Source organism: Marivita sp. (assembly GCF_965656765.1).
GTDB lineage: Bacteria > Pseudomonadota > Alphaproteobacteria > Rhodobacterales > Rhodobacteraceae > Marivita.
The window spans coordinates 1-44022 of sequence record NZ_CBFHLV010000023.1 but is presented as its reverse complement, the minus strand read 5'-3'; the positions used below and the strand labels follow the sequence as shown (position 1 = coordinate 44022).

The following is a 44022-nucleotide window of genomic DNA, read 5'->3' as shown; positions in this document are numbered from 1 at the left end:
TCGGCGAGGCTCCATTATCGACCCCCACAGTCTATCTCAAACCGCTCAGCACGCGAGGTTTTTCAGACGTTCCTTAGTTCGGACGCGTCACCATCCAAATTCCACCCATACTCAAACGGGTCGGAGCTTTGGGCAGATGCCATGCCAAACGGCAAGGCAAGCATCAGGGCAACGGCAAAGAAAACACGGTGGAAAGCTATTCTCATAATGACCTCGCAGATGAATTGCGCAGAAAGTTCTAGGCGTTCATGGTATCAAAACATGAGTTTATCATAAACCTTGCATGCTTGCCTAGGACACGCGATAGATTATGTTCTCTATGAGAATTTACACGATTTTTTTGATTGAACCAACCGGCTACGGCAGGAGGAAGTTTTGACCGACTGGCTACCAAAACTGGGAAAACTCATTTCAAACAGGGCCTTAGCGACATGTTTGGCCCTCACAGCTGCCGCGTCGCCCGCTATGGCGCAAGACCGCATCGCTTTGGTTATCGGCAACTCAAGCTATGAAACTGTGTCTGCGCTCGACAATCCGACCCGCGATGCTGAACTTCTGGCCTCGACGCTTGAGCAGATCGACTTTCAGGTCACCCTTCTGATTGACGCCACACAGATCGAAATGAAGCGCGCCCTCTCCGATTTCGGCCGCAGCCTGCGCAACGGCGGGGCTGATACCACCGGCTTGTTCTACTATGCGGACCACGGCGTTCAAAGCTTTGGAAACAAATATCTATTACCGGTCGACGTATCGCTGAATGATGCCGCTGATCTTGATCTCGAAGGCGTTGAGGCGCAATCGGTTCTCCGCCAAATGGCATCGGCGCGCAACCGCACGAATTTTGTGATTCTCGACGCCTGCCGCAACAACCCGTTTGCCGACATGGCGGAATTCGATTCCCCCGGTCTGGCGGAAATGAAAGCACCCACAGGAACATTCTTGTCCTACGCTACGTCCCCAGGCGCAGTCGCGTTGGACGGAACTGGCCAGAACAGCCCGTTTACAACAGCGCTGGTGCGGGAAATGACCAAGCCGGGTGTCGCGGTCGAGCAGATGTTCAAACAGGTGCGCGTGTCGGTGCTCGAACAAACCAACGGCCTTCAGACACCATGGGACACGTCCTCTCTGACCAACAACTTTACTTTTGTGAACGCACCCATCGAAGACCCGGTTGATCTGGCAGCACGTCAACTGTGGGAATCGGTTCAGGCCACCAAAGACCCGGTGCAGATCATGCTGTTCCTGCGCGGCTACCCCAACAGCTCATACGCCGATGATGCCCGCGCGCTATTGGCCGAAGCGATCGAATCCGAACTGACCAACGAAACCGCCGCCGTAGAGCGCCCGGAACCGGCGGGCCCGTCCCAAGACGAGCAGACGATGTTCGAAGCAGTTCAAGCCAACCCCACCATTGAGGGCTATCAGGAATATCTGAACGCCTTTCCCAATGGGACGTTCTCAGAATTTGCGCGTGGCGAAGTCGAGGCAATGCAAGCGCAAAACAATGTTGACCCAGTGGGCGAAGGAGTCAGCGCGCCGGCAGAGGAAACCGAACTTGCAATGGTTGCCGAACAGGAACGCTCGACTGTGCCAAATGTCGTTAAGTTCGACACGCCCCTCGTCGCGCCAGGCTCTGTGATTGACGGCATCTTGCTATCCGAGATTACGGCACTGTCGCCAATGTTCCCGCCAGTTGAAGGGCTGCCAGACGAGTATTGGAAAGATCAATCCTGTTCCAATTGTCATGAGTGGACTCAAGAACGGCTCTGCGACCAATCGAATGTTTACCTGAACCTTAGCGGTCAAAAGTCGCTTGAGAAACCGCATCCGTTCAACGGTCTTCTTAAACGCAACCTACGGCAATGGGCCGCCGGCGGCTGTCAGTAAGGGCGCGTTTGGATCAGCCTAGTAACGTGTAGCGTTCGATTAACTCGAACCGCCCGTCCGGTCGTTCGCCCACCAGTGCAATCTGATCAAGGGTGAACGGTTTCGGTAATTCTGGCAGATGCGCCCCCACCACATCGGTCCATAGGTCGATCTGTTCTACCCGAAGGCGCCCGGTCAGGGTCAAGTGAAACCGGAACTCTTCCATCACATATGGATAGCCCCAGCGCTCCAACAATGTGTCTTGCCTATGCGACAATCGTGCTTTGCGCCGCCGCATCAGCTCTGCCTCAGTGGGCGGCGCGCGAAATGAATCCAACGCCTTGACACATGTCGATGCTAAGCGGGCAATTCCATTCATGTCCCCAACCGGGGTCAGCGCAAGAAAGCGACCCAGAACGGTCAAGACGAGCCCGTCACTGTGCCCAGGCGCGCATGCTCGTGCCATATCCGCGGTTGCTGCCGTTAGGCCTGTCAGGTCTGTCCCATCGGCCAATCGAAACGGCGGCTTCAGCGTTCCGTGAAACCCGTATTTACGCGGTGCCTTCGTCACGTCCTCAAGACCGGGCACATCAAGCTGGACCGCGTCGCAACCCGCAATACAATCCCAACCCAGCCATACAGCGCCAAAGTCGGCCAACGCGCCTTCAGGCGGTACATAGTAAATCGCAAAGCGCGTATACGACACTGGAACTCCCCTCACCTCGCCCCTTTTGCCAAAAAGACATGACGGCTCCATGACATTCACGCCGCCTGTTGCCAATGCCGAACACGTCCCGTTAGGCCCTATGATCTCGCATCAGCCTGGTAATGCGCGAATGCCAGACCTCTTACTCGGGAAACCATTATGGGCAAAACGCATCGAGTGACTTGCACCCAAACAAAACATGCCGGACAAGCTTTCTACGAACCTTACCCAGAACTGAAGGCCCCCCAATGCCCGCTCAAATAATCGAAATGACTAGTGCATTATGCGAGAACGTCGTGGGCACTTGGATGGCATCTGGTGTCCAACGCGACATAACTTCGCCCCGCTCTGACGGTCCTGCCATCAAATGATCGACCGAGACTACCTTCCATCGATCGGCCTCGGGATCAGCCAGATCATTGGCTACGGTACTTTGATGTATGCCTACGCGATACTGCTGCCGCATATGGCGGATGACCTTGGGCTAAGCCTGTCTGGCATTTTCGGCATCCTGTCTCTGGGGCTGTTCTTTGGCGGCATGATGGCGCCGGTCGCGGGGCGGCTGATCGACCGCTTTGGTGGACGCTGGGTCATGACATTTGGCACAATCATGGCTGCCGTTGCGGTGATGTCCCTTAGCTTGGTCCAAGGCAAAACCGGGCTGTTTGCAGCAATCTTGCTGGCCGAAGGTGCGGGCGTGTTCGTGCTCTACAATGCCGCGTTCGCCTCGGTGGCCCGCCTTGATTTGAGCGTTCCGGCGCAAAAATCGATCTCGATCATCACCTTGTTTGGCGGTGTTGCATCGACCATTTTCTGGCCACTCACGCTGGCCATCTACACGGCACTCGGATGGGAAACGACATGGGTCATCCTTGGCGTCGCACTGCTTCTGACATGCGCCCCGATCCACTTCTTCGCCCTCAGACGCGCGGAAACACCACCTGGAAGCCCGTCCAGAGCGCCACGTCCAAACTGGCCGGAACTGACAGGTGCGATGCGGCGGCGTGGGATGCTATGGATGGTTATCTCTTTTGTGTTTTCTGGCTACCTCATGGGCGCCGTGATGACGCTCTGGGTCACCAATGTGCAGGATCTGGGGCATTCGGCAGCGATGGCAGCAATTGCGGGCGCAGTGATCGGGCCTTTCAAAACAGTCGGGCGGTTCTTTGAGATGCTGGTAAGCCGCAACATGTACCCACTGGTTACATACGCGCTCAGCCTTGGGTTGATGATGGCGGGGTTTGTGGTGCTTTTGGCAGTCGGCTTCACCCTGCCGGGATTGATGATCGCAGCAGCGCTATACGGCATGGGTGACGGTATCAAAACCATCGCACGCGGCACCCTGCCCCTCGCGCTTTTTGGGGCGAATGGATACGGTGCGCGGCTTGGCTGGATTGCCTTTGTGCAGACCGGCATAAACGCTTCGGCCCCCTTTGCCTTTGCATGGGCCACACAGGTCTTTGGCGGCTGGTGGTCCTTTGCCATCATGACGGGTTGCTTGAGCTTTGCCATATCAACGTATTTTCTGATCCCCGATCCAAGAAAAGCAGTTTCGGCCAATGCGCCTACATCCAGCGCTTGACCATAGTGTCAGCGATAGACCTTGGGATTGCGCGCGCCCCAATCCGCAAACAGATCCGGCAAGATGGTGCCGAATTGCGCAACGGCGTCTGACGGACCAAGACACGCAGTTCCGTCAGTTCCGAACAGCGTCGCGTCATCCTCAACCTGTGCTTCAGGTATATCGGTCACATCCGCGACGATCGAATTCATCGACACCTTGCCCAAGACCGGCGCAACCTGCCCCCGGATCAGAACAGAGCCACGACCTTGGGCGACGCGGCTGTATCCCGCAGCATAGCCGATGGATACACAGGCCAGACGGCGATCTTCTGACAAGACGTGATCACAATCATATCCCACCGTTGCGCCTTTGGGATACTCACCGATATGGACGACCCGCGATTTGATTTCCATTGTCGGGCGAAACCCCAGCTCTGGGTTCAAAACCCCGTACAGAATCGCCCCACACCGATACATATCTGTTTCGATCTGTGCCCCCAAAAGTAGTGTCAGGCTGCTGCCCGCATGGACCAAAAGATCGGCTCGCTGCAGGCCAGTGTTCGCGCAAACCCATGCGACCTGCTCAGTGAACAAATCAGCCGAGTGTTCCAGCCGCGCGGGTTCGTTGCTCGGAAAATGTGTGCAGATACCAATGATATGCGCACCAATGTCACGAACGATGTTACGGCAATCGCGTTGTCCGGCTTTTGTCGATATCTCCAAACCGTCGCGCGACATGCCCTGCGCATTCAGCGACAGGTGAACACCGACTGTGGCGCGACCGGCGTCGAACAAATCCCGCATCTGCCGTGCTGCACGCAACGAGCCAACCTGCTCTTCCACACGGTCCGCCAGCGCGCCTTCAACTTCTAGCAAGCTCGCGGCACGCAGCCGGAACAGACGCCCGGTAAACCCGGCGCGTCGCACAGCGCGCGCTTCGGCGTTCGATGTGATCCCAATGCGCGTCACCCCATGTTCGATCAGAAGCGGCACCACACGGTCAATCCCATGCCCATAGGCGTCAGCCTTCATGACGGCGCAAAGACTGGTACCTTTGGGCAGCAAGCGGTGCGTCAATTCAAGATTGCGGGATACCCGATCCAGATGAATCTCGCACCACGAACTGGGAAGAAGATCAGACACGATCAGACCTGCACGCGACCCAAAATGCGATCGACGATGCCAACAAACAAATCCGTCATGATCGGAATCAAGGCGTCCGGGAAATCGTAGTCCGGGTTGTGCAACTGAGGATGGGTCTCGCCAGCGCCGACATATAGCATCGCTGCCTGCGCACCGTCGCCACCGATACGGCCAAAATCCTCAGACCACCGCATCGGTGTCGGCATCTCGTAAACATCTCGGCCCTGACCCACCGCGACCTGATGGGCAAGCTGCGTGGCCTCTAGATCATTTGTCACCGCCAGAAAGATGTCATGCCACATCACTTTGACCGACAGGTCTGAACAGTGCTGCGCGACCAAAGACTGTGCGTCAGTTACCAGTGCATCCATCCTGTCATCCGTCATACAACGCAGCGTCACCCGCAGTTCACCTTGCCCAGGGGCAATGCCAAAGGTCGGCTCGCCCAGCCGCGCATAGGTGAGGGTACTCAAGGCAAAGTCTGCGTCCCCGATCATTCCAGTGCTCAGACTTGGCAGCGCTTGCATCAGCGCTGCCATCGCTGGTCCGGGGGACACTCCGTCTTCGGGTGCTGCCGCGTGTGAGCTTTTGCCTTCAAGCAAGATTTGCATCCCGCGCGACGCACAATTGCCCGGCCCAGGTCGGATGCCAATTTCACCCAACGGGCGGCCCGGCACGTTGTGATAGGCAAAGGCAAAATCCGGTCGGATCTCTGGCCAACGCAGGTCGTCAATAACCGCTTTGGCCCCTGCCCCGGTTTCTTCGGCAGGCTGAAACAAAAGGATGACACGACCTTTCAAGGGGCGTTTGGCAAGGCCAGTTGCAACGCCCAGCATGGTCGCCATGTGCCCATCATGGCCGCACAAATGCCCTTTACCTTTAACCTCTGAGGCATAGGTCAAATCTGAGATTTCGAGGATCGGCAACCCGTCAAGCTCACAGCGTAGCAGCACTGTTAGGCCATCTTCGACACCCATGAATTCTGCTGCCACACCATGGCCGCCCAGACCCTGCCAAACCCGGTCAGCCCCCCGCTTTTGAAGCTCGTGCGCAATGCGCTCGGCGGTCTTGGCCTCTTGGCCCGACACTTCGGGGCGGCGGTGCAACTCGTGGCGCAGCGCGATCAGGTCTTGAATATGTGTCTCGGACAGGACAGTCATTGCGCAGCCTTCAGAAGATCTCGATCAATCCGGCGGCACCCTGCCCGCCACCGACGCACATCGACACGACCCCCCATTTGGCACTGCGGCGGCGTCCTTCTAGCAGAATGTGGCCCGCCATCCGTGCGCCTGACATGCCATAGGGATGACCAATCGCAATCGCTCCGCCGTTGACGTTCAAACGGTCATCTGGAATGCCAAGCCGATCCCGGCAATACAAAAGCTGCGCCGCGAAAGCCTCGTTGATCTCCCAAAGGTCGATGTCGTTCATCCCTAGCCCCGCACGGTCGAGCAACCGTGGAATGGCGATCACCGGACCGATCCCCATCTCGTCCGGTGCGACGCCTGCTACAGCAAAGCCGCGCAATGCGCCCAAAGGCGTCAAGCCGCGTCGCCCGGCCTCTGATGCTTCCATCACGACAAGGGCCGCAGCACCATCAGACAATTGACTGGCATTACCCGCTGTCACGGTTTTGCCATCGCCTATGACGGCGCCCAGCTTGCCCAAAACCTCCGCCGTTGTCTCAGGCCGATTGCACTCGTCATGATCAAGACGCACAGAGTGGTCCGACGTATCTCCCGTCGTCTTATCAGTAACGGTCTTCACCGCATCGACCGGCACGATCTCGTCTTTGAACAGATCAGCCTCTTGCGCGCGGGCGGTTCGCTGCTGGCTTTGTAGCGCATAGGCGTCCTGGGCATCCCGGCTCACGCCGTAACGCTCAGCGACAACCTCAGCAGTCTCTAGCATGTTGAGGTAATAAGAGTTCGGCGTGTTTGGATCGCGGTAGCGATGCCCATTCCAATGGCTGTTCTGAACCAGCGATATGCTTTCCAGCCCTCCGGCCAGTGCCACATCGACTTGCTCGCAGCGCACCATATGCGACGCGATGGCAAGCGCGTTGAGCCCCGAGGCGCACTGCCGGTCAACTGTCGCTCCCGCCACATTGTCAGGCAGGCCCGCCGCTTGCACGATGTGACGCGCAACATTGACACCAGACGACCCTTGGGTCAGCGCCGATCCGAACACTGCCTCTTCGACCTCGACGCCCGTTAGCACAGCCCGCGTCAAAGCGGCCTGAACCGCAGGAGCGGCAAGGCTGGGTGCCTCAAGGTTGTTGAACGCACCGCGATAGGCCTTGCCAATCGGCGTGCGGGCAGTTGATACAATGACGGCGTCTCGCATGGATTAGACCTCTTCTGTGCCGCACCAGTCGGCGATGAACATGGCAGTGGCCTTGGTAATACGGCGCAAGCTTTCCAGATCGACACGTTCGTTAAAGCCATGGATCGCCTCTGCGCGGGGACCGTAGACCAGTGCTGGAGTGTCGGCATAAAGGCCAAAGAAGCGCGCGTCGGTGGTGGCGGTAATCGCCTCGCGCTGCAACGTCGTACCAGTGACCGACCGGTGCGCCTGTTCTAAGGCACTAATTGCCATCGCTGCATTGTCAGAGCTGTCTTGTGACAGCGCATACCCTTCGGCGTGAAAGCCATGATAAACGATTTCCGGCAGCGCGTTGCGCAAGAACGCGTTTTCGCGTGCTGCATCCAAGATGACCTGTTCGATCTCTGCTTTTGCAGCTTCGATCGATTGACCGGGAAAAAGCCCCATACGTACGTCAAAGACACACCATGCAGGCACAGAGCTTGTCCAATCGCCGCCTTCGATTTTGCCAATATTCAGGTTCAACGCATGGTCCATATGGGCATAGTCGTCGGGGCGGTTTTCGGCAGCATTCCAACGATGTTCCATTTCGTGCAGGGCCTGTATCAACGGAATGGCCGCCTCGATGGCGTTTGATCCAGTTCCGGCATAGGCGACATGTGTCGGTCGTCCCTTGAGATGCACCTGAAACCAGACAACCCCCAACTGGGCCGTCACCAGATGTTCAGAAAAGGGTTCAGGGATCAGCGCCGCATCTGCGGTATAGCCGCGCGCAAGACAGGCCAATGCACCATTGCCGGTACATTCCTCTTCGACCACCGATTGATAGAACACGTCACCAGCGGGGGCGAAACCGCATGCTGTCAGGGCATCAAGGGCAAACAGGTTGGATGCCAGTCCCGCCTTCATATCGCCGCCGCCGCGCCCGTACAGCCAGCCATCCGCCACACGCGGTTCAAATGGTGGGCTGTCCCACATATCGAGAGGCCCTTCAGGCACAACATCAATATGACCATTCAGGATCAGAGACTTGCCACGCCCCGAACGCGCTTTGTGCACACCCACCACGTTGACCGCGTCGTCATAGGGGCCAAGCACCGGCGAAAAGCCAGGCAAGTGCTGGATGTCTTCGATGTCGATCTGCCAGCGATCCACTTCATAGCCGCGAGTGGTCAGTTCGGCAGCCATAAAATCTTGCGCTGATTGTTCGTTACCACGGGTCGAGGGATGCGCAGTAAGGTCGGACAGAAATTTTACCTGTTGGTCAAAATTTGCATCCACTGCATCACAGAGGCGGGTTTTCAGGTCGTCGGTCATGCGAAAGCCTCAAAAGGTCGGCACAGGGGCGTCGGGCAGGATCAGTGGCGCGCCTGTTGCTTCGATGACGTCTGCCGTGCTGATGCCCTCTCGGGTTTCAACAAGGGCAAATCCCTGAGCGGTGACATCAATTACCGCCATATCAGTAAAGATACGCTCCACACAGCCACGCGCAGTCAGAGGCAGCGAACAGGTCTGTTTCAGCTTGGGATTCCCGGCGCGATCTGTATGGCTGGTTAGAACCACCACGCGCCGCGCCTTTTGCGCCAGTTCGATACCACCACCGGCACCGGGGCTGAACTTACCGGGGATCTTCCAGTTCGCCAGATCCCCCGCAGCGCTCACTTCGAACGCGCCCAGCATGGTCAGGTCCAGACGCCCAGACCGCACAATAGCAAAGCTGGTCGCACTGTCGAAACAGGACGACCCCGGCACGGTAGACACATAGGCCCCGCCAGCATCAATCAGGTTGCGATCTGCCGCGTCGTATCCTTTGGCCGGGCCGATCCCCGCAAGACCGTTTTCAGTATGCAGACAAACCGGGAAATCGGCTGACAGATGATTGACCACTTTGGTCGGCAATCCGATCCCCAGATTGACCACCATGCCCGGTGCAATTTCACGGGCCGCGCGGGCGACCATGCGTTCCCTAGCGTCGGACAACGGCATATTCCTCGGACAGAGTTTCAAGTTCGACCACGTGATCGACAAACACACCCGGCGTGTGCACATCATTGGCGGCGATCCCGCCCAGCGGCAGAACCGTTTCGGCCTCGACGATGACACGGGTAGCGGCCATGGCCATGAGCGGATTGAAGTTCTGCGCTGTGGCAACATAAGCGGCATTGCCGAACAGGTCGGCACGGTCGGCATGCACCAAGGCCACATCGGCGCGCAGGGCGGGTTCCACCAGATAGGATTTGCCGTTCATCTCGACAATCTGCTTGCCGACAGCCAGTTCCGTGTCGATCCCGATATCGCTCAGTACAGCACCAAGCCCGGCCCCGCCTGCGCGAATACGTTCGGCAAGGATACCTTGTGCATTGAATTCGACCTCAATAGTGCCGTCGTTCATGAGGCCAATGGCATGACTGTTCAGACCAAGATGCGTGGTGATCAGCCGAGCGACCTGACCGTTTTGCAATAGGTGATCAAGACCCATGCCCGGCTCATTTGCATCGTTCTTGATCAGGGTCAGATTGCGCGTGCCATGCGCAACCAGCGCTTGGATCAATGTCATTGGCGTGCCCGGCACCCCAAAGCCGCCGATCATGACATTGTCACCGTCTTTTATGCCCGAGATGGCGTCTTTGATGCTGCAGGTTTTGTCGGGCAGTCTCACGCAGCGTCCTCCACCGGCAAGCCAATTTCAACGGCAAAGGCATCAAGCGCGTCGCGCAGGATCGCCATCATGTCAGCGATCTGTTCCTTGGTAATGATCAATGGCGGCGCGACAAGAAAATGGTCGCCTGCCTTTCCGCCACGGGTGCGGCGCGAATAGATGATCAGCCCACGGTCATAAGCCAATTCCACCAGCCGTTCATGCGCTTGGAGCTTTGGTTCAAGTGGCTCCATCGTGGTGCGGTCTGCAACGAACTCGAACGCGGTAAGCAAGCCCTTTCCACGCACATCCCCGATAAAGGGATACCGATCCATCAAGGCCCGCAATTCAGCCATCAAGACCTCACCCATTCGGGCCGCGTTTTCGATCAGATTCTGGTCCTGCAATTCCTCGAGCACTGCCAAACCTGCGGCACAGGCCAATGGATTGCCAGCGTAGGTAAATCCATGCAGAAAGCCGCCCGCATCCAGCACCGGTTCGACCAATCGCGCCCCGGCGACAATTGCACCAAGCGGCGCATAGCCCGCACCAAAGCCTTTGGACAGCGCGACGATGTCAGGTGTGATGCCCCAATGCTCGGCGGCAAGAAATTTACCGGTGCGCCCCGCACCGGTCATGACCTCGTCATAGATCAGCAGCACACCGAATTCGTCACAGATTTCACGGACACGACCGTAGTAACTGTCAGGTGCAACCAGCGCGCCGGTTGAGGCCCCACCGACCGGTTCCATCAGGAAGGCCAACACCGTCTCAGGCCCCTCAGCGATAATCTTGTCGCGCAGCATCTCGGCATATTTCAGACCGCGTGCTTCTTCGGTCAGGTTGTCGCGATCCAGATAGGTCGCCGGTGCGGCCACTTTGGGCATGCCCGACATCATCGGCGCAAACGGTTTACTCAGCGGATCATAGCCCGTCAGGTCAAGCGCCCCAAAGGTGCAGCCGTGATATGATGGGAACCGCGAGATCACCTTGTGCCGCGCCCCCTCGCCCTGCGTCAGTGCATATTGCCGAGCCAGTTTGACCGCGCTTTCCACCGCCTCGGAACCGCCAGAGACAAAGAACACACGATCCAAACCATCCGGTGTCATCTCAACAGTCTTGGCCGCCAGGTCTTCAGACGGATGGGTGCGGAAATGCAGACGATAGCCAAAGGTTGCCTTATCCATCTGGGCCTTGATCTTGGCCAGAACCCGCGGGTTCGAATGGCCGATATTCGACACCATCGCGCCGGATGACCCGTCAATGTACCGTTTGCCGGACTCGTCGATCAGATAGATGCCCTCTCCGTGATCCAGAAATGGGCGCGGATTGCGGGATTGATAGAACAGATATGAAGGCGCATCGGTCACGCGACACCTGCCAGATGTTTGCGAAGAAATTCACGGGTGCGGTCTTTGGTCGGGTTCTTGAACACGACGCTGGGCGGTCCCTCTTCGACCACGACACCCTGATCGATGAAAAGCACACGATCGCAAACCGACGCCGCGAAATCCATCTCATGGGTGACGATGATCATCGTCATGTGCTCTTCAGCCAGCTTTTTCATCACCATATTGACCTCATCCACCAGCTCGGGATCGAGCGCCGAGGTCGCCTCGTCAAACAGCATCAGCTTGGGCTTCATTGCCAAGGCGCGGGCAATCGCGACACGCTGTTTTTGGCCGCCCGAAAGCCGCGACGGGTAATAGTCAATCCGGTCGAGCATCCCGACCTTGTCCAACTGTTCTTCGGCCAGCGCGTTCGCCTCTTCCTTGGACAGACCCTTGAGCATCTTGGGCGCCATCACAACATTTTCGCGCGCGGTCAGATGCGGGAACAGGTTGAAGTGCTGGAACACCATGCCGATGTCCTGACGCATCGCGTTGATGTGCTTTTCGTACTGGCGGTGCGGCAGTTCCTTGTTGACCTGCACCCCATCCAGCCAGACTTCGCCACCAGTCAGTGAATCAAGATCGTTGATCGCGCGCAGCAAGGTGGATTTACCCGATCCGGATGGGCCAATGATGGCAACGATCTGCCCACGCTCCACGTTTAGGCTGATATCCTTGAGCACCTCAAGCGGCCCATACGATTTCTGAGCGTGACGAATTTCGACAAATTGGCTTTGGTCAGTCATGTTCGGCCTCTTTGATCAGCGAGAAATGGCGATGCGACGCTCGATCCGGCGTTGCACCCATTCCATGCCGAGGTTGATGACGTAGTAAAACGCAGCGGCAACGAGGTAGAACTCAAACGGCCGGTAGGTTGCACCAATGGCACGCTGGGCAGACAGTGTCAGTTCGCTCACCCCAATTACCGACACCAGTGCACTGTCCTTGAGAAGCGCAATCATGTTGTTGCCAATCGGCGGGATCACATCGCGCACTGCTTGCGGGATCACCACTTTGCGAAGCGCTTGACCTCGGCTTAGGCCCACAGTCCGTGCGGCCTCCATCTGACCCTTGTCCACAGACAGGATTGCTGTCTGGATCAGTTCAGAATTGTAGACCGCAAAATGCAGCCCCAAGCCGATGATCCCGGCAACAAAGGCAGGCAGGTCGATACCGATCTGCACGAGCCCAAAATAGATGAGGAAAAGTTGCAATAGCAGCGGCGTCCCCATGAACACCCATTCGATCAGCCGGAATGGCAAACGAATGACCGCAGGCGCATAAAGCGCGATCACCGCAAAGACGATCCCACCGAAAAAGCTCAGGACGGCGGCGGCGACCGCAATCGCAATCGTCCAAAGGCAGCCCAGCAAGATCACATCGAGGTGTGCGGGAACAACGCTAAAGTCCAGACCCATCTGTCTACCCTTTCCCGGTCAGGTGATCTGCACTTTGCGATCCAGCCAGGCCACGGCCCGTCCGGTCACATAGATGATGATCATGTAAAGTATCCCTGCCAGTAGGAACATCTCGAACGGTTTGTAGGTCGACCCGATATAGCGCTGCGCGGTGTAGGTCAGTTCGACCACCGAAATCGCTGCAACCAGTGCGGTTGCCTTGATCAACATGTTCAGGTTCACACCAAAAGGCCGCACCATCAACCGCGCCGCTTGCGGCAGGACAACCTTATACGTCGCTTCCCACTGACTAAGTCCCAAGGTCCGTGCGGCCTCGCGCTGGCCTTTATCGATCGAGATGATGGCACCGCGAATGGTTTCAGTCATGTAAGCACCCGCATTGATGCCAAGCCCGATCACACCCGCCTCGAACGCATCTAGCTGAATCCCGATCTGCGGACCGCCGAAATAGAGGATGAACAACTGGATCAGCGCCGGCGTGCCCCGAAACAGACTGACATACGCCGCGCCTGTAAATCGCAGAACAGCAAAACGTGACAACCGTGCCGCAGCCCCAAGCGTGCCGCAGGTCAGACCCAACAACGCGGTCAGAACAGACAGCTGGATCGTGACCCAAGCGGCCTCTAGGAAAAACGGATAGACCCGTAGGATCAGGTCGATGTCCATGTCACGCCCCTGTGGCTGATTGGAAATGTCCGGCATTACCTGCCGGATTGCGCACGTCGAAAGTCACCCTGCCTTCGGCAGTTATCGCAACAGCGATCCTGCAAAAGCTATTCACCCAAGCGCGGTCTGCGCAACTGCTGAAGTCAGCAAAGCCCCCGCCCAATCAGGCAGGGGCCCAGTCTGATCAGCGGATGTCGTCGCCGACCCATTCTTCGGCGATCTGCATATACGTGCCATCCGCCATCAAAGCATCAAGCGCCGCTTGCATCTCGGCGGCCAGTGCCGGGCTGCCTTCACGAATGGCGATGCCAGCACCGAAAGGTTCGGTCGTTGGGTCTGCGAACATCTGGTATTCCTGACCCTTCTCATTCATCGCCAGAATGGCCGCGATAGAGTCGTTGACAATGGCATCAACGCGACCGTTCTCAAGCTCCAACAAAAGCTCGGGCAGGCCCTTGTAGGTGTTGATGTCATAACCCCGCTCACGCGCCCAATCTTCGTGGGTTTCACCCAATGTCAGGCCAACGCGCTTGCCTTCGAGGTCGTCAAGGCTTTCGATACCCGATCCCGGCTTCGAAAAAATTGCACGCTTGTCGGAATAGTACGGACCAACGAAATCAACAACTTCGTCACGTTCATCGGTAATGGTCATGGAACCAACAATGGCGTCATATTTGTTGGCCAGCAGACCACCAATGATGCCATCCCAAGCAGTCGTGATGATCTCAACCTCAAGCCCCATGCGTTTGGCGATCTCGGCACCAATGGCCGGATCAAAGCCGACCACTTCGTTCTGATCGTTGACAAAGTTGAACGGAGGATATGCGCCAGACATCGCGATGCGAATGACGCCTTCTTCCTTGAGGGTATCGAGTTCTTCTGCGCTGGCAGCAGTCAGCCCGGTTACGGCAAAGCCTGCGGCGACAATGGCAGTCTTCAAGATCGTACGGCGAGAATTCATTTTGGTCTCCATGTTGGATTGGTCTGGATGGCTGTCGGCCAAGAAACTGTCGCGGGTTAACCCCGCTGTGCGAAAAGACTTGCACGACGCTGGACCATCGCGCAAATAAATATAAACAACCTTAAATATAGATGAAAACTATGAGCCTACCAAAGCAACAACGCTTTCCATGGAACCTCGACTGGAACTTGCTGCGCACCTTTATGGTCGTGGTGGAACAACGCGGCATCTCAAAAGCGGCAGATTTCTTGGGCCTCAAACAGCCAACGGTTTCGGCCGCGCTTAAGCGTCTTGAATACTCTGCCGGCACTCAGCTGATCATCCGAAAACCCAATGAATTCACCATCACCCGCCCCGGTCAGGTGCTTTACACCGAGTGTGCAAAGATCTTTGGCACCATCTCGCAACTGCCCTCACTCCTCGACATCGATGAGGCGGAACTGCGCGGGCATCTGTCTATCGCCATAACCAGCTCTGTGATGTCCGAACACTTTGACGAGGTTTTGCACGCGTTTTCCCAAGCGCACCCGCATGTCACTTATGCATTCTCGGTAAATGAAAGTGATGATGTGGCCACGATGATTTCCCAGAACCGCGCCAGCCTTGGGATTTGCCTACTGTCGCAGATGCCGCAAAACCTCGATTCGAGGGTGCTCTACCGTGAGTATTTCGGCCTTTACTGCGGGGCCCGGCATCCGCTGTTTCATGCGCCAGACATCTCGCTCGATGATCTCAGGGGCGAGCCCTTTGTTGCCTTCCAGACCGAAGCCGAGGGCAAACCGCTAGAGGCGATATCCCGTCTGCGGGCCCAGCTTGGCTTGGCCAATAGCTGGCGCGGCGTGTCGTCCAGCCTCAATGAAATCCGGCGTATGATCATGGCCAATATCGGCATCGGCGCTCTGCCACTGCACGTCGCTCAACGCGATGTCGACGCCGGTCGCTTGCGTCAACTACCGCCCTACGACGACCTTCCACAGGTGGACATTTTCCTGATCAGCAACCCGAGCCGCCGCCAGTCCGATGCAGAGTCAATGTTCCTAACCGCATGCCGCAAGGCGCTGTCGGCAATTGATCTGACCGACCGGACCTACAAATCCTGAACGACCTGCCTACCAACTTATCCGAACCGGTGACATCGCCCAAACCATCGTCGCCTCTTGGTCGGTTCGGTTCCGAAACCGATGCGCGATCATCGACGGGTAGGAAAAGCTGTCGCCTTTCCGCAGAACGATTAATTCATCACCCAACCGCAACTCGACCTCTCCGGTAAGGACGATCGCGTGCTGTTCCCCCTCAAAAGTATAGCCTTCAACCGGATCCGGTGGCGCACCGGCGTTCGGCGGAAACCGCGACAGGATGAGGTAGCACTGTCCGGAAAGCGTGCTCGACAACAACTCGTCTTCGAACCCCAGTTCTTCGGTCGTCCGTGTGTACATTCCTGACAGGCTGCGGCGGTTTTCAGCCCGAACAACATGGCTGCGCTCCAGTGGCCCTGCACCTGACTGCGTCGGAAAGAACCAATCGGGATCGACGGACAGCGCGGCGCTGATTTCCGACAAAAGCTCTGATGACACGTTGGCTGACCCAAGCTCGATCCTGCTGAGATACGCCGTCGAACAGGACACCGCTTCGGACAAGTCGTTCAAAGTAAGGCCCCGCGCTTTGCGAACCTCTCGGATCTCGCTGCCAAGTCGCTGGGCGTCTGTTTCCGGCACATCTGTTTTCATACATCCGAGATAGAAGATTTTAGTTGATTTTTCGAGTATTTTTGAACTTAATTGAAATATATTTCGATTTTCAACTTATCGCACATGTTTGGGAGGACGTCATGCGCTTTGATTTGATTGCCAATTTCAGCCCCGGCGAGACGATTCCCTGGACACGCACCCTTGAGATGATCCTTGAACAATGCACGCTTGCCGAACAGGCGGGGTTCACCACAGCGTGGTTTACCGAACATCATTTCGCGCATAACGGCTATATGAACGCGCCGCCCAACCCGATCCAGATGTGCACCCACGTCGCGGCCCATTGCAAAAAACTGCGCGTCGGAACAGCCCCGATCATCTTGCCTGACTGGCACCCGCTGCGTGTCGCCGAAGACGTTGCAATGCTCGACAACATGACGCTGGGCCGGGTCGATTTCGGTGTCGCCAAGGGCATCAACGAACGCTCCACGATCCAGTTCAACAAAGATGCCGACCGGCGCGACAATGCCAAGGTAATGCGGCTTTATCAGGAAAGCCTTGAGATCATCCTCAAGGCCTGGACCAACGAGGCGTTCACACACAAGGGTGAATTCTACCAATTCCCGGTGCCAGGCTGGAAGGAAACCAACCGGTTCTTCGAACCACTGGATCCGCGTTATCACGACGAAGATGGCGAATACAAAGCCATGTACGTCCACCCGCGCCCATATCAGAACGGCCACCCCCCTGTTTGGCTCATGTCGAACGCACCACCCACCTTCAAACTGGCTGGTGAACAAGGCTGGGGGGTGATTTCCATGTCATCTGGCCCCAAAGCCACGCGCGCTTGCTGGGAACCTTACCGCGCCGCTCTGTCCAAGCGCGAAGGACGCGATGTAAAACTGGGTGAAGGTGTGGGTGTGTGCACCGCCTTCTATGTCGGCGAAAGCATGGAGGAGGCGCTCAACACGATCCGGGGTCCGATCAACGCTTATTACGAATTCCTTGGCGGATCACGGCCCGCAGGGGAATGGACGAAGCAAGGCTACCTTGACATCGGAGAAGAGATGACGCCCGAAGATGAGGACAGCGACTGGTTCGATTTCCTCAACAAGCGCGGGATCATCGTAGTGGGCGATGCCACTTACGTGGCCGAACGGTTTGCCGAGAAACAAGAGACTATCGGGCTCGACCACCTCATGCTGATGCAGCAGTACACCGGCGTGCCTTACGAGAAAATCCTCGCCAGTTGGAACCGCTTGTTCGAACATGTCGTGCCAAAGTTCGGCACACAATCCATCGCTGACAAACGGGTGCTCGAAAATGCTTGAGATCTGGGGACGCCCCTATTCATCCAACGTTATCCCGGTCATCTGGACGGCCAATGAACTGGGTTTGGACTATACGCTGCAATTGGCGGGCGGCAGTTTCGACAAGCTCGACACGGACGCCTATGAACGGATCAACCCGAACCGCATGATTCCAGCAATTCGCGATGGCGACTTTGCACTTTGGGAAAGCCTGTCGATAGTGCGGTATCTGAGTGACCGTTACGGCACAGGCACGCTTAGCCCGTCCGATGTTCAGACCCGCGCGATTGCCGATCAGTGGATGGAATGGTCCGCCAGCCGTGCCTTCATGCCGGTGATCTATCTCTTCTTCGCCACGGTCCGCACTCAACCCGACCAACGCGATCCGGCAAAGATCGCCAAACTGCGCGACGAGGCGCACGAGGCCTTGACGATCCTTGATGCCCATCTCGCCGATCAACCCTACGTCTGCGGCGATGCGTTCACGATGGGAGACATTCCACTTGGGTGTATCGCGTATCGGTATTTCAACGTGGAGGTCGATCGCCCACCCCTGGCCAATATCGAGGCGTGGTACAATCGGCTTGCGGAACGCCCTGCCTACCAAGACCACGTCATGCGCCACTTTGGCACCAACCCCGATGAATGGGCAGCATTGGAAAAGGCCTGCGCCAGCGAAGGGGTGCTGTGATGGACACCCAAGATTACCGCCGCGCACTGGGGTCATTCCCAACCGGTGTCACCATCGTGACAGCCTATGACACCGATCACGACCCATGGGGCCTGACAGCCAATTCCTTCACCTCTGTGTCGCTGGAACCACCGATGGTTTCCGTCTGCATCGCCAAGTCGGGCCGCGTGTTCCCAACCTTGTCAATGTCGGGCCATTTTGCCGTGAACATCCTATCCGCCGCACAACAGGACTTGGCGCTGCACTTTGCCAGCAACGTTGAAAACCGGTTTACCGACACGGATTGGGCTGCGGGTGGCACTGCCCCACTCCTGCCCGGCGCGTCCGCGCATTTAGAGTGCATCATCCATGACCGTGTGGATGCGGGCGATCATGAAATCCTTTTGGGCCGGGTGATGAAATATGCCCATACGCCCGTACCACCCCTTGTCTATTGCCGTGGCAATTTCTTTGCCGCGCCGCTACCGGAGGTTATGAGATGAGCGATCATCTGACGTATCACACCCGCTTTACCCCGGCCGAGTTCAACGCCCAGTACAATCTGCGCGCGGGTCGTCCAGATTACGAAGAAACGGTCATTCCCGGCTGGACAACCGACAGCCAAACGGCACGCGACTCGTCAGACTGCACAATTGATGTTCGGTATGGCGAGGGCGACAAGCAAAAGCTGGATGTTTTTCGATGCGGCGATACCTCGGCTCCGACGCTGGCTTATTTCCACGGCGGTTACTGGCAGCGCGGCGACAAATCCATCTACAGCTTTATCGCCCCGCCTTTTACTGCGGCAGAGATCAACGTGGTCGTGGTTGGCTATGATCTGTGCCCCGCGGTTACGATCACCCGTATTACGGAAGAGGCGCGCGAAGCGATGGCCTATATCTGGCGCAACGCCGCCGATTTGGGCATCAACCCGGATCGCATTACAGTGATGGGCCATTCCGCAGGTGGGCACATCACCCAGATGATGATGGCCACCGATTGGCCCAGCTTCGGAGCCGACCTGCCCACTGACATGATCAAAGCGGGCATTCCGGTCTCGCCGCTTAGCTATCTGGAGCCTGTCCGCCTGACTGAAGCCCTGAATGCAGGCATCCGCATGGACCCGACCGAGGCAGAAGCCGAAAGCCCAATGACCAATCACCCGCCTATGACAAACGCCCCACAACTTGTTGTGGTGGGCGGAGCAGAAACCGACGAGTTCCACCGTCAAGCCCGCATGTATGTCGACAAATATGAAACGGCAGACCGCAAGATGGGTCTCTATTTCGTGCCGGGCGTTGACCATTTCGATGAACTGAATGTGCTGGTCGATCCCGCCAGCCCATTCTTCAAACACACCTGTGACATGCTTCAGGGAAAAGGACCAAACTCATGACAGACCTGACCCGCGCTCTAGTCGATTCCGTCGGCGACGCGTTTAACGCCAACGATATCGACGCTGTAATGAAACATTTCGCCCCGGATGCGACGTTCGATCATGCTGTTGGCCCCGAAGAGTACGGCGTCCGCTTTGAAGGTGCCGACACCATTCGCGGTGTATTCGCTGGCCTGTTCGACAAGGTCACCAACGTCCATTGGGAAACCTTGGACTGTGCGATTGCAGGGAATAAGGCCTACTGCGAATACCGCCGCACCGCGACCCACAAAGACGGCAGCAAGGAAGAGTTCCTAAGCGTGGACATCCTTACATACCGCGACGGGCTGATCGTGCACAAAGACACGTATTACAAACAACGCATCAGCTAGGGTGCTTTGGCTGCAAATGGCCGGGCCTTGGCCTATGGGGTTCGTCCCCGGCGCCTCTTTGTCGTCAGCAGGCTTTGGAGAAAAAGAAGCGCGTCCCAGAGGCAAGGCGGTGCCACTTGTTTGTGATCCTGTATGAGACAGATGTGACCCGGTGTGCTGACTCTTGATCACCTCGTCGCATCATTGTTTTCATGCTCAAACCAATCGCGTTTTGTGATCTCGAATGATTTAATCCGCGAGTGGACCGTTGTGGGAGCCAATCCAAGCAGGGCCGCGGCACCAGACGGCCCAGATACCCGACCCTTTGATCGCCGCAGGCAGGCCACGAGATTGTTCCGTTCGATCCGACGAATTTCAGCGTCGGAAAAGACCTTGTTTTCTGGGATCGACGCAACCTCCCCTCCGTCTTCGAAATTGAAACGAAGCTTTCCGCCGCGTGCCAATATGGCGGCGCGTTCAATCACGTTTTGCAATTCGCGGACGTTTCCGGGCCAATCATAACCGCACAGGTCGTCAATGTTTGCCTTTGATAGGCGCGCTTCAGGCAGCCGCAATCGACGGGTGGAGAGTTTGAGAAAATGTTGCGCCAGATAAGGAATGTCCTCGCGACGGCTGCTGAGAGGCTCGCAGCGGATGGGAAAGACGCTCAGAGCAAAGTAGAGGTCCTGACGAAATCGGCCTGCGGCGACTTCGGCCTGCAAATCACGCGAAGTGGTCGAGACAATTGTCAGAGACACCGGTGTATCGACAGAGTCTCCAAGGCGGCGGTATGTGCCGTCTTGCAGAACATTCATCAGCTTGGCCTGAAAATCAGGGCTTAGTTCAGAAACCTCGTCCAGATGCAGCGTACCGTTTTGCGCAAGCGCAATCTGTCCGGCTGTATCCCGCGTCGCGCCCCGAAAAGCACCTCTTCGGTACCCAAAGAAATCGGCATCCAATGTCCGGTGTGACGCGGGTGAACAATGCAGCTTGACCAAAGGGCGTTTACGCCGGTCGCTGGCTTCATGGATGGCAGAGACGGCAAGGCTTTTTCCCGTCCCGCTGGCCCCGGTGATCAGGACATTGGTTGACGTGCCCGCGACCAGATCAATTTGTGCGTTCAAATTGCGGATCGCAGGAGATTGGCCGACGATCCCCATATGGGACCGCTCAGAACGAATTTCGGTAAGAAGATAATCGTTTTCCTGTTCCAGGGCGATGCGCAGGTCCTCGACTTCGGCAAGTGCCTCGCGCAGCTTGCGTTCGTTCTCTTTGCGCTCGGTCACATCGCGGAAAATGACCACAGCGCCAGCAAGCACATTCTGATCGTAGATCGGAGTCGACACATATTCGACCAGGATCGGCTTGCCATCCTTGCGCCAGAAGGCATCGTTTTCGACGCGTTGCGTTTTGTCCTTCCTAAAGGTGTCGTAGATCGGGCATTCGTGCGGGGGAAAGACGTCACCGTTCAAATGATGATGGTGAATGATCGAATGCAATTCGCGCCCGATCAAGTCTTTTGCATCCCACCCCAACATGTCTTGTGCAGCTTGGTTGACGAAGGTGGCTTTGCCCTCGGCGTTTATGCCGTAGATACCCTCTCCTGCGGCATCAAGGATCAGTCGGTTTTGGGCCTCTACTTCTTTAAAAAACCCATACACAGTCTGCCATTCGAACAGCCCCGCTTTATAGTGGGCGTTCTGGTCCGATGCGCGTTGGCGGCGTTCCTGAGCGTCCAGATCAAGAAACGTGAGCATCACGCAGTGCATATCAGTCTCTGGCAGATGGGTGCCGTATGTTTGCAAGCGCAAGTCGATCCCGTCTTGGTTCTGGAACGAAAGAGCTGTGTCCAGATAGCTGCCAAAGTGGAGCGTTGCCTCAAGGAACACAGCCATCTCCATGCGCGGGCTGCGCAGGTAGTCTGACAAAGGTTTTTGTTTCAATCCCTCCCCGAACAGCGCTTGGGCAGCGCTGTTGTGTGCCTCGATACGCCCCGCGCGCGCGTCAACCAATAACGCTGGAAGCGGATTGATCGACAGCGCATCACGCAATGTAGAATCATCAAGCATGTGCCGATCATGACCCGATCAAGCGCAGCAGAACCAAATACGAGTTCTCGTAGATTACGAGAACTCGTTTCCTGTGCATATTAATAAGTCATTAAAATCAGGAGGATCGCTTTTTTGAGCGATTGATGATCCCCCCTTAAGCCGTACCAAGCAACGTGTCACCTTTGACCCAACATCGGAAAGGTGCACCTCATGACCGACGACTTCCTTGGCGACACAGGCACTCAGGACAGCGGTTTGCGATACTGCCACAACGGCATCTGCAGAGCTCCCGCTCAGGACGTCTCCCCCTCAAATGCAACACTGCACGCCGATTTCCCAACCACGAGCAAAGACGAAATAGAGCGTCGGTAATTCGCCGGCCTTTTAGTGACGCAGACCATCACGAGATAACTCTTGGAACTATATAAATGCTGACCAAAGAAGACGTGACCACAATGATCCTTGTCGCCAAGAAACAGGCTGGCCTGTCTTGGGAAGAGATCGCCGCAAAAATTGATATGTCGCCGGTCTGGACGCATTCCGCCGCCGTGGGAATGAATGCGTTTCCCGCCGACAAAGCCGCGCTCATGGTCACCGCGATGGGACTGCCCCAAGAGGCCGCCGCTGTCCTGCAAGAAAGCCCAACGAAAATCTGGGAGCAGGCAGTGCCTACCGATCCCTGCATCTACCGACTTTACGAGATTGTCGGCGTTTATGGCCCAACCTTAAAGGCACTGATCCAAGAAGAGTTTGGCGATGGGATCATGTCGGCCATTGATTTCGATATGTCTGTGACCCGCGTGGAACATCCCAAAGGCGACCGGGTCAAGATCGAGATGTCCGGTAAATTCCTTGGTTACAACAGCTGGTAAGGGATGATGCAGCACGATTTCCCCAACCTTTCCGTGGCCCAAGAAGTGGCAGCTACCCCGCCCGGATCTGGCGTCGACGTTCGTGTGGCAGCCGTCGCGCACAGCTACAACGCGGCGGACGGGCGGGTATTGAATGGTGTTGATCTGACAATTGAGCCTGGCTCGGTCGTTGCTCTGATTGGGCGGTCGGGGTCAGGTAAATCGACATTGCTTCATATTATTGCCGGGCTGATCAAACCCAGTGAAGGGTCGGTACGCATTGGCGGGCAAGCCGTGATGGGCCCCAGCCCTTCTTGGGTGATGATGTTTCAAGCGCCATCACTTTTCCCATGGATGACCGTCGCACAGAATGCGGCACTTGGCCTGAAGTATGCAGGCAAAATGGCCGAGGCAGACACCCGCGTGGCAGAGGTCCTCGACCTCGTCGATCTTGCGGCCTTTTCAAATCGTAACGTTCAAGATCTGTCAGGCGGCCAGCAACAGCGGGTTGCGCTGGCCCGGTCTTTGGTTCCCAGCCCGGATGTTCTGCTGTTGGATGAACCATTCTCTGCGTTGGATATGTTCACGCGTCAATCCATGCAGCAGGACGTACGGGCCATCGCCAAACGGCTTGGCCTGACCTTAATCCTTGTGACTCACGACGTGTCAGAGGCCGTGTTGATGGCCGACCGCGCCGTGTTTCTCAAATCTGGCGAGGGAGTGATTGCCGATGACACGGCTGTTGCGCTTTCCGAGGCGGACCGGCTGTCAGACAGAACAGCCTTCAAAACCGAATTGACCCGGTTAAACGCCATCTACGCCGACCTTCAAACCCCTGATACCTTTTAAGAAAGTAGCTGCGATGTCCGATCACTTTGATAAACCCAGTGACCTTCACACCGCGTGTTGCGGACACGGTGGCGTAGATCATCACAAACGCCAAACGCTGGATATGTTGGCGCAGGGCGGCTTGGCTGCAATGCTTGGCGGGCTGGCCGCGTCACTGCCATCTATTGCGCAGGCGCAGGACGATGATGTGGTGCGGATCGGCTATTTGCCGATCACCGATGCGACGCCTCTGCTGGTCGCCCACGCCAAAGGCTACTTTGCCGACGAAGGGCTTGAGGCCGAAAAGCCAACCCTGATCCGTGGCTGGGCGCCCCTGATCGAAGGCTTTACGTCGAACAAGTTCAACTTGGTACATTTTCTCAAACCGATCCCCGTTTGGATGCGCTACAACAACAACTTTCCTGTGAAGATCATGGCATGGGCTCATACCAACGGCTCTGCCTTGGTCGTTGGCGGGCATACTGAGATCACCGATTTTGCTGGGCTGGGTGGCAAACAAGTTGCGGTGCCGTTTTGGTATTCGATGCACAACATTGTGCTGCAATACGCTTTGCGCGCCGCAGGCATCAAAGCGGTGATCAAATCCCAGGACGAACCGCTTGCACCAGACGAGTGCAATCTGCAGGTTCTCCCACCGCCTGATATGCCGCCCGCCTTGGCCGCCCGTAAAATCGACGCCTATATCGTGGCCGAACCGTTCAACGCTTTGGGTGAATTAAGGGCCAACGCACGGATGTTGCGCTTTACCGGCGACATCTGGAAAAACCACCCCTGCTGTGTCGTCTGCATGAATGAAGAGACCGTCAACGCCAAGCCGGAATGGACCCAAAAGGTCATGAATGCCGTCGTGCGTGGGGCGATTTATGCAAGCCAGAACAAGGCAGAGGTCGCAGAACTGCTCTCTCGTGACGGAGAAGGATATCTACCCGCACCGGCCCCTGTCGTGACGCGCGCGATGACCTTGTATGACGACCACGAGGCCTACACCGAAAGCGGCGCGATTCAGAACCAGGCGGAGTTCCAGAATGGGCGGATCGATTTCCAGCCCTGGCCTTATCCTTCGGCAACCAAGCTGATCGTCGAGGCGATGTCCGACACGGTTGTCAGCGGCGACACCACGTTCCTGACCGATTTGGATGCCGATTTCGTGACGCAGGATTTGGTCAACTATGACTTTGTCAAAACCGCCCTCGAAGCCAACCCCGAGTGGATGAATGATCCGTCTGTCAACCCGGGCGATCCATTTGTGCGCGAGGAAATCCTGAAACTATGAGCATGATTGCCGACACCCAAAGGTTGCGCAGCTTGCCCAGCTTGGGCCGGTATCGCCCATTGATGAACGCCATCATCGGTATGGGTGGACTGCTGGTTCTGTGGTGGCTGGGCGGACGCGCAGTGGCGAACAATCCCGATATGTTCGCCTTTGCCGACTTTGCCCCCGCCCCGACCATGTCCCGGCTGTGGGTCATGGTCACATCGGGCGAGGTGCTCGATATGGCGGGGCCGTCGCTCTACCGCGTGGGCTACGGAATGTTGATCGCTATCGTGATCGGGGTGCCTTTGGGCATCTTGATCGGTCGGATCGCGCAACTGCGCGAAATCACCAATATCCCATTCCAGTTTTTGCGCATGATTTCGCCGCTTTCGTGGATGCCGATTGCCGTGATGGGGTTTGATACATGGGACGCCGCGATCGTATTTTTGATCGCCGTCGCCGCGATCTGGCCCATTGTCTTTGCCACTGCGGCAGGCGTGCGCCGCATTGATCCGGCATGGATCAAGGTCGCGCGCAATCTTGGTGCAAGCCCAAAACATATGCTGACCACCGTGATCCTGCCCGCTGTCGCCACGGATATCTTTACCGGCATCCGGCTGGCCCTTGGTGTGGCCTGGGTGGTGCTGGTGCCGGCAGAATACCTCGGCGTCACGTCGGGGCTTGGTTACGCGATCAACGACGCCCGCGACACCCTCGAATATGACCGACTGTCGGCCACCGTCGTGGTCATCGGCGTGATCGGTTTCACCCTCGATACCTTGTGTCAGAAGGCCATTGGCCGCCTGAACTGGACCCGAACAACCTGAATTTACCAAACTGGAGGATACCACCATGTCTGAACCCGTAACCGCACTGACCGGTTGCCTTGCGCCTATCGACAAGACTGGCCTGGACGGCTTGATCGAGACCAGCAAAGCCAACCCTGAAGTTATCAAGACCCTGAAGTGCAAGACCGTGGCCGAGGGCAAATTCCGTCACGCGAACTTCATCCGCAATCTGGAACCCTACATCGTGGATGAGCCCCCCGGCCTGCTGGGTGATGACACAGCTCCAAACCCGTCCGAGGCGTCTCTTGCAGCGCTTGGTTCCTGTGTTGCCGTCGGCTTGCACGCCAACGCCGTGCATCGCGGCATGACGGTGAACAAGCTGGAACTGGAACTGGAAGGCGATCTGAACATCACCGCCGTCTGGGGCACAGGCGATCTGAACGAAGCGAAACCCATCGGCTTCACCGACGTGCGCATCAAGGTCGACATGGAATGCGAAGGCACGCCGCAGTCGGTGGTGGATGAACTGGTGGCGCACGTCATCAAATATTCGCCTGTTTTCAACACCTTCTCACGCCCAGTCAACATGGTCGCCGAGACCATCTGACAGCCAAACCAAAGGAGACCGCAATGACACTACAGGAAAGAATAGCTGACCCATCGGCCATGCTGACCCGCGTTGATGCGGTCGCCGCGACCCAACTGATGCCATTGGTACGCGAGATTGACAGCGGCCTATATCCCGAAGACATCATGCGCGCCTTTGGCACCGCTGGGGCCTACGGGAGCCACGTGTCACCCGATATAGATATGGGCCAGACCATCCAGGCGATTGCGCGTGGCGGAGAAGAATGCATTTCCACAGCATTCTGCATGTGGTGCCAGAACGCCTTGGCTTGGTACGTGGCGTCTTCGGACAACACTGCGCTCAAAGCCACCCTGCTCCCCAAAATCGCAAAGGGCGAAGCTTTGGGCGGTACAGGTCTGTCCAACCCGATGAAAACCTTCTTTGGCATCGAAAAGATGCGCCTCAAAGGAACAAGGACCGACAAAGGCTATACCGTACGCGGGTCGCTTCCCTGGGTGTCCAACGTTGGCGAAGATGGCTATTTCGGTATTGTTTTCAGTGTCGAAGACGAAAGCGGCATCAAACACGTGATGGCAGTCGCCCGCGGAGATCAGCCCGGTGTAAAGACAGTGCTTGACCACGATTTCATGTCCATGGCCGGCACAGCAACGCGGTCTGTACAGTTTCGCGACGCCCTGATCGAAGACCTTTTCATTCTTGCCGACCCGATTGACAGCTACCTACAAAAGATCCGCCCCGGCTTTGTGCTGATGCAGACAGGTATGGCGCTTGGCATGGTCCGCAGTTCCATCAAACTGATGGAACAGGTTCGCGGCCCGCTGGGCCATGTGAACAAGTACTTGGAAAAGCAGCCTGAAGACTTTCAGGCGCAGCTCGATGAGCTGGAAGCAGAGATCATGGAGCTCGCCAAAACCCCCTACGACACATCAATTGGCTATTTTCGCCGCGTGATTACTGCCCGCTTGCTGGGCGGCGAAGCATCCACCGAGGCTGCCCATTTTGCCATGCTGCATTGCGGTGCACGCGGGTTCGTCAGTCAGGGTGCCGCGCAACGGCGATTGCGTGAAAGCTATTTCATCGCGGTGGTCACACCTGCAACCAAACAACTTCGCAAAATGCTGGCCGAGCTTCCGGCTGCTTGAACCGAAAGGAATTGAACATGTCTTCTGTCCTGATTTCCCCATCTGAATTGGCCGCAATGCCCACCGATGATATCGTGATCATCGACACCCGCGCGCCCGAAGGCTTTGCTGCAGGCCACATCGCAGGGGCTGTAAACCTGCATGACATCTTCACCTATTTGGCGACCTCGACCCCTGAAGGGATGGCCGAATTGACCCAGAAATTCGCCGACGCTTTCGGGTCAGCGGGATTGGATGGCACCAAGACCGCGGTGCTTTACGAGCAGTCGATGAACACAGGCTTTGGCCAGTCCTGCCGCGGCTATTTCCTGCTAAGTTATTTGGGGTATCCGAACGTCAAGGTCCTGCATGGCGGTTTTGAGGCCTGGGTTGCTGCTGATATGCCAGTGACCACAGACGCACTCTCGCCCCTGCCTGCAATCTTCCCGATTGATCCGGCGGCTGCATCGCTCATGCTGGATGTCGATGACATGAAGGCGGCGCTGGACGATGACGCAATTACGCTGCTGGATGTGCGCGATGTAGACGAATGGATCGCCACAAGCTCCTCACCATACGGACCAGATTTCTGCCCACGCAAAGGTCGCATTCCCGGCGCGAAATGGATCGAATGGTATCGTATGATGAAGCCAACGGCCGACGGTGCAATGATCAAATCCAGCGAAGAGGTTTTGGCCGAATGTGCCAGCGTTGGGATATCTGAAGACACGCCTGTCTACATCTATTGTTTCAAAGGCGCACGGGCGTCCAACACGTTTCTGGCGCTCAAAGAGGCGGGCGTGAAAGACGTACGGATTTATTTCGGATCATGGAACGAGTGGTCGCGCGACCCCAGCCTGCCCATCGAAGAGGGCCGGCCTTTTGCCAGCTGACCCGATCATTGACTACTATTTCGCGCCAATGTCCGGCTATGCCTACCTAGGGCATGCCCAGCTGCTCGAGATCGCCTCCCGCGCCGGAGTTGAAATACGCTATCACCCACTGGACATGGCAAAAGTCTTTGCTGCGGCGGGGTCTTTTCCTCCGGCAAAATACCCCGCCGTGCGACAGCATCACCGCAAAGCGGATATGAAACGTTGGGCTGAAGTGCTCGACCTGCCGCTCAATGACACGCCAAAGTTCTGGCCCGCACCGATGTCTCTGGCATGCCAAGTCATCACAGCGGCCCGTGACGCCGGAGTGGACCAAGGCGCCGTAAGCCATGCCATTCTGGCTGCTGTATGGGTGCATGACCTTAACATCGCGGATACGGCGGATATCACACTAGCGCTAGACAAAGCAGGTCTTGACGCCAAGCTATTGCTAGGCACTGCAACGGCACCCGAGACTGTCGCCAAAGCCGAGGCGCATACTACTGGCGCCATTGATTTGGGCATTTTCGGATCACCCACCTATTGCGTAAAGGACGATTGGTTTTTTGGTCAGGATCGGCTTCCGCTCTTGCAAACTCTTCTCGAAAAGTCCTCTGAGAATAAAGTCTAAGCGGTTAGCTGAAAACGAGATTCGAGAGCCTCCCGAAACGGCTAAATCCACAATGCGCATTGATTGAGAATAAGGCTCAGCCAAACCAATGGCCCGCGCCTTAGCCGCCCTAGATTTGTCACGGTTTGATCGCGATCTCACAGATCAACGTGACTCTGTTGTGCGATACAGCCGATGCGAACCTGCCGCATCAAACCCTCGAATTAGCATTCTAGGCAATCACGGAATCGCTTCGGTCAAGCTCACCCTTCCGTTAGAAACCCACGCTGAGTTCGGAATAGTACTTGGGTAAAAAGCCTGTCGTGACGTGGCCGCTAGAAACGGTTCGGATGATAGGGCGAAAGATCGAGATTAGTTTTGGCACCAGTGGCAAGATCAGCCACGATCCGCCCGGTCTTAGGCGCCATCATCAGACCCCAATGGCTGTGCCCAAACGCAGTGATCAAGTCAGGCAAACCGTCGATTTCACCAATACAAGGTAGGCTGTCCGGCAAACTGGGGCGTTGACCGGACCACGTTGAATAGGCTTCGGTGTTCAGCTTTGGTGAGAGCTTTCCAGCCAATGTCACCAAACCGGCGCTGCGCTTTTCCGAGATCGGTGCGTCCAGCCCGCCAAATTCTGCTGTGCCTGCGACCCGGACGCCGTCCTGCATCGAGGAGGCCACAAATTTCATATCCACATCCATGATCGAATGATTGAGCGCGATCCCCGGTGAGGTGAAATTCACATGATACCCGCGTTCGGCTTCCAGCGGGATATGGACGCCTAGGGGCTTCAGGAATTCCGCGGACCAGACGCCCATTGCCAAAACCAGCTTTGGCGTCGTGTGTTCGCCGAGATCGGTCACATAACGCCAACCGCCATCTTCACGCGGTGCAATACTCTGGACCTTGGCGCGTTCTATCTGGCCGCCCATTTGCAGAAACTTTTCCGATAGCACCTGACCAATGCGCCCGGGTGAAAGAGCGCGTGCTTGGCCTTTGATCACGATTGCGGATTTGAAATCTCGCGACAGATCCGGTTCCAGTTCCCTGAGCCGATCCCCATCGGCCCGTTCGAGGTCTGCTCCTGCGGCACTGCGCAATTCGTTGTCTAACGAGTCGAGCCGTGCGCCTTCAGCGTCCCGATAGGCGTGAATGTAGTAGCTGTCGCGAACAAGGTCTTCGTGTCCGGTGCCATGAAGGTGGTGCCGGTAAAGCGAGATACAATCCTGATTGAGCGTATCCATCGCGGCCGATATATCGCGCACACGGGCCTCGGTGCCATTGGCCAGAAACTTCAATCCCCAACTTGCCAGTCGCGGCAAATAACTGGGCCGGACAGAGACCGGACCGAGAGGATCAATCAACCAGCCGGGGATCTTTTTCCAGACGCCCGGCATGGCTTGCGGCACGATGGACCACGGGGAAATCACACCAGCATTGCCAAACGAGGTTTCCTGACCCGGATCGTTTTTGTCGATCAGGCGCACAGAGGCGCCCTGTTCGAGCAATGAAAGACCCGTACAGATGCCGATGATTCCGGCGCCCAGTACAGTGACGTTCGGGGCCATTGGATCAAACCGGTTGGGCATTGCGTTTGCGCAGAATCAATTGGCTGATAATCGCCGGGCTGGCAATGATCAGCGCGGCCAGATCGGCCTGTAGAGACGGTGCAATAAAGACCAGACCGGCCAATGCCATCAGCCAGCGATACACCGCTCCCATAGGCGCCAACCAATAGCCGACCACAGCCGAGGACAGGGCGATCACTCCGGCAATACAGCTGGCTGCCGTATAAGAGAATTGCCAGAGGTCAAAGCCGGTGGACGATACGAATAGTAGCACTGGCGCATAGACAAACGCCATTGGGGCCACCACCTTGCCCAATCCAAGGGTGAAGGCTGATATACCGGTTCGGAACGGGTTTGATCCCGCAATTGCTGCCGCAGCATAGGCCGACGTGCAGACCGGAGGCGTGATCTCGGCAACAACGCCGTAGTACAGTACGAACATATGGCTGGCGATGGGCGGGATATCCAATTGAGCCAAAGCCGGCTGCGCTACCGACACAAGCATGATGTAAAGCGCTGTGGTCGGCACGCCTGCACCCATCAGAATACAGGCCAGTGCAATAAATACGAGGCTAATGAACAACGTCAGGTCGGCGATTGAGAACAGCTCCCAAGTGCCAAAGGTAAAGAGCCAGTGAAGATCGGTCCCTAGGTTCGACGCCGCCTGCGTTACCATAAAACCGATACGAAAGCCGACACCCGTCGTGTTGATCACACCGATGACAATACCCACTGCGGCTGACGCAGCCCCTACGGCCAGCGCATATTTGACGCCGGTTTCGAACGTGTCTGCCATTTCCGTCAGAGTGGTGCGTTTCTGCGGATTGAACGTCGCAATCCCGGCCCCTGCGATCAAGATCGCGGACATCGTCAGATCAAACCCGCCGCCTGTGAATTTCCAGACCACAAAGGCGATGAACGCGGCGGAATAGACCAAGGTGATGGGTTCCTTGATCCGTGACATGCCAGCAATAATCGCGAGCGAGATACCGCAAAACGCAGACATATAGGGTGTGTAGCCAGAAAAAAGCACAACCAGCAGCCCAATCAACGGGACGATATTGGCCCAGCCATGGCTCCAGACTGCCTTGAGTTTCGGCAACTTGTCATCAGAAAGGCCCTGCAGGTTCAAACGGCGCGCCATGAGGTGAACGACTGCGAAAACGCCGACATAGTGCAGGAATGCCGGGAAGATCGCAGCGATCACGATGGTGGTGTAGGGACGCTCCAGAAACTCGGCCATGATAAAGGCCGCAGCGCCCATAATGGGTGGTGTGATCTGCCCGCCAGCCGAGGCTGCGGCTTCGACGCCGCCCGCGAAATGCCCCGGATAGCCAAGGCGTTTCATGTTCGGAATTGTCAATGCCCCAGTAGACACGGTGTTGGCAACGGAGGACCCCGAAATCGTGCCGAAAAATGCTGAAGACACGACGGATACCTTGGCCGGACCGCCAGTATAGCGCCCGGCAAGGATAGTTGCGTTGTCGATGAACAACTGCCCCAACCCTGTGCGTTGGGCGATGACCCCGAACAGGACAAAGTGAAAGACGATGGTCGACACAACCCAAAGCGTGACGCCGAAGATACCCTCTGCCGGGAAATACATCGAACTCACGAAGGTTTTGAAATTCACGCCAGGATGCTGGAGAAGCCCGGGAAAGACCGGACCAAAGAGCGCATAAGAGATAAACACGCAGATGATCAGCGGCAAAATCCACCCAAGAGTGCGGCGCGCGATGTCCAGAACCAACAAAATGAGGATACAGCCGAACACCATGTCATAGGTGTTCGGATTGCCCATTCGGAACGTCTGTTCCTCGATCCCAAGCCATTCAATGCCACGCCAGGCAAGCCCGAGATAAAGCGCGGCCGAGGTGCCGAGGACCATCAGAAGAATGTCGATCAGCGGCACACCCCCAATCCGAAGCGGGCTGTGTTGCAGGTCAAACGCGGATGCGGTTTTGAACATCGGGAAAAGGGCGTAGGTCAGGATGAACAATCCGGACAGGTGCCAGCCCATGTGCCAGAAATCTGTCGGCAGCGCGAAACCCGCCGTCAGGTAGTGGTACATTGCAAAAGTAAGCGCCACATAGCGCAGGAACTTGCCGAAACCGGGTGAGACCTGCCGCGTAGCCGCGCCTTCGTCATACTTTCTCTCGATGCCAGCAAGGTCTTCGGCAGACAAATCGCGCGGCTCTTGCTCGGCTGAGTGTGTCATTGCCGGTCCTTTCGCAACGTGATGAATGTATCAAAATGAGAGGCGGCCGACAGGACGTGTCGGCCGCCGATCTGCATCAGCCAGAAGCCGCGCAATTATTCAAGAAGGCCAGCTTCCTTGTAGAACTTCTCGGCACCGGGGTGCAGCGGCACACCCAGCGACATGACACCGTCAAGCGCGGTATCTGGTGTTATCTGCTTTCCTTTGGCGTGCCCATTGTCCAGCAGCTTGCGTGTGTTGTCGTTCCATAATGCTGACGTGATGCCATACACCAAATCATCGCTCAGGTCAGAGGACACAACCAACAACGCCGAGACCGCAGGTGTGCTGACGTCATAGTCCACGCCTTCATAAACGCCCGCCGGGATAGTTGATGGGATATAAGCCGGAACCGCCTCATTGATGGTGGCAAGGTCTTCGTCTGTGAAGCTGTGCAGTTCCATGCCCTTTGTCGTGGCAAGTTGCACCATCGCCGAAACTGGCCAGCCTGCTGCGTAGAAATAGGCGTCAATCTGACCATCTGCCAGACGTTCGGCGGACTGGCTGTTGTTCAATTCGGCTTCGTCGATGTTGTCACGGTTGATGCCCCACTTCTCAAGCATCTGAAGCACGGCAACCTGCGTGCCAGACCCTGCCTGCGCGATGCCGACGCGCTTGCCTTCGAGATCGGCCAGGCTTGCGATGGATTCGCCTTCTGGCAGAACAAGATGCAGGTCTTCGGGATAGAGATTAGCAACGATCCGCAGTTTTTCATGCGACTTGCCATCGAATTTACCTTCGCCAAGATACATAGACCGGGTCACGTCAGCCGCCGCCATTCCGGCCTCAAGCTCTCCGTTCTGGACGGCTGTGTTGTTAAACACCGACGCGGTTGTGGATTGTGCAATCGCGATCAGGCCGGGTACGCCGCACTGACCACCTTCGTCACACGGGCGCGATCCGGGAGGCGCGGAAATACCGTTGGCGATCGTTCCGCCGATGGGGAAGTAAGTCCCGCCAGCAGAACCGGTGCCAATCCGAAAAAACGTCGGATCCTGCGCCGCTGCGACGCCTGCAGTCAGCGTTGTTGCAATCGCCGCCGCAGTAAGTTGTGTAAAAAGTCCCATTTTTTCTCCCTGAATATAGCATCGCACGACTCTCGGATTGCGCGATGCAGTTATGGACTAACGCGATCTGACGGTATGTTTCAGATAAAATCAAATTTGAAATTTATTTATTAACCAAAATTCCTCTTATATGCTGATCTGCATGAATTTGCAGCAACTCGCAGTCTTTCGGGAAATCATGAACACTGGCTCGGTCAGTGCGGCCGCACGTAACCTGAACCGGACCCAACCTGCGGTCAGCGCGTCTCTCAAAGCGCTAGAGGCATCATTGGGTATGGACTTATTCCAGCGCGAAGGGCGACGCCTGATTGCTGTTCCTGAGGCACGCTACCTGTTGTCCGAGACCTCGGAAATACTGGATCGGCTGACCGCTACGCGTTCGAATTTGGAAGGCATGCGCAACCGCGTTCGCGGGTCTTTGCGTATTGTTGCCATGCCTGGGCCATCAGCCTATCTCATGCCCGATTTCGTGAGCCGGTTCAGTAGAGGCGCGCCAGATGTGCGCATCACACTATCGACCCGCAGTTCACCACAAATTCTAAACCTGGTCGCAGCACAAAGCTTTGACATAGGATTTTGCGATCTGGGTCTGACGGACGTCATTACCGAAAACCTGCCAGACGAGCTGTTCAAGATGTTGCGCATCACCAGTGACTGCCTTTGCGCAGTACCCCGGCATCACCCACTAGCCGCCTATTCCAGCATCACCGCCGCTGATCTGGATGGGCAGCCAATGGGCACACTGCAACTGGGGCATGCAACGGTGACTGACACACAAAATGCTTTTGACGAAGCTGGTGCGCGGTTCAACGTAAGGGTCGATGCTCAGTATTTCTTGCCGCTCTTCAACTTCGTCGAGGCCGAGCAAATCTGCGCGATAGTCGATCCGCTGAGCGCAAAAAGCTACTTGCTCCAAAAGGGGCAAGCGCCGGGTATCAAGTTTGTGAAATTCGAACCGGCCGTTCCGTTTGGATACGCGCTGGTCACGCCCTTGCGACGTCCTCCCTCGCTTTTGGCCAAAACCTTTGCTGAAGAGTGGTTGAGTTATGTCCGGAATATAGTCGATAGTTCTCTTGGAATCTGCGCCCAATAAAAACCATACGTGTATCCCATCGGCACTAAGCAATGTCTGATATCAGCACCTATCGGACAGATTTGATGATGTGAACAACTAAGGATTTCAGGTTCACCGTCGCTTTTCAGGAGCCAAAATGAACAAGCAGCATCGTCAATCAAACAACCAAAGCAGACACCGCATTCAGCGCAAAACGCCAAATTCCGCTTACTATCAGTTTGTTATTAGGTAGCGATGTTGAGGAAAATGGCGGAGACGAAGGGATTCGAACCCTCGAGACCCTTCCGGGCCTACTCCCTTAGCAGGGGAGCGCCTTCGACCACTCGGCCACGTCTCCGTGGACCCGTTTAAGGAAGCGGGCACGCGGGGACAAGGCCAAATCACACATGATCGATGACAAATTCCGTCTAAAAAGCATGCTTGCTTTGACGCATCCGGCAAATGAGCCGCGTCTTTTCTTTGCACGGGGCAGCAATCGGGCTAACGTACACGCTATGTCTGCCGCACAGACGAGGGAGCGACCGTTGTGACGCCAATCACCCAAGCCGCTGCCATTGCCTGCATCACCCTTGGAACAGGGGCCGCTGCCGCGTCGGTCATGAACGAGGATATCCCGGACATGACAGTGCCCGAGCACGCGTGGACACAGGGCAACGAACTGAATGACGCAGCCTTTTTCATTCAGGCCGTGCTCGACAATGGCGCCGAAGGGGAAACCGATACGCTGGTCTTCAAAGACGGGGCGTTCATGTCGATGGATTGTCAGAAATACTGTGACTTCGGATTTTCCGATTACCACACGTGGGTCGCAGGGGACGTGATCCATTTCACCACCGTCGCCACCTGCCCCACGGCGCCCCACAGGGTGGTGTGGTACGGGAACGTCGCCGATGGCGAGATGACGGTTCAAATGAGTTGGACAACCCGTCGCTGGTACTGGACACATCAGATCACCGGCGTTGCCCGTGGGGCGCGTTTGCCTGCCGACGCAAGCTCTGTGCCCGGGTGAGAAATGAGACGCAGGTCGGGCTGCCCCCCAAAACGATCATTCTGCGCGTCGCCGGTTTACTGATCATTGTTATTCTGGCTACGTGGGGCGCGCATCTTTTGAAAGATGCGTTGAACCTCACGATCATGCCCAGCAACGAAAAACAGGTGCATCGTTTGCTGATGCTCGGCTCTGTCGCATATATCGGCTTGCTGGCATTGCCATTTGTGCCGGGCGCGGAAATCGGGATCGCGATGCTGACCGTCTTTGGCGCCGCAATCGCGCCACTGGTTTATGCTGCAACGGTGCTTGCAATGATGGTGTCTTACCTTCTTGGGCGGCTCTTGCCGGGAACAACACTGATGTGGATTCTGTCTCTTCTTCGGATGCGCAAAGCAGCAGATTTGATCGGACGCGCCGCGGCTCTGCCTCCGAAAGACCGGTTGGGTCTTTTGATGGACGGATCACCGCCCAGGACTGTTACGTTCGCCTTGCGGCACCGCTACATCGCTTTGGCTTTGCTGGTCAACACGCCCGGCAATGCCGTGCTCGGCGGCGGTGGCGGCATCATGATGATGGCCGGAATGAGCGGCATCTTCGCTCCGGTCCAGACGTTTATCGCGATAGCTGTCGCCGTGTCGCCCGTGCCGATTGCGGTTCTTTTGTTCGGGTTTTAACCCCGGGCGATACCTCGGTACAGCTTATGTGTTGAACAAGAAGTGCAAGACGTCGCCATCCTTGACCACGTACGCCTTGCCCTCGGCACGCATCTTGCCAGCCTCTTTAGCAGGGTTTTCACCACCCAGAGTCACGTAGTCGTCGAAAGCGATGGTTTCGGCGCGGATGAAGCCTTTTTCAAAATCACCGTGGATCACGCCCGCGGCTTGCGGGGCTGCGGTGCCTTTGGTGATGGTCCAGGCGCGGGCTTCTTTTGGGCCGACAGTGAAATAGGTTTCTAACTGCAAGAGTTCGTATCCAGCGCGGATCACACGGTCGAGGCCCGGTTCGTCGAGGCCCATTTCCGACAGGAATTCCTGCGCTTCTTCATCGTCCAGCTGGCTGATCTCTTCTTCGATCTGGGCCGAGATAACCACATGGCTGTTGCCCTGCCCTGCGGCCATCTCGCCGACTGCGTTGGACATGGTGTTGCCGTCGGCTGCGTCTGATTCAGAGACGTTGCAGACGTAAAGCACCGGCTTGGTGGTCAACAGTTGCAGCATGTCCCATGCCTTGGCGTCTTCGGCATCGACGTCAACCGTGCGGGCAGGTTTGCCCTCTTCCAATGCGGCCAATGCGGCGCGCATCAGGCGTTCCTGCTGCACCGCGTCCTTGTCACCGCCGCGCACCTTGCGGACAATGTTCTGCAGGCGTTTCTCAAGGCTCTCGATATCCGCCAGCATCAATTCGGTTTCAATCGTTTCGGCGTCAGCCACCGGATCGACGCGGCCATCCACATGCACCACATCACCGTCTTCAAAGCAGCGCAGCACGTGGGCGATGGCGTCCACTTCGCGGATGTTCGCAAGAAACTGGTTGCCCAAGCCCTCGCCTTTTGAGGCACCTTTGACCAGGCCGGCAATATCGACAAAGGTGATCCGCGTCGGGATGATCTGTTTGGACTTCGCGATGTCGGCCAATTTGTCGAGCCGGTCATCCGGAACCGCGACATCGCCGACATTGGGCTCAATCGTGCAGAACGGAAAGTTCGCCGCCTGCGCCGCAGCCGTCTTGGTGAGCGCGTTGAAGAGGGTTGATTTGCCCACGTTCGGCAAACCCACGATTCCCACCTTGAAGCCCATGTCGATCTCTCCTGATCTTACAAATTTGCGCCGCTTCTAAGCGTTGGCAGCTGGGGCCGCAAGGCGGCTGAGAGTGGGCATCATGCGCAGCCAGAACCGGTGGTTCAAAAGCACTGCGGCTCCGGCCAGGCCCAACACCAGCCCAAGCCATATACCAACCGCACCCCAACCCGTCACAAAGCCCAGCACATAGGCGGCGGGCAGGCCGATACCGAAATAGGAAATGGCGGCTAGAACCATTGGCATGCCAGCGTCCTGCACCCCACGCAACAGGCCCAGCGCGATCACTTGCGCGCCATCGACCAACTGGAAAATGGCGGCAAGGATCAATAGAGTGATGCCCAATGTGATGATCTCGGACCGGGCCGGATCGTCAGGATCGAGGAAGGCTGCAATCAACGGCTCTGGCAGGCCGACGAACAATAGAATGGTCATTAGCGCGACAAAGGCCGACAGCGCGAGAGCGACCAGACCACCCCGTGCCATGTGCGGCCAATCTTTGCGGCCGAACGCGTTGCCCGCGCGCACCGTCGCGGCGTTGGACAGGCCCAGATGCAACATGAATGTCATCGATGCCAATTGCAGCGCGATCCCATGTGCCGCAAGCGGGACCGTGCCCAGCCAGCCCATCATGATGGCCGACGCGGCAAAGAGCACGGTTTCCGAAAGCGACGTCAAACCAATAGGAACCCCCAGCCGAAAAACCCGCACGAACATTTCATTGTCAGGCTTCCAAAGCCTTTGGAACAGGCTGTGTTCGCGCACTAAGGCCAAAATGTAGGCGACGATCACCATGACTGAAAACACATGTGTGCTCAGCGACGCAATGGCCGCACCTTGCAGGCCCAGTTCAGGAAATCCGAAATTGCCAAAGATCAGTGCGAAATTTGCCAGCGCATTATACGGCACGGCAACCACCGTAACCCAGAAAACCACCTGTGTTTTCTCAAGAGCGGCCAGATAGCTTTTGAGCGTCATCGTCACCAGCGCGGGCAATAGCCCGAAGGCCAGCACCCGCAGGTAGACCTGCGCCTCAGCAGCGATTGCCGGAGTTTGGCCCAAGATCAGCAACACCGCCTCGGACCACCACAACAGTGGGAACATGACGACACAAAAAAGTGCCGATAACCAAAGGCCCATGCGGGTCGAACGGCGAACGCTCTGGTCGTCGCCCTCGGCCGCATAAGACGCCACCATCGGCATCACCGCCCATGCAAAGCCGCAGCCAAAAAGGAACAGCGAAAAAAACAGCGTATTGGCCAGTGTCACCGTCGCCAAGGCTTCGGCCCCATACCAGCCGACCATCACCGTATCGGTCAGGCCAATAGCCATCTGCGCCATGTGGCCGCCAACGAGGGGCAATCCCAACACAAAAATAGCCCTGACATGGGCTGGGTATGACATCTGTGCCGTTTGCATATCGGGTGCGTTAGACCTGCCCTGCCAGCGGGGCAAGAGTTTTGTCAGGTCACAAGGCGCGGATCAGGAACTGTGCGGCAAGAATGGCAATGATCAGCCCTGCGCCGGTTTCGATAACGCCAGCGATGCGGGCGGTATGGGGCCCTTCGGCAAAGCGCGCCAACATACCTTCACGGAACGTCACAGAGCCGATGGCAGCAGCAAGCGTAACTGTGGCAGTGCCCAGCCCCATTGCGAAGGTGCCAAGAATTCCGGCAAGGTCGATCCCCATGCTGACCGCCAAGATCAAAAGAAACAGCGCGCCCGTACAGGGGCGGATTGCGATGGCCCCGATCAGGACCAGTGCATCGCGCATCGAATGAACGTTGTCCGCCTGTTCCGGGGTTGGCGCGTGGGCATGACCGCAAGTGCTGCACACGCCATCTTCGCCATGGTGGTGATCATGGTCGTGATGGTCGTGATCGACGGCACGCTCACGCCAAAGCCGTCTTGCGCCGCGCAGTGCCAGCCATGCGCCGATGGCAAAGATGGCAGCATAGCTGAAGGGTGCGAACCAGTCTTCGGCGGCTCCGACCATCGCTTCACGACCAAGGCCGAGGATCCACACACCCGCATAAACCACAAAAATCGCTGTCGCTGCCTGTGCAAGGCTCGACAAGACGGCGAGCAACGACAAACGTGTCAGAGCTACACGCTCTGCCACGCCGTATCCTGCAATCAGCACTTTGCCGTGCCCAGGCCCGACCGCGTGGAAAAACCCATACCCAAAACAGACCGCCATGAGAGTGAAGATCGCACCCGGTTCTTCGGCGCGCAACGCACGCAGGCCCCGTGCCATGCCGCTTTGCGCGGCGCGTTGGCCCTCCGCGGCCCAGCGTTCAAGCAATTGTGCCCCGTCAAAGCCCCAAAGCCAGACGGCCAGAGCAACAACGGCAAGAGCTGCTAGTTGGAGGCCGGTGCGCATGAGATCGTAATCGAATCTGAGAAATGAATGCCGACGCGCATCTCGTTAAAGACATCCTCCATCGACCCGCCGTTCAGTTCTTTGTCAACAGCGGCCTGCGCTGCCGCCTGATCTGGATCGGACACTTTAGCGGTGCAGCCCGGATCGGTCAGCGTCACGCCTTGGGACACATCATATGCGACATAGTAGGTCGGATCATATTGCAGAATCTCGACTGCCTCGATCGGCACGGGTGGGATCTCGCGAAAATGGGTTGCAGTGATAAACCCGTCCTCTACCGCGATGCCGATGGGGCGGGGGCGTGGCATTTCGATCTTTTCGCCATTGGAATAAACGTACAGGTCGCCCTCAAAACCTTCGGGCCATTCCACAAGATCAAACCCGAACAGCGTCTCCAATTCCGCGTCAGTCAAGACACCGTCACCATCGGAATCGAGCCCGTAATCTTCCAGAATGAGCAGGGTGAAAAAGTCATCATAGACCCATGTCACCGTCACGCCCGTGACCTCTCGGTCGTCATTGACTTCGAACCGCAATGCCGTTTCGACAAAGATGTGCGGATGTGCGCCAAGTGGGGCAGCGATCAATCCAAGTGCAAGGGCGCAAAGAGCGTGTTTCATAGACACCGGAGGTAAGTCCCCCCGGCGTCTAAAGCAAGGTTTCCTGGTTGGTTGTGGCGTAGAATTGCCAGCGCCTATGCGCGCGACTTGCGCGCTTCGGGATGCAGCGATGTGCCAAGGATGTGTTCAGAGCGGTGAACAACATGCCCAGCGCCACCTGTGATCAACGGATCAGGTGGTGTGGCGACGTCATAATCCTTGCCCGGATAGTCCAGCGTCGACAGGAAATGCTTCATGCAGTTCAGGCGCGCGCGTTTCTTGTCGTCGGATTTGACGATCGTCCATGGCGCGTCGGCGGTGTCGGTGTAAAAGAACATCGCCTCTTTCGCCTCGGTATAGTCGTCCCACTTGTTAAGGCTCGCCTTGTCGATGGGTGACAGCTTCCACTGTTTTAGCGGATCGGTCTCGCGGCTGGCAAAGCGGCGCTTTTGTTCCGCTTGGGTCACCGAGAACCAATATTTGTAAAGCCGGATACCCGACCGCGTCAGCATGCGTTCAAAATCCGGGGTCTGGCGCATAAACTCAAGGTATTCACCCGGCTCACAAAAACCCATCACGCGCTCAACCCCGGCGCGGTTGTACCAGGACCTGTCATACAAAACGATCTCACCGGCGGTCGGCAAATGTTCGATATAGCGTTGGTAGTACCATTGCCCGCGTTCGACATCTGTTGGCTTGTTCAACGCAACCACACGCGCGGTGCGTGGATTGAGGTGTTCGGTGAACCGCTTGATCGTGCCGCCTTTCCCAGCCGCATCGCGGCCTTCGAAGATCATCACGAATTTCTGGCCTGTCTCCTGCGCCCACAGCTGCACCTTCAGCAATTCGGCTTGAAGCGCGGCTTTCTCGGCCTCGTATTCGCCCCGCCCCAATTTGGTCGTGTAGGGATATTCACCGGTTTCAAAAGCGCGGCGCACCTCTTCGGCGGTGGTGGCTTTCGAGGTCCGGGTGGCCAGATCATCCAGACCGCCATCGCCCTTGGCTTTGGTTTTGGCCTTGTTCGGCGCGTCAACAGTTGCGGTCATGCGGTGCTCCCCTACGGCTTGTGAATTGCGGTGACTCTAACAGGATTGGAAAAAGGTCTCTTTGACACGCATCAAAAACAGCGGCCCCTGCCCCATTGATTTTCCTGCCCAACTCCGGCAATCGGTTGCGACCACGTATTGGAGACGACCATGACCCGTATCGACGCCAAATTCGCAGAGCTGCACAAAGCCGGAAAAAAGGCCTTTGTGTCTTATGTTATGGCGGGCGACCCTGACTTCGAAACGTCGCTGGAACTGGTCAAGGGTCTGCCAGCTGCGGGTGTCGATGTGATCGAGTTGGGCCTGCCCTTTACCGATCCAATGGCGGATGGCAGCACAATCCAGTTGGCCGGTCAGCGCGCCCTCGAAGGTGGCATGACGCTGGACCGCACGCTGGAATTGGCGCGCAAATTTCGCGAAGGCGACGATACCACACCAATTGTAATGATGGGGTATTACAATCCAATCTATTCGCGCGGTGTCGACCTGTTCCTGACCCAAGCCAAAGAGGCGGGTATCGACGGTTTGATCATCGTGGATCTGCCGCCCGAGGAAGACGACGAACTGTGCATCCCCGCGCAGGCGGCAGGGCTGAACTTTATCCGTCTCGCCACGCCCACCACCGACGACAAGCGCTTGCCCAAGGTTCTTCAGAACACATCCGGTTTCGTTTATTACGTGTCGATCACCGGCATCACCGGAGCCGCGGAGGCGCAAGCAACAGACGTTGGTCCCGAAGTGGCGCGGATCAAATCACAGACCGACCTGCCCGTGATCGTCGGTTTCGGCATTAAGACACCCGACGCGTCCGAGGCGATTGCCAGCGTCGCTGACGGCTGTGTGGTTGGGTCAGCCATCGTGGCGGAACTGGCAAGTGGCAAACCAGTGAACGAAGTTCTGGCCTTCGTAAAATCCCTTGCCGACGGCGCGCACCGTGCCTGAGTTTTGCGCCGCTGACACGCTTTATGCGGCGTTTCACGGCAATATGCAGGTGCCCCCCTTGACCGAAAAGATGCCCGATCTGACTTTGGATCAGGGCTATAAGATCGCATCCGAAATTCACGCCCGGCGTCTGGCGAAAGGCGAGGTTGTCGCTGGCCGCAAAATTGGCTTCACCAACCGCACCATCTGGCCGATCTACAACGTCGACGCGCCGGTCTGGGGCTGGATGTATGACAGCGGCGTGCACGACATCACCAGCGACGGTGTGATCACGTTGCCCTTATTGCCCGAACCCCGGATTGAGCCGGAAATCGTGTTTGGGTTCAAGGCCATCCCTTCCCCCGAGATGGACCTGACTGCACTGGCGGGCTGCATCGACTGGGTGGCCCATGGGCTTGAGATCGTGACCTCACTCTACCCCGCATGGCGCTTCACCGCGCCTGACGCGGTGGCTGCAGTCGCCATGCATGGCGCACTTTGGGTCGGGCCGCGTCTGGCACCGACAGCGGACCGGCTTGAGGCACTGACCACATGCGGCATCACGTTATCCGGGCCAGACGAAGTGGCGATTGGTCACGGTGTCGATGTGCTCGGTGGACCTCTGATGGCATTGCAGCACTTGGTCAGTCAGATCGATCGGATGCCCGGCGCGGAACCGATCCAGCCCGGCGAAGTGGTAACGACAGGTACTCTGACAGATGCCCGTCCCATCGCGCCCGGTGAGACGTGGTCGACCGAATTCGACACGCCATTGCTCAGCGGTTTGTCGGTGACGTTCAAAGCAGGTTAATCGCGCTGGGTGTCCAGCCTTTTGCGCAGATGTCCCAACTCCGAAATAAGCATCGACAGCGTATCACCGTCGAAAATATCAGAGATTTCCGCAACATCCGGCGCAAGGCTTGCAATCGCAGTCTCGCGGAACGCGCGGCCTTGGTCGGTGAGCCAAACCTGTTTGCTCCGGGCGTCATCCGGGTTGGTGCGCATCTGGACGAATCCGTGTTTTTCCAAACCGGCCAGCGTGTGCGTCATGCTGGTTTTAGGCACCTGAAACGCGCGGGCCAATTGCAACGGCGTCTGTCCATCCTTGACCCTGATCAAATGATTGATGACGCTGAAATGCGGCAGCACCAAACCGTCGGGCAATCGCGCCTCGAACATGGCGCGGCTGAGTTGGCTGATGATGCCGATTTCGTTGAACAACTGGAAATACGCCCC

44 protein-coding genes and 1 tRNA gene are annotated in these 44022 nt (G+C 57.0%); 21 read left to right on the top strand and 24 right to left on the bottom strand.

Annotated elements, in window-relative coordinates; all coding sequences use genetic code 11:
* Positions 1 to 375: 375 nt before the first annotated feature.
* Positions 376 to 1887, top strand: a complete 1512-nt coding sequence (locus ACTG4M_RS08720) for a caspase family protein (RefSeq protein WP_439123265.1) — start codon at positions 376 to 378, stop codon at positions 1885 to 1887.
* Between the two features lie 13 nt (positions 1888 to 1900).
* Here ACTG4M_RS08720 and ACTG4M_RS08715 read toward each other — a convergent pair whose 3' ends face one another.
* On the bottom strand, positions 1901 to 2572 hold the full coding sequence (locus ACTG4M_RS08715; RefSeq protein ID WP_439123264.1) for a DUF1045 domain-containing protein: 672 nt from the start codon (positions 2570 to 2572) through the stop codon (positions 1901 to 1903).
* A gap of 367 nt (positions 2573 to 2939) precedes the next feature.
* Here ACTG4M_RS08715 and ACTG4M_RS08710 point away from each other — a divergent pair, with 367 nt between their 5' ends.
* Positions 2940 to 4154 carry an MFS transporter gene (locus ACTG4M_RS08710; protein WP_439123263.1) on the top strand — a complete coding sequence of 405 codons (1215 nt, stop codon included), beginning with the start codon at positions 2940 to 2942 and terminating at the stop codon, positions 4152 to 4154.
* 8 nt (positions 4155 to 4162) lie between these two features.
* Here the strand turns inward: ACTG4M_RS08710 and alr are convergent, their stop codons facing one another.
* The 11 genes from alr to ACTG4M_RS08655 form a co-directional block, all read right to left on the bottom strand.
* Entirely contained in the window at positions 4163 to 5278 is a 1116-nt protein-coding gene (gene alr, locus ACTG4M_RS08705; RefSeq protein WP_439123262.1) for an alanine racemase, read from the bottom strand.
* A gap of 2 nt (positions 5279 to 5280) precedes the next feature.
* Positions 5281 to 6438, bottom strand: a complete 1158-nt coding sequence (locus tag ACTG4M_RS08700; RefSeq protein WP_439123261.1) for an amidohydrolase — start codon at positions 6436 to 6438, stop codon at positions 5281 to 5283.
* A 10-nt stretch (positions 6439 to 6448) separates the two neighbouring features.
* Positions 6449 to 7624 (bottom strand): acetyl-CoA C-acyltransferase, encoded by a 1176-nt coding sequence (locus ACTG4M_RS08695; protein ID WP_439123260.1) that lies wholly within the window; start codon positions 7622 to 7624, stop codon positions 6449 to 6451.
* 3 nt (positions 7625 to 7627) lie between these two features.
* A complete protein-coding gene (locus tag ACTG4M_RS08690; RefSeq protein ID WP_439123259.1) occupies positions 7628 to 8920 on the bottom strand; it encodes an ArgE/DapE family deacylase in 1293 nt (430 codons plus the stop codon).
* Positions 8921 to 8929: 9 nt separating this feature from the next.
* On the bottom strand, positions 8930 to 9583 hold the full coding sequence (locus tag ACTG4M_RS08685; RefSeq protein ID WP_439123258.1) for a 3-oxoacid CoA-transferase subunit B: 654 nt from the start codon (positions 9581 to 9583) through the stop codon (positions 8930 to 8932).
* Positions 9570 to 10262: a CoA transferase subunit A gene (locus tag ACTG4M_RS08680; RefSeq protein WP_439123257.1), complete on the bottom strand. Its 693-nt coding sequence runs from the start codon at positions 10260 to 10262 to the stop codon at positions 9570 to 9572. The genes ACTG4M_RS08685 and ACTG4M_RS08680 overlap by 14 nt, the downstream gene beginning before the upstream one ends.
* Positions 10259 to 11611 (bottom strand): aminotransferase family protein, encoded by a 1353-nt coding sequence (locus ACTG4M_RS08675; RefSeq protein ID WP_439123256.1) that lies wholly within the window; start codon positions 11609 to 11611, stop codon positions 10259 to 10261. The genes ACTG4M_RS08680 and ACTG4M_RS08675 overlap by 4 nt, the downstream gene beginning before the upstream one ends.
* A complete protein-coding gene (locus ACTG4M_RS08670) occupies positions 11608 to 12378 on the bottom strand; it encodes an amino acid ABC transporter ATP-binding protein (RefSeq protein ID WP_439123255.1) in 771 nt (256 codons plus the stop codon). Before ACTG4M_RS08670 ends, ACTG4M_RS08675 begins: the two co-directional genes overlap by 4 nt.
* A gap of 15 nt (positions 12379 to 12393) precedes the next feature.
* Positions 12394 to 13050 carry an amino acid ABC transporter permease gene (locus ACTG4M_RS08665; protein ID WP_439123254.1) on the bottom strand — a complete coding sequence of 219 codons (657 nt, stop codon included), beginning with the start codon at positions 13048 to 13050 and terminating at the stop codon, positions 12394 to 12396.
* A gap of 18 nt (positions 13051 to 13068) precedes the next feature.
* The gene (locus ACTG4M_RS08660; protein WP_439123253.1) at positions 13069 to 13716 is read right to left on the bottom strand and encodes an amino acid ABC transporter permease; all 648 of its coding nucleotides are present in this window, start codon (positions 13714 to 13716) and stop codon (positions 13069 to 13071) included.
* 184 nt (positions 13717 to 13900) lie between these two features.
* On the bottom strand, positions 13901 to 14677 hold the full coding sequence (locus ACTG4M_RS08655) for a transporter substrate-binding domain-containing protein (protein WP_439123252.1): 777 nt from the start codon (positions 14675 to 14677) through the stop codon (positions 13901 to 13903).
* 140 nt (positions 14678 to 14817) lie between these two features.
* Between ACTG4M_RS08655 and ACTG4M_RS08650 the strand changes: the two genes are divergently transcribed.
* Complete coding sequence (locus ACTG4M_RS08650; RefSeq protein WP_439123251.1) at positions 14818 to 15777, top strand: LysR family transcriptional regulator; 960 nt, start codon at positions 14818 to 14820, stop codon at positions 15775 to 15777.
* A 9-nt stretch (positions 15778 to 15786) separates the two neighbouring features.
* Here ACTG4M_RS08650 and ACTG4M_RS08645 read toward each other — a convergent pair whose 3' ends face one another.
* Positions 15787 to 16404 carry a helix-turn-helix domain-containing protein gene (locus tag ACTG4M_RS08645; RefSeq protein ID WP_439123250.1) on the bottom strand — a complete coding sequence of 206 codons (618 nt, stop codon included), beginning with the start codon at positions 16402 to 16404 and terminating at the stop codon, positions 15787 to 15789.
* A gap of 101 nt (positions 16405 to 16505) precedes the next feature.
* Here ACTG4M_RS08645 and ACTG4M_RS08640 point away from each other — a divergent pair, with 101 nt between their 5' ends.
* Genes ACTG4M_RS08640 through ACTG4M_RS08620 form a run of 5 tightly spaced genes read left to right on the top strand, consistent with a single transcriptional unit; the run spans position 16506 to position 20112 of the window.
* Positions 16506 to 17696: an LLM class flavin-dependent oxidoreductase gene (locus ACTG4M_RS08640; RefSeq protein ID WP_439123249.1), complete on the top strand. Its 1191-nt coding sequence runs from the start codon at positions 16506 to 16508 to the stop codon at positions 17694 to 17696.
* Entirely contained in the window at positions 17689 to 18366 is a 678-nt protein-coding gene (locus tag ACTG4M_RS08635; protein WP_439123248.1) for a glutathione S-transferase family protein, read from the top strand. The genes ACTG4M_RS08640 and ACTG4M_RS08635 overlap by 8 nt, the downstream gene beginning before the upstream one ends.
* Entirely contained in the window at positions 18366 to 18848 is a 483-nt protein-coding gene (locus ACTG4M_RS08630; protein WP_439123247.1) for a flavin reductase family protein, read from the top strand. The genes ACTG4M_RS08635 and ACTG4M_RS08630 overlap by 1 nt, the downstream gene beginning before the upstream one ends.
* Positions 18845 to 19741, top strand: coding sequence for an alpha/beta hydrolase (locus ACTG4M_RS08625; protein WP_439123246.1), 897 nt, complete (start codon positions 18845 to 18847; stop codon positions 19739 to 19741). The genes ACTG4M_RS08630 and ACTG4M_RS08625 overlap by 4 nt, the downstream gene beginning before the upstream one ends.
* Positions 19738 to 20112 carry a nuclear transport factor 2 family protein gene (locus ACTG4M_RS08620; RefSeq protein WP_439123245.1) on the top strand — a complete coding sequence of 125 codons (375 nt, stop codon included), beginning with the start codon at positions 19738 to 19740 and terminating at the stop codon, positions 20110 to 20112. Before ACTG4M_RS08625 ends, ACTG4M_RS08620 begins: the two co-directional genes overlap by 4 nt.
* A gap of 167 nt (positions 20113 to 20279) precedes the next feature.
* On the opposite strand, the gene ACTG4M_RS08615 is transcribed toward ACTG4M_RS08620, so the two are convergent.
* Positions 20280 to 22160, bottom strand: a complete 1881-nt coding sequence (locus ACTG4M_RS08615; RefSeq protein ID WP_439123244.1) for a sigma 54-interacting transcriptional regulator — start codon at positions 22158 to 22160, stop codon at positions 20280 to 20282.
* A 410-nt stretch (positions 22161 to 22570) separates the two neighbouring features.
* On the opposite strand from ACTG4M_RS08615, the gene cynS reads away from it, so the two are divergent.
* Genes cynS through ACTG4M_RS08575 form a run of 8 tightly spaced genes read left to right on the top strand, consistent with a single transcriptional unit; the run spans position 22571 to position 29098 of the window.
* The gene (gene cynS, locus ACTG4M_RS08610; protein WP_439123243.1) at positions 22571 to 23014 is read left to right on the top strand and encodes a cyanase; all 444 of its coding nucleotides are present in this window, start codon (positions 22571 to 22573) and stop codon (positions 23012 to 23014) included.
* 3 nt (positions 23015 to 23017) lie between these two features.
* The gene (locus ACTG4M_RS08605) at positions 23018 to 23842 is read left to right on the top strand and encodes an ABC transporter ATP-binding protein (protein ID WP_439123242.1); all 825 of its coding nucleotides are present in this window, start codon (positions 23018 to 23020) and stop codon (positions 23840 to 23842) included.
* A gap of 13 nt (positions 23843 to 23855) precedes the next feature.
* On the top strand, positions 23856 to 25115 hold the full coding sequence (locus tag ACTG4M_RS08600; RefSeq protein WP_439123241.1) for an ABC transporter substrate-binding protein: 1260 nt from the start codon (positions 23856 to 23858) through the stop codon (positions 25113 to 25115).
* On the top strand, positions 25112 to 25924 hold the full coding sequence (locus ACTG4M_RS08595) for an ABC transporter permease (RefSeq protein ID WP_439123240.1): 813 nt from the start codon (positions 25112 to 25114) through the stop codon (positions 25922 to 25924). Before ACTG4M_RS08600 ends, ACTG4M_RS08595 begins: the two co-directional genes overlap by 4 nt.
* 25 nt (positions 25925 to 25949) lie before the next feature.
* Entirely contained in the window at positions 25950 to 26492 is a 543-nt protein-coding gene (locus ACTG4M_RS08590; RefSeq protein ID WP_439123239.1) for an OsmC family protein, read from the top strand.
* Between the two features lie 23 nt (positions 26493 to 26515).
* The gene (locus ACTG4M_RS08585) at positions 26516 to 27616 is read left to right on the top strand and encodes an acyl-CoA dehydrogenase family protein (RefSeq protein ID WP_439123238.1); all 1101 of its coding nucleotides are present in this window, start codon (positions 26516 to 26518) and stop codon (positions 27614 to 27616) included.
* Positions 27617 to 27633: 17 nt separating this feature from the next.
* The gene (locus ACTG4M_RS08580) at positions 27634 to 28488 is read left to right on the top strand and encodes a sulfurtransferase (RefSeq protein ID WP_439123237.1); all 855 of its coding nucleotides are present in this window, start codon (positions 27634 to 27636) and stop codon (positions 28486 to 28488) included.
* Positions 28478 to 29098 (top strand): 2-hydroxychromene-2-carboxylate isomerase, encoded by a 621-nt coding sequence (locus ACTG4M_RS08575; protein WP_439123236.1) that lies wholly within the window; start codon positions 28478 to 28480, stop codon positions 29096 to 29098. Before ACTG4M_RS08580 ends, ACTG4M_RS08575 begins: the two co-directional genes overlap by 11 nt.
* A gap of 314 nt (positions 29099 to 29412) precedes the next feature.
* Here ACTG4M_RS08575 and ACTG4M_RS08570 read toward each other — a convergent pair whose 3' ends face one another.
* The 3 genes from ACTG4M_RS08570 to ACTG4M_RS08560 all read right to left on the bottom strand — a co-directional run bounded on the left by ACTG4M_RS08570 (position 29413) and on the right by ACTG4M_RS08560 (position 33975).
* Positions 29413 to 30672 (bottom strand): NAD(P)/FAD-dependent oxidoreductase, encoded by a 1260-nt coding sequence (locus ACTG4M_RS08570; RefSeq protein WP_439123235.1) that lies wholly within the window; start codon positions 30670 to 30672, stop codon positions 29413 to 29415.
* Positions 30656 to 32869 carry a TRAP transporter permease gene (locus tag ACTG4M_RS08565; RefSeq protein WP_439123234.1) on the bottom strand — a complete coding sequence of 738 codons (2214 nt, stop codon included), beginning with the start codon at positions 32867 to 32869 and terminating at the stop codon, positions 30656 to 30658. The genes ACTG4M_RS08570 and ACTG4M_RS08565 overlap by 17 nt, the downstream gene beginning before the upstream one ends.
* Before the next feature lie 95 nt (positions 32870 to 32964).
* Entirely contained in the window at positions 32965 to 33975 is a 1011-nt protein-coding gene (locus tag ACTG4M_RS08560) for a TAXI family TRAP transporter solute-binding subunit (protein ID WP_439123233.1), read from the bottom strand.
* Positions 33976 to 34105: 130 nt separating this feature from the next.
* Between ACTG4M_RS08560 and ACTG4M_RS08555 the strand changes: the two genes are divergently transcribed.
* Positions 34106 to 35068 (top strand): LysR family transcriptional regulator, encoded by a 963-nt coding sequence (locus ACTG4M_RS08555; protein WP_439123232.1) that lies wholly within the window; start codon positions 34106 to 34108, stop codon positions 35066 to 35068.
* Positions 35069 to 35297: 229 nt separating this feature from the next.
* On the opposite strand, the gene ACTG4M_RS08550 is transcribed toward ACTG4M_RS08555, so the two are convergent.
* Positions 35298 to 35387: transfer RNA gene (locus ACTG4M_RS08550), tRNA-Ser, on the bottom strand.
* A 189-nt stretch (positions 35388 to 35576) separates the two neighbouring features.
* On the opposite strand from ACTG4M_RS08550, the gene ACTG4M_RS08545 reads away from it, so the two are divergent.
* Positions 35577 to 36059, top strand: coding sequence for a hypothetical protein (locus tag ACTG4M_RS08545; protein WP_439123231.1), 483 nt, complete (start codon positions 35577 to 35579; stop codon positions 36057 to 36059).
* On the top strand, positions 36056 to 36715 hold the full coding sequence (locus ACTG4M_RS08540; protein ID WP_439123230.1) for a hypothetical protein: 660 nt from the start codon (positions 36056 to 36058) through the stop codon (positions 36713 to 36715). The genes ACTG4M_RS08545 and ACTG4M_RS08540 overlap by 4 nt, the downstream gene beginning before the upstream one ends.
* 24 nt (positions 36716 to 36739) lie before the next feature.
* On the opposite strand, the gene ychF is transcribed toward ACTG4M_RS08540, so the two are convergent.
* From ychF to ppk2, 5 genes are all read right to left on the bottom strand, one after another.
* On the bottom strand, positions 36740 to 37837 hold the full coding sequence (gene ychF / locus ACTG4M_RS08535) for a redox-regulated ATPase YchF (protein WP_439123229.1): 1098 nt from the start codon (positions 37835 to 37837) through the stop codon (positions 36740 to 36742).
* A 36-nt stretch (positions 37838 to 37873) separates the two neighbouring features.
* The gene (locus ACTG4M_RS08530; RefSeq protein ID WP_439123228.1) at positions 37874 to 39256 is read right to left on the bottom strand and encodes an MATE family efflux transporter; all 1383 of its coding nucleotides are present in this window, start codon (positions 39254 to 39256) and stop codon (positions 37874 to 37876) included.
* A 49-nt stretch (positions 39257 to 39305) separates the two neighbouring features.
* Positions 39306 to 40220: a nickel/cobalt transporter gene (locus ACTG4M_RS08525; RefSeq protein ID WP_439123227.1), complete on the bottom strand. Its 915-nt coding sequence runs from the start codon at positions 40218 to 40220 to the stop codon at positions 39306 to 39308.
* The gene (locus ACTG4M_RS08520) at positions 40199 to 40840 is read right to left on the bottom strand and encodes a DUF1007 family protein (RefSeq protein ID WP_439123226.1); all 642 of its coding nucleotides are present in this window, start codon (positions 40838 to 40840) and stop codon (positions 40199 to 40201) included. Before ACTG4M_RS08520 ends, ACTG4M_RS08525 begins: the two co-directional genes overlap by 22 nt.
* 74 nt (positions 40841 to 40914) lie before the next feature.
* Positions 40915 to 41865 (bottom strand): polyphosphate kinase 2, encoded by a 951-nt coding sequence (gene ppk2, locus ACTG4M_RS08515; protein WP_439123225.1) that lies wholly within the window; start codon positions 41863 to 41865, stop codon positions 40915 to 40917.
* A gap of 150 nt (positions 41866 to 42015) precedes the next feature.
* On the opposite strand from ppk2, the gene trpA reads away from it, so the two are divergent.
* Positions 42016 to 42807: a tryptophan synthase subunit alpha gene (trpA, locus tag ACTG4M_RS08510; protein ID WP_439123224.1), complete on the top strand. Its 792-nt coding sequence runs from the start codon at positions 42016 to 42018 to the stop codon at positions 42805 to 42807.
* Positions 42800 to 43597: a 2-keto-4-pentenoate hydratase gene (locus tag ACTG4M_RS08505; protein WP_439123223.1), complete on the top strand. Its 798-nt coding sequence runs from the start codon at positions 42800 to 42802 to the stop codon at positions 43595 to 43597. The genes trpA and ACTG4M_RS08505 overlap by 8 nt, the downstream gene beginning before the upstream one ends.
* Here ACTG4M_RS08505 and ACTG4M_RS08500 read toward each other — a convergent pair.
* Positions 43594 to 44022, bottom strand: a 429-nt coding sequence (locus ACTG4M_RS08500) for a MarR family winged helix-turn-helix transcriptional regulator (RefSeq protein WP_439123222.1), incomplete at its 5' end; no start/stop codon positions are given. The two genes, ACTG4M_RS08505 and ACTG4M_RS08500, sit on opposite strands and share 4 nt — an antisense overlap.

Coding starts and splice junctions, on each gene's coding strand:
- ACTG4M_RS08710 (WP_439123263.1), top strand. CDS start 2,940: ATGATCGACCGAGACTACCTTCCATCGATCGGCCTCGGGATCAGCCAG.
- ACTG4M_RS08700 (WP_439123261.1), bottom strand. CDS start 6,438: ATGACTGTCCTGTCCGAGACACATATTCAAGACCTGATCGCGCTGCGC.
- ACTG4M_RS08695 (WP_439123260.1), bottom strand. CDS start 7,624: ATGCGAGACGCCGTCATTGTATCAACTGCCCGCACGCCGATTGGCAAG.
- ACTG4M_RS08690 (WP_439123259.1), bottom strand. CDS start 8,920: ATGACCGACGACCTGAAAACCCGCCTCTGTGATGCAGTGGATGCAAAT.
- ACTG4M_RS08670 (WP_439123255.1), bottom strand. CDS start 12,378: ATGACTGACCAAAGCCAATTTGTCGAAATTCGTCACGCTCAGAAATCG.
- ACTG4M_RS08665 (WP_439123254.1), bottom strand. CDS start 13,050: ATGGGTCTGGACTTTAGCGTTGTTCCCGCACACCTCGATGTGATCTTG.
- ACTG4M_RS08660 (WP_439123253.1), bottom strand. CDS start 13,716: ATGGACATCGACCTGATCCTACGGGTCTATCCGTTTTTCCTAGAGGCC.
- ACTG4M_RS08655 (WP_439123252.1), bottom strand. CDS start 14,677: ATGAATTCTCGCCGTACGATCTTGAAGACTGCCATTGTCGCCGCAGGC.
- ACTG4M_RS08650 (WP_439123251.1), top strand. CDS start 14,818: ATGAGCCTACCAAAGCAACAACGCTTTCCATGGAACCTCGACTGGAAC.
- ACTG4M_RS08645 (WP_439123250.1), bottom strand. CDS start 16,404: ATGAAAACAGATGTGCCGGAAACAGACGCCCAGCGACTTGGCAGCGAG.
- ACTG4M_RS08640 (WP_439123249.1), top strand. CDS start 16,506: ATGCGCTTTGATTTGATTGCCAATTTCAGCCCCGGCGAGACGATTCCC.
- ACTG4M_RS08635 (WP_439123248.1), top strand. CDS start 17,689: ATGCTTGAGATCTGGGGACGCCCCTATTCATCCAACGTTATCCCGGTC.
- ACTG4M_RS08630 (WP_439123247.1), top strand. CDS start 18,366: ATGGACACCCAAGATTACCGCCGCGCACTGGGGTCATTCCCAACCGGT.
- ACTG4M_RS08625 (WP_439123246.1), top strand. CDS start 18,845: ATGAGCGATCATCTGACGTATCACACCCGCTTTACCCCGGCCGAGTTC.
- ACTG4M_RS08620 (WP_439123245.1), top strand. CDS start 19,738: ATGACAGACCTGACCCGCGCTCTAGTCGATTCCGTCGGCGACGCGTTT.
- ACTG4M_RS08615 (WP_439123244.1), bottom strand. CDS start 22,160: ATGCTTGATGATTCTACATTGCGTGATGCGCTGTCGATCAATCCGCTT.
- cynS (WP_439123243.1), top strand. CDS start 22,571: ATGCTGACCAAAGAAGACGTGACCACAATGATCCTTGTCGCCAAGAAA.
- ACTG4M_RS08605 (WP_439123242.1), top strand. CDS start 23,018: ATGATGCAGCACGATTTCCCCAACCTTTCCGTGGCCCAAGAAGTGGCA.
- ACTG4M_RS08600 (WP_439123241.1), top strand. CDS start 23,856: ATGTCCGATCACTTTGATAAACCCAGTGACCTTCACACCGCGTGTTGC.
- ACTG4M_RS08595 (WP_439123240.1), top strand. CDS start 25,112: ATGAGCATGATTGCCGACACCCAAAGGTTGCGCAGCTTGCCCAGCTTG.
- ACTG4M_RS08590 (WP_439123239.1), top strand. CDS start 25,950: ATGTCTGAACCCGTAACCGCACTGACCGGTTGCCTTGCGCCTATCGAC.
- ACTG4M_RS08585 (WP_439123238.1), top strand. CDS start 26,516: ATGACACTACAGGAAAGAATAGCTGACCCATCGGCCATGCTGACCCGC.
- ACTG4M_RS08580 (WP_439123237.1), top strand. CDS start 27,634: ATGTCTTCTGTCCTGATTTCCCCATCTGAATTGGCCGCAATGCCCACC.
- ACTG4M_RS08570 (WP_439123235.1), bottom strand. CDS start 30,672: ATGCCCAACCGGTTTGATCCAATGGCCCCGAACGTCACTGTACTGGGC.
- ACTG4M_RS08565 (WP_439123234.1), bottom strand. CDS start 32,869: ATGACACACTCAGCCGAGCAAGAGCCGCGCGATTTGTCTGCCGAAGAC.
- ACTG4M_RS08560 (WP_439123233.1), bottom strand. CDS start 33,975: ATGGGACTTTTTACACAACTTACTGCGGCGGCGATTGCAACAACGCTG.
- ACTG4M_RS08555 (WP_439123232.1), top strand. CDS start 34,106: ATGCTGATCTGCATGAATTTGCAGCAACTCGCAGTCTTTCGGGAAATC.
- ychF (WP_439123229.1), bottom strand. CDS start 37,837: ATGGGCTTCAAGGTGGGAATCGTGGGTTTGCCGAACGTGGGCAAATCA.
- ACTG4M_RS08530 (WP_439123228.1), bottom strand. CDS start 39,256: ATGCAAACGGCACAGATGTCATACCCAGCCCATGTCAGGGCTATTTTT.
- ACTG4M_RS08525 (WP_439123227.1), bottom strand. CDS start 40,220: ATGCGCACCGGCCTCCAACTAGCAGCTCTTGCCGTTGTTGCTCTGGCC.
- ACTG4M_RS08520 (WP_439123226.1), bottom strand. CDS start 40,840: ATGAAACACGCTCTTTGCGCCCTTGCACTTGGATTGATCGCTGCCCCA.
- ppk2 (WP_439123225.1), bottom strand. CDS start 41,865: ATGACCGCAACTGTTGACGCGCCGAACAAGGCCAAAACCAAAGCCAAG.
- trpA (WP_439123224.1), top strand. CDS start 42,016: ATGACCCGTATCGACGCCAAATTCGCAGAGCTGCACAAAGCCGGAAAA.